This is a genomic window from Ruminococcus flavefaciens (assembly GCF_900116855.1).
GTDB classification, from domain to species: domain Bacteria; phylum Bacillota; class Clostridia; order Oscillospirales; family Ruminococcaceae; genus Ruminococcus; species Ruminococcus flavefaciens_R.
In genome coordinates, this window is the sequence record NZ_UETD01000019.1 from 1 (window position 1) to 51,486 (window position 51,486).

Genomic DNA, 51,486 nt, shown 5'->3' on the forward strand with positions numbered 1-51,486 from the left:
CAAGCTGTTCTGCAATCTGCTTTTGAGAATACTCGGGATGCTCCCTTATTACTGCTAAAACCAATTCGGATAACTCAGTTTGGGTAGGAGTTTGGGTAGGAGTTTGGGTAGGAGTTTGGGTAGTCTTCCCTGCAAAGAAAGTGATCATAAAGTCCTCATGATGAATAAGATACTCCGGCTGGGGATTTTTTGATGCTTCACATGATTCCTTTATTTTTTCAATTCCACGCCCCCATGATTCGATATATCCTGCACGATAGAATGTACTTGCTATCAATGGATTATAAGGTCTGGATTTGTGGGGCTTCATAAGATTCTCAACTGTCCAGTCCTCTGGGAATACGCAATCATTGGCTATCATTATCTTATCATCATATACCCTGATCTGTATAGGCGTAAGGGTTGCGTAATTCTTATGAGCAATGGCATTCAATACTGCTTCTCTCAAGCCTTCCTTCGGATACGGATATGTCTCTACCCTTGTTATATTATCGTAGGATATAATACCCTTAAGGTATTTCAGGTATATAAGGTCGATAACATTGTCTGCCTGTGAGATTAGTGATCCATGAACTTCATCCTGATATACTATGTCGGAATCAGACTTAAAATAACCGATCTTAATAAAAGAACCCGGTATCCACTTTTCAGGCTTATGATGAAACAATAGTATCGCTGCTCTTGTAGGAATATCATTATTAAGAAGATTAAGATTATCGAGAAGCTGCGGATTGTCCACACTTAACGCTTTAGAATCCATACGCTGACTGCGTTCAGCCTGTTCTCTGAATATATCAAAGCTGTCATGTCTGAAGTCTTCAGGCTTTATACCGTCTATCGGAACACTATCCCATGTAATGCCTGTCTTTTTCAATAAGAATTGATTAAGTGCAGGTCCGACTAACTGCTGTTTTGTGCTGCCCGATCTATAGTGATACTCGCCATGATAGCTGACAGGATAAGGATTGGCACTGACAATTATCTCAATATAGTCCTTTCCGCCTTTATTATGCAAATTAACATCTGCTACTATTCCAAGAGCATTTACTATTTTGTTTGGAATATCTTCTAACAGCTTTTTACTCTTTTCTACTCCGACAACCTCGCCGTCATCATTCATACCTATATATATTTTACCGCCCTGTGCGTTTGCAAAGCCACATATCCATTTAAGATATTCATCACGCCACGACTCTTTCCATTCTATATTCTGGCTTTTAGACATTATGCTCGCACTCCTTTAACTAATTTAATCTATGTAAACCGAATGGCAGTATTACCTTTATTATTGCCACTTATCCACCACAAAATGATTATGATACAATATTATTGTATCATAATCCAGTATTCTTTTCAAGTTAAATTATGTTTATAAATTATTTAACCCATTCCATCCCACACAGAACTGCTCATACTCCATATTAAGCGTTATATTTATCTTATATCCCTTTCCTATCTCAATTCGGCTGATAACCTGAGATATTATCATTTTCTTCTGTTCTACGGTAGCCAGTCTGAATTCCTCAGCCCAGCCTTTGAACATCTCATACATCGGGCGAACCTTTTCCATCGAAGCCTTCTTTTGCTCCATTTCATTGCCTATCTTCTCAAGCTGTTGGTTTATTACAGCTATTCTCTGCTGAACAGTTGTCATTGCAGCAGATAATTGCTCCGGAGAGTAGAAACTCTCTCCTATCAATGTGTTTGCGATCTCCTCATTAAGCTTGTCATATTGTTTCTGGTACTTTTTCAGTTCAGTTCCCAGCTTGGTCTGTTTCGCCCTGCATTTCTGCATTTCCTTGTTATATTCCTTTCTAAGCTCGGCTTCATCGGGAGCGTCGCTTATTTTTGAGAATATCGATGCAACTACCTCAATGACCGCCTTGTCCACTTTTTCGGCTGAGTAAACCGACTGTCCATCGCAGTCGCATAATTTTCTGCTCCTATGGTAGCATATGTATCTGAGGTAGTGTTTTTCCTTAACTTCTCCTGTCGATTTTACTGTGTACTTCTCTGTATGCATATTCGATGTCATTCGTCCGCCACAGTGTGCACAGAACATTACTCCTGACAGCATCGCCTGACTTTTGGTAGATAATGCTATCTGTCTTTCATCACTGTTTTTCATTGCTCTTTGTTCAAGTATGTACTGAGCTCTCTCAAACATCTTCTCGTCTATGATCTGAAGTTCTTTCATATGCGGTGATACTGTATCTCCTGACACCATATATCCACAAGTAAGTTTATTCCTCAAAATTCTGATTATGGTGTTGCATTGGAATTTTGCTCCACTGTGAGTTCTGACTCCGTTTTCATTTAAATAGGTGGCGAGCCTATGAGAACCGTATCCGTATTTTACAGTTTTCTCAAATATCTCCACCACCCATTCCGCTTCGACCGGATTTATTACAAGGTCATATATCTCCTTCCCCCTCTTGTTCAGACGCCCCCTCTTTTCAAGTTGATATCCGAAGGGAACGCCGCCGCCTGTATAACTTCCTTCTGCGGTAAGCTGCTGCATTCTTGTTTTTATTCTCATGGAAGTCTTTTCAGATTCTCCCGAAGCCTGCCAGAATCGGATATAGTTCATGAGCTTGTCCACATGGCTCTCGAATCTCTGCTCTCCCTCCTGAACGCTCCATACTCTTATACCATGCTTCACAAACCACTCTACTACGAATGGTGTCTCGTCATCTATACGTCCGATCCTGTCAAACATGAACACCAGCAGTATCTGGAATTCATTTCTCAGTGCCGCCGCCTTTAATTCCTGTATCGCATCTCTGTCGGTAGCTGATACTTTAAAGCCAGATACACCTTTTTCAAGGAACTCTTTTCCGACAGTCCAGCCCATCCTCTGGGCAAACTCCCTGCAAGCCTCTCGCTGCATTGGGATATCATCCTTGACTTTATCCACCTGTTTGGTTGTTGATACTCTATACAGATTATAAGCAATCTCTGACATTTTCAACTCTCCTTCTCATTTATATTAGTATAAAAGCCTGACCTCTTTTCACCAACAACAATACCACAATTTGCCTTGAATTGGTATCACCAATGCCAACGAATTATCTCAGCACTTTTTGTGCAAAACCGACTCACTTGCTATGCGATAAACTGTTACACTGATCATTAATTATATAATTGTTGATTCTGCTCTTAAAACATTCAAGAATCAGCCACAAGACCTTATCCTTTATATCTTCTGATTGAGGCTTAAAAGAAATGCTTACCTCGCATCCATTAATAGTTTTTGTCATCTCCATAGCCATCCCCTCTCTATAGCAACTATTATAACTACTCTTTATCAGCTCTGCTCGCCGCTATGCAGAAGCACATAGCAAGAACTCCCACAGTTCCGCCGAACAATGCGCCTGCAATAAACTGTATCATGCGTTCACCTCCCATTCACGGATAGTCATGTACCTCTCAGTAACAGTAACTTCGTTGATCTCACGGATCCTGACCTTCTCAGTCTCGGATATTTCTTTTTCTATGGCAGCGCTACCTATAATCTGGTCCATTACTGCCAGCATATAATCTGCAAGTCCGGGTTTGTTATTATTCATTTTTGTTTTCCTCCCTTATCTTTCTCCAGAACCTTTTAAGCTCCGTTATGTTTTCAGTTGTATTATTTTCAGGCAGTGACGACAGCGCATCCTCCCTATACGCTGTTTTTATTCTGCTGCTTGCTCTTGGGTCAAGTATCGAAACGATGCCCTTATCATCGGCACTTCTGATGAGCCTCCCTGCGCCTTGTTTCAGCTTTATTACCATTTCGGGAACTGCAACTTCCAGAAGCGGACACTCCGCCTTTGACATCTTATACTCCATGATTGGCTCGGGTACGGGAAACGGCAGTTTGAATATTATCACCTGTGATAAACTCTCGCCCTCGACATTTATTCCTTCCCAATATGTTCCGGTGCCAAGTATCACCGAATCAACGTTTTTACGGAAGTTTTCAAGTCTTTGTTCCTGAGACGAGTCGCTGCTCTGTATCATTATCTTATACGGCAACCCTGCACTTGTCAGCTGTCCAAAGACATAGTCTCTATCGTCCTTTGCAGTAAAGAGAATAAGCGTTTTTCCATGTGTTATCTTCAGCAGTCTGACTATCTCGGCAATGGCTTCCTGGCGGTAACGATTTCGGTTATACCTTTTCGGACAAGGCAGCTTATTGGACACATACATCATAGAATGCTCATCGTAGTTGTAAGGTGACTTCTTGGGTTCGGAAATACATATATCATCAGGATAGCCGAGACTATCCATGAAGTAACCGTATCTGTCTTTGAGTGTTCCTGAATTCTGAGATGTTAATGTCGCCGAAGTCAGTATCGTGCTCCTTGAGCTTGAAAACAGCAGTCGACCTATATCTCTGCGTATATCTTTCCTGCACACGTTTATGCGTACACCGTGCTCGTTGGACAGCCATACAAGGTTGGCATTGTTTTCAGAGTCTCTCAGTGTTTGCAGGCTGTGCAGCCTTCGGTTTGTCCTCATTTCTATCTCTTTCATATTTGAGCGCAGCTTGAGGACCAGCTTCTTTATTTCCAAACTTGGTCGATAATAGAAGGTCTTCATATCAGCGTCCGCTGCTGCCTGCTGCTGAGATATGTCATTTTTAAGAAAATTGAAGAAAGCGTCGATCATTTTTATGGTCTCGATTATAAGACGTGACATAGTGTTCTTTCTGTTGCTTGTGACTTTCATTATCTCTCTGCTGATCTCTCTCTGACTGAAAGAGTTGGTGAAAGCGTCCCTGAACTTGCTTTCGAGATTATGTGCCTCATCAACAACTATAGTGCTGAGATTTCCCTTGAATATCCCTCTGCCTGATTCCATGTTAAGAAGGTGCGACACCAGCATATTCTGATTGCAGATAACAATTGAATCATTACAGCGGATACGCTCACGCATTTGCAGGTACTCGCATCTTCCTCTGTATTTACAGTCATCACACTTCTGACCGACTGAGTTGATACAAACCTTATCCCAAGCTCTGTCGGTAACGCTCAGTGCTGATTTACGCTGGACTCCACGCAATGCCAGTTCAAAGAGAGCGGCAAATTCTTCGTTTTCCTTACGATGCTTTCTCGCTTCCCTGAGACATATGTAATTCTTCATTCCTTTAGCCCCCTCGACTTTCGCTTTTACTCCTATCATTTTAAGGACATTATGTACATCACGTTCAAGCTGCTCCTGTAATGCAATAGTTGACGTTGCTATCACGACCTGTCTGCGGTCACGAAAGAACTGCTGTACTATCGGCACAAGATAGGCTATCGACTTTCCGATACCGACCTCCGCTTCAACTATCAGTGAGCTTTTATTCATGATCGCCTGTGCTATCTCCTGAGACATCTCGACCTGTCCCTGACGGCGTTCAAGACCGTTCCGCTCTGCTTCATCAAAAAATCTGCTGACCGCTGTATCGAGCGGTAATTCCATTATTTTCATAGTTATTTCAACCCCTTGTTATCCATATCAAGGCTTATCCTTAGTGCTTTCTCTATCCTTCGGATATCCTTTTCACTTAATCTGCCGATATACTTTTTCAGTCTTAATACTGATATAGTCCTTATCTGCTCTGTCAAAACACAGCCCTGATACTTAGTGAGAATACCGTAATGTATTATCACATGATTGGGTAGCTGAGCTTTCATCTGAGAAGTGATAGGAACAATTATCGTCGTATCGGCATAGTGATTGCCCTTGTTGTTCTGAATTATCACCACAGGGCGTTCGTTTGCCTGTTCTGAGCCAATACCTTGTCCCAGATCGGCAACGTACATATCTCCACGTTTGGGTATCAGCATCATATCTCTCCTTTATGTATGTGGGACTGCCTTACAGCAGCCCCATGTATTGTTGTCCGCATATATCGTTTCATATGCAGACGCACCTCCGCAGGGGTGCTTTACCGTCACGCTGTGCGACGGCATTTTCCTTAATCAAAGGCCTCGGATAATCTCTCGCCATTTCTGACGCCCTCCGGGGATGGGAGCACATAAGCCGAACAGAGTCCTCACTGTTCACGCAGATCCTTGTCTCTCTGCCCTTACGGAGTCAGAGCCGCTGGTACGGACGGGCGCGCAAGTCGGCTGTCATTGCCATAATGGGAGTGGCTTCGCTCCCACCGTCATGCTCATATTTATCGCTCGCCCGTTTCCGGGGTCGTGGCGTATGGATGTCCGCGGCTCGCAGGTTTGTTGCCCACACCGATCTTGCTGCACACTTATGCGCTGCTATTCAATTGTCAAGTTTCGTGAAGTGCTTTATTGCCCTTCACTAAGTAGCCGGTGAGAACCACGATTTTCAGCAACTATTTCAAAAGTTTGGAGATTTTCACAATCCAATAAGAAATAGTTGTCTGAGGTTTGTTTATAATCAACGAAATATCTTCCTGTTTCATATCCAAAAACTTACGTAAATAGTAAGCTCGTCTTTGTTCAGGACGCAGTTCGGACAACTGTCTTCTCTTCTCAACATCTGTTATGTACTCATGCCAGTTTTCCTCAATATTGCATTCGTCAATGGTGCAGTTACTGCTTTGGAGCATATCCTCATAGTCAGACAGATCCTGCTTCTTTTCAAGATAAGCCCTGTCCGAAAGAAATGTCTCATAGTCGAACTCCCAGATAGCAAATATCTGCTCATCTGTCATTCCAAGCTCACGATAGAGCTTTTCATTTTTCTGCCATTCATTGTCAAACTTTTTCTTTTCAAGTCCATGATTATATCCCATTATTTTGACCTCCGTGTTGATTTTGATATGTAACTCAACACGGGGAATCATGGATACTTTGCTGTATAGCACAGCCATTTCTGTAACAAAAACACAAAAAGCTCCATTCCGCTTTTAAAGCAGAATAGAGCTCTTTTATAATATATAAAAGAGTAGGGTTTAACAATGCTTTAAAAGCCTGTCAAACTCCTACTCTTTATTCAAGGTGATGTTTGTACTAAGTTTTTACTTATTATTTCTATTATTCTATGACATTTCCAACATTTTATCATTATAGCATAATTGCTGTTATTTTTTATATTTGGGGACGAGTAACAAACAACATCAAATAATCGTCCGTTACAATACGGACAATGTAATGAATGTCGTTGCATACTTTTCTATCATCTCTCCTTTACTCCGTTTAGCTGTTCAGCTAAATCTTCGTCAATAATTTTGCGGTCAAAGCCGCAAAACTATTGTTCATTTTTAATTGCTTCAATAAACATTTCCCAATCGCTGTCAGTTGCGTTTACAGCTTTTGCTGCTCTTAACGCTTTTTTGACAATATCCTTTGATTGCACATACTCAACTATATCAGGGGATAGCTTTCCTGAGGCTTTCTCATATAAATCGTAAATTATGCAGCGTTCTTCTTCATTCAAATTGAATACATCAATCATCCTTTTCAGTAATTCCTGATCTGGACATACTCGCTTACCGTGTTCAAGTTGGCTGAGATACCCCATTGAAATATTAAGCATATCTGCAAGTTCTTTGCTCTGAAGAGAATGTTTACGCTTTTGTTCGGATATGAACTGACCGAAATCAGTTGCATAGGTCATATTTGTCTATTATCATTTTCCTTTCTATCCCTTATTATCGCTATTCAGAAAAAGTAGTCACATTTTTATGCCGTCGCTGTCCAGTTACTTAATAACGTTCCTGTCGGCGTTGTATTATTCCACATCTGAGCGGCAAACTGATATGTATCTGCCGAACTCATATTCAAAATCGTATCAATAGTATTAGCCGGAAGAATACCATTAGCATTGGTATTTCCAACATTTGAACCAGATGAAGATATCGCATCAATATTTATATCATAATAATGGGCAGATGATGTTCGATTTTTTAGTGATAGATACGCAACATTACTACTCCTTGTAACAATGGCTAAGGATTTGCTATCACTTGCTTGAATTGTTGATGTGTTATCTACTACGGCTGTCCAATTACTCAGCATAGAGTTACTATACATCACCGCTGCCACCTGAAAAGATACAGCATTAGGATTATTATTCATTAGAGCATGAACGTTTCCGCTTGGCAATATTCCACTATATGAATTAGTATTCATAATTGTACCGGAAGAAGAAATCGCCGACACGGTAAGCACTACATAATTATTAGTAGACGTTTGATTTTGAAAAGTCATATAGGTTTGAGTTCCGCTTCTGCCAACTTTAAATAATGAATAGCCATCATCGCCTTGCAATGTTTGCATAGAATTTGTAGAATAATTCGATGAAAAACTTTCCAAATCGGTCGAAGCTGCATTTGATAGCAAACTAGTTGTAAACATTGACATTATTGTAAACACAATAATAAACGGAAATATTTTTTTACCTATTTTTTTCATTCTTATACTCCTTATTTCTCATTGTAATAAAGAACAACACTCCTATAAACGAGGTCAAAATAACTATATTAACCATACTTGTATTATTGCTTATTGCATTAACGCTCAACAATGGACAGAATCCAACATTGACCATTGCCTTCGCTCCGAGTAAGTAAATAATTATCGGAAGCGCAAATATCGCAAAGTTAATGAGCACTGCGGCGGTCGTATTCCTGCACCTTGATGACACCCACAGCATAACGAGCGCGGACAATATGACAAACAGTGTGCGGAGAACTGCAACGAGCAAAAGGTACTGCCACACCTTCATATTCACGGGCAAGCTAATGAAGTCCGTAATACTGCGGAGTGAGCCACCAAGTCCGCTGTGGCCGTAATACTGCGAAACAGTTACGCTGTACGGCACAATCCACAGCAGAGCCGCAAGCAGTCCGTAAATAGCGACCGCAAGTACATTCCTGCGGAGATAGCTGCGTTTTCCCGAGGTTGTCGAGCTAATGATGAAGCTCATTTTATACTTGTTGTCATTCGCGATGAGCGGCGATACAAGAAAGACCAACAATAATACCGCTGCAAGAGCATACTTCATATCATCATCATATCCCGCTTTGCCGAAAGCACGCTTATATCCTGTGTCGTAAAACATATATGCTCCGTCAATATTCTTTATCTGCTGCAAGCGCTCATATGCAGGAACAAATCCCATGTTTGGAGCGAGCTGCTTGCTTAGCTCGTTCATCTTTGTATAGTTATTAGGCTCATTTTGCTGGATTTCGTTCAACTGAGACTGTAAGTCCGAAAAACGTGCTGATTCATTCTCGAAGAATTCTATAGTATCAGCGTTAATTGGACCTTTTGTTTTTTCAGTATAGTACTGATAGTAAACATCAGATGGATCATACTTTTTCATAAAGTTGTGTGACATAAAGCCTGCAACTGCAATAAACAGTGCAATAACAAGTGCGCCTTTCTGCAGTATAAGCGACTTGTAAAGAGTATACCAAATTTGTGAATGCACTTTATTACTTCTGCCGTATTTCATTTTTAGACCGATCTTGCGAAACTCGAGGTTGCGCTTTTTTGAGTAGATATACGCAGAAAGGCCGCCTCCTACTAATGTGAATATTAGCAATGCACTGATTGACGTCGGGATAAGTGGAACGGGATACTCAAAAAAGTTTATATTCTTATAATTGCAGAAAATCTCGTTAACTTTTGTAAAAGCAATAATATTGATATAGTGAAAAACGCTGTAAATTGACAGTGGATGTATCAGTGCGTAGAGCACTCCTTCTATAACGAGAATTGTCGCAGAGATACCGTAAAAGCTAACTGTGTTTTTAGTGTTTACCGCAATTAACGACAGTACCACTCCAATGCAAAAAATTGCAATAAATTTGAAAAGTACATACAGTATGAGATATTGCCAAATATTGATTTTCAAATTGCAACCTATAAAGCCACTAAGCGATTGTATCGGGCGCGATAAATCTCCTAATCCATAAAGGTATGAGCTGATAAAAATGTTTTCAGCACATAGCAGAAGCACAGCTAAGAATACGGTAACACCAAGTGTCGCAAGCTTAGTTAAAAGTAAATAACCACGTCCCCGTTTCAGCGAAAAAAGCAATCCGCTCATTCCTTGCTCGCGGTCGGACAGCATAACTGAAAGAACCGCAAACAGCACAATAAAGCCGCACAGAATATCTGTGAAGCTATTGTCGGTTGCTAAAATTATGCCCTGTGATCGGTCAAATCCAGGGACGACATCCTGTACATTTTTGTATGCTGGAGGCGTCTTCAGTATACTACGATAATTAAAAGTATCCGGCTTGGCAAAGATGGAGATCGAGGTCATTGACTTTGCTTGCGAGTCAATACTTTCAAGAAAATCTTTGTATGTCAACACACTCTCGCATTCATCACGGAGCTCTGCCATGGCAGTCCATTTATACTGTGTAGCCTGCGAAAAATCACTGAGTTGCTCGTCAAGCCAATCGAGTTTTTCCTCGTCAGTCATCTCGTCAAGTACATCGTAAATCTTCTGATAATCAGTTGAAACAGCCTCTCCCGAATTTGCCGTTCTGAACATAAGATAGGCGTTCAAAGTAAAAACAGCGGCAATTATCAGCAAAAAAACTTTTCCGCTGAAAAGTTTTTTTAGTTCAATTACAAGAACTCTCATTTTTGTACCTCGCCGTAGTATTGCATATACAGATTTTCGAGGGTTCTTTCGCCATCTGTGACCTTTTTTACAAGCTCTGGGATGGTACCGCTGTCTATAAGATGACCTTCCTTAAGAAAAAGAATCTCTTTAGCAATAGTCTCTATGTCGGAAACAATGTGAGTAGAGATGATTATTATCTTCTCATGCCCAAGGTCGGAGACCATATTGCGTATGATGACGCGCTGTTTCGGGTCGAGACCTGCCGTCGGCTCGTCGAGGATAAGCAGGTCTGGGTCACCGAGCATTGCCGCCGCGATGAGTACTCGCTGCTTCATTCCACCCGAGAAGCCGCCCATTTTCTTGTCTATGCTCTCGGTGAGCTCCACACGCTCGACGATACGCGGTATCTCGGCTTCTGCGGACTTGCGGTCGAGGCATTTCAGCGAGGCGATGTAGCTGAGGAAGGTGTGGGCGGTCATGCTCTCGTAGAGATTCTGCTGCTGTGGCATGAAGCCGAGACGGCTGCGGAACCTGTCCTTCAGTAGGCGTGTTTCCTCGCCGTTCCAAAGAATCTTTCCGCCGTACTGATCGGGCAGGAGGTTGTCCGTTATAATGTTCATCAGTGTAGATTTACCTGCACCGTTCGGACCGAGAAGTCCATAAATACCGTTTGTGAATATATATGAAAAATCACATAAAGCATGCTTTTTTCTGCCATAATGCTTATTAATTATTTGAAGTTCAAGTGTACTCATTTCGGTTAATCCTTATCAAGAGAAAGTAGTTCATCCTCGGTTAGTTTAACTACTTCTGTACAGTTAGAATTTGAAACAATATAAGAATCATCATAAAACGACAATATGTTCCACCCCTTATATTTCCCTAAGGTATGTTTAGAACTATCGTTTATATCATACCAACAGTCATTCATAAATATTTTCTTGTTAACGAATCTCCCATAAATTTCGACATCTAACCCTTTAATAACGAAAGTTTCTCCTCCATATATTAAAGTGGATGATTTATCAGGATAATTACTGTACAAATAACTATCATCATTCATAAACGAAGCAGAAGGTAATTCACTTTGTTTCAATTCTCCAGTGTTTAAATCATACGTAAAATTAAGTATTGTAAAATAATCACGTGCATCGAAATTCTCGTTATAAGCTGTTTGAGGTATTTTTTCTTTCAAAAAGCTATACTCAATATATACTTGCGAATTATACACACCGGTAACTTTGGCTGTGCTTGATGAATTAGCGGCACTATATTGTTTGTCATTATATATCAATCCATGATTTGTATATTCTCTCGTCGAGAGATCAATGCTACAAAAATAATGCTTTCCACCAACATTACTTGATAATATATTCCCATACTCGTCTTCTGTTGGATTCATATCGTCACCGCAAAAATAAATTGTATTGCCAGTAAGTGCACAACCATCAAAATCACGAGGTACACAATCAGTAAATTCAACTATCTTTTCAATGTTTGATGAATCAAGTGAACAACGATTAAGCGATGATTTTATATAGTATTCTCTTTTTTCTTTTTCTTCTTTTATACCACTTTCTGATGTAAAATAATAAATATAATCTCCATGAATTATGGGAGTATCTCCAATAACGTTTGAAATACAATCAGAAGAATTATGAGTGCAATTAGGTTTAGAACATAGAATCATCTTTTTCATGGTTGCAAAATCAAAATACCAATGTGGTTTTGTATTAGATATAAATCCCTGAGAATAAACGTTTTGTGATGTTTTGATATATGTACTGTTATTAATTGAAGCTATAGAATTTGAATTAGATTTTTGAGGTGATTTATCTATAGATTTATTCTCTCCGCATCCTGTAAATATAATAGTTAAAGCAGCGAGTAAAGTAAAAATACTTTTTTTCATTTTCATTAATCCCTTCCTTATTCTAATATTATAATACGCACGATTTTAAAATGTTCACAGACATTTTGAAATCTGTCGTTCATGATGACAGGCGACGAAAAGCAACACAAACGTTCATCCTCAAAATAGAAGTGTAGCTGTATTACAAACTGTAAAAAGCACTTTGTACTTCTTGTAATAAAAGTAAATACAAATTAGTTTTTAACTAGTACCAAGAATTCTTCATCAATTTGTTTATATGATGATATAATGATACCGCACAAGGAATAATAAAAATACTGGTAAATTCTTATATATTCCTTGTGCAGTTAGTCTATACTAATTAATTGAGTAGTTATAAATCATAATCAAGTTGCCCACATTGTTGTGCTTCCACTACCATTAGCATTTTTAACATAATGATATGAAGTAGCTGTATCCACCGATCCATTTGCGGTTACATAAACCGAGGTAGTGTTATATGCAGATTTTAACGTATCGCCAGTTAAGGTTCCTCCAGTTGTTGCTGTGATACTTGCAGTTATAGTTGAACAAATAATTGTACAATTTGTTGAAGCAGAAACAAAACTACTTGTTACAGAAAGAATAGCAGATGCATTCGGACTAAAGCTAGTATAACCAGTATCTGCACTTGCACTCATCCCTACTGCACTTACAGCCATAGTAGTAACAGCAATAGCTGATGCCAAAACCTTTTTAAATGTTTTTTTCATAAAGAATACCTCCTAACATTTTTCATTAACCTATTATTTTACTTCAAAATACAACTGACTATAAAGCATATTTGCTTTTCGTATTATCCGTAAAACCTAAAAAGTCTTATATACAAGCAGCGTTCATACGCTTTCTTTGAATATAGTTTTTGATTGATCCTATAATCATAAGTATTGATAGCGAGAATAATGCTGTAGATATTATTTTGTAACAATTCGCAAAATGCATGAACAAAAAAAGGTGGTATAATAATACTTCTAAGAAAGCTATAATGTACGCTTTTTTACGAAATAATCTTTTCTCAACAATATCGAGTTTTTTATTCTCATCTTCCACCGGTGCTAATAATAATATTATTATTAAGCTTATCAAAACAAGAACTTCATACAAAACAATGTTGAATGCAGTATATTTCGCAACCAAAAGAATACAGGTAATCATTATTACAGAATAAATATAGCAGCGAAAATGCGTCTTTGCATGGTATCCACCGCAAAAGCTACGTAATGGCACATAACAAACCAAGAACAGTATGCTCGGATATGCCATTCCACATAAAACACCGATAATAATTGTCGTCAGGATGTTCAATGTGAGATTCAGTCCTTGTTGGATTCCGTATCGATAGACTTCCTTATCTTCAGGTGCAAACTTATTCTGTTGTTCGAGAATATCCGCTATGTAGACTGACGTTTTATAGAACATCAGAATCTACGAAGTTTCTTGGCAACTTCAGGAACTTCATCCTGATGCATGGTGAAAATACACGTTGAATTAACTGTAAGTGAAGTCACAACAAGTGCTAATGCAGCTAAAAGAGTTGAGTTTCTTTTAATAAAATTCCTCACAAGAACAACCTCCCTTCATCAAGTATTCTTTCGGTATATTTAGTGTACACCTTTTAGTCAACTTGTGCGGGAAGTTGTAAAAATTTACAGTTTTCTTGTAACTTTCCAAGATTTAGGGAAGATAAAGAAGCACTTCTGAAGTAAAAACATTTTCATTATGAGACAATTTCAGCAGTCCGTTATACTTTTCGGCTGTTCTTCTTATATTCTCCAATCCTTTTCCATGCTCAGATTTATTCTTCTTCGTACTCACGATTACACCATTTTCGTATAGAACAATTCCATCATAGGTGTTAGATACGCATATAACGAGCATTCCTTTACTATATTTGATTTTTATACTTATTCTTTTATTTTTATTTATTTTTTCAAGAGCATAAATGGCGTTATCAATGATATTAGTCAATATGGTTGAAATATCCATTATCTCAACGGAAAGTTCAGTTGGAACACTGACATCAACAATTATATCGACATCTCCGTCAGTTATAGAATTCAATTTGTAATTGATTACGCTGTCTATAGGGATATTTCCTGTTGAAGAGTAAATATTCCTGTGTTTTTGGCTATCTTCTATCAATTCTCCAATATACTTTGTTACCGTTGATGTTTCGTTTTTACTAATAAGCTCATTTATCATTGTCATATGATTATTAAAATCGTGTCTGAATGCATTGGAATCATCAACCGCTTTTTGCATTAATAAGCATTGTTTATGGTAATAATCACGTTCCTGATCTAATATTGCATTTCTCAGCTTATCCTGATAAGCTTCAAGTATTGAATTATATAAAACAAAAGATATAAAATTGATCATAAAAAGAGTTATTACTGAAAGAACTACCTTAATTTGAGAAATATTTGGTGTACTGACTACAATCATTTCGACGATAATTGTAGATAACGGTATCAGAAACGAAGGAAGTGACATTTTAAACGGAAGAGCTGTATCGTAAGTGCTTTTCTTTTTAGCATTTATAGATAATAAAACTAAAACGACAAAGAACTGTAGTATTTTATCAATAAATAGTCCCAACACATTTGAATAACCATATTTATCAAATATGCTCATATACGGAGTAAATGTTAGGGCTGTCACAAGAATTTCAACAATCAATAATATGATATAAATGTATAATGATGCAACACACCGCCTTTTATAGTCGCCTTTATAAAATATAGATATTCCTATAAAACATATAATATTTGTGATCAGCATTAAAAAAGGAATATCGAATAAAAAATAGAACGATGTAGTAATTATAAAAAAAACACTGTACGCTATATATGATTTGGTTTTTCGCTCTGGTATAACACCAAGATACTTATCCATAAATAATTTAACGATATATACTGTAAACAAATTTGATATGATGTATGTTATGTTATATGTTGAAATATTCATTTTTCTCCTCCTCATTGTTGACAAGTTCTAACTGCTTTTCACGTATTTCTTTTCGTTTTGATTGAGATATTGGTAAAACAATATGATTTGACATTTCTACAGACTCATATGTACATCTGCGGATGTGGATTGGATTGATCAGATAGCTTTTGTGTATGAAAAGAAAATCAAATTTACTTAGCTGTAAATATATATTCTCTAATGTTCCGTAAAATTTTTCTGTTTTTTTATTGTAGTAAATGGTTACCTCTCTTTTATGGCTTTCAAAATAGAGAATATCTTTTATAGGGACTTTAAAAATATCATGTCCGACTTTATAAGTAAAAGCCTCAGCTTTCAGATTAAGCTTACGTATTAATTTTACAAAAGCCTTTTCAATTTTCTCTTCATCCAGAGGCTTGGGCAGAAAATGGAAAGGGTCAAAATCGAAAACCTCAATAGCATATTCTGTATTGCCAGATATATAAATAATTTGAGTTGCTTCGTTACCCATTGTATTTCTAATTTGTCGGCTGACATCTATTCCTGACAATTTTTCCATTTTAATATCAAGAAAAACTACATCGTAGAAGCTATCCTCCATAAGTTGAATCAAAGCCTCTCCACTATAAAGCACATCAATATCAGTAGAAATTCCATACTTCTTTGATAACTTTAATAAACTCTTTTCGACAAAAGCACAGATATTGTTTTCATCATCTACAATTGCAATTTTTAACATATCCCCACCACCATTAAGTCTATTTTATTAATTCTATCATAGTATTAGTAAAATTACAACTATTTTCCAGAATTAAAGCAGGTTTTTAAAGGAAAGATGGCAAATAGTAATAGAAGATTACGTTTTTATTATTTTCGTCAATTCTGCTCATCAATCTAATGTGTGCCGTTTTTTCTCAATACTTAGGTGCGTATCAGCAATTCCGTTACGACAAAATGACGGCTGAAAGCTTAAGATGACAAACAAAGACGACTTACATAGTTTTTCTTAATTTCTAATGATGAATGGACATATCGGTTAAGGGTAATAGCAGCATCTGCATGACCGAGCAGTTCACTGAGAGCTTTAGGATCAAATCCTTTTTCTATGCAAACCGAGGCATACGTGTGCCTGAGAATATGAAAATTCACATTACGGAGGCCGCAGACTTTCAAAATGGACTTAAATCTGTTCTGCATGGTACGAGGTTCGGTAGGACTAGCAGAATTTGTTATTATATAAAATCCTTCAAAGCTCTTGTATTCCTTTAAAAATGTCATCAAAAATTCAGGAATTGGAACTACTCTTACAGAGGTACGGCTCTTTGGTGTACCAATAATTACCTGAGATTTTCCATTCTTTGTTATACGCTGCACTGTTCTTTTTACGGATAAAGTGCAAGCAGTGAAATCGATATTCTCCCACTTTAAGCCGCATAATTCCCCTATACGCAGTCCTGTAAACAGACATAATAATACCGCAAGATTTGTAAGGCTCATATTATTAATAAGATAGTTTTCTAATCCTCGCCTCTCCACAGGAGTTAATACATCAGTATAATGTGGTTCTGTCTTAGGCATGGTGAAATTGCTTTCGCGGATCCCGTATTCACGATAAGCATAACGCTCAATACTGCGATATACGGTAAATATATCACGAACTGATTTCGCAGATAAACCGCCTTTACCGTTTAGTCTTCCATTGTTCAGCTTAAAATGGATAAATTCATTTATTCTACTTGCGGTAAGAGCCGAGATGTGTTCTCCACCAAGAACAGGCAGAATATGCTTATTCAATATATTCTCATAATTAGCATAGCTTGATTCCTTCACACGCAAACGTGCAGCATTCAACCATTCTTCGGCTGCTTCACGGACGGTCAGCTTTATTGTTGATGTAATCTTTTCTGACCTTACAGAATAAAGCTGTGCCATCTTATCCTTTACATCGGATAATGTCTTGCCATATACGGACTTATACTTTTTTGAGCCGTCAGCCTTGTACCCGACATGGACTCTGCCTTCAAAACGCCCATCCTTTCTTTTATAAATGTTACTTCCTCTTTTTGCCATAGATATCACTCCGTTCTGACTATATTTCTGACGGTTTATTGATAGTTTTTCCGCAGATAAACCGTCATCGATACCTACAGAAAAATTAATTTTTCATAAAAATTCGTGAAAAGGTATTTACTTTTCAATTCATTATGATTATAATATTATTAAAAACACCGTTCAAATCGGATACACCTCCACGTTTTAATGAGCAGAATTGACGAAAGGGCGCACCAATATTACGTTGATACGCCCTTTTTGTTATTTACACAACTGATCTGACCATATTCAGACTTAATCTAAGCTAATCAAAAAAATGCCTATATATCAATACATTTCTATACCACCAGGCTTTACACCAAGCTCTTGTTTCTTCTTTTGGATTATACGCATGAGCTTCTTATCAACTTTATGTGATACTCTTCTACGGCTTCGAGCGTTGTCTTCTTCTATTATCCGCCCGAAGTCAACAAGTAAACTGACAATGGTATTTGATATCATATAGTTGTGGCCGTTATCATAATTAATCAGCCTTTCTGCGTACTCGTTTCCTTCGGAAGCAGACTTCGTAAGCCATTCTAAAGCCTTTTCTCTATCGGAAGCGATTCCATCTTTTCCGAAAAGATATATCCTTCCAAGCCAATATGAAGCCCACGAATTATCATCAGCAATAGATTCAAACAGCCTGACTGCTTTGATAACGTCATATTTTTCTTGTGTAAGATATAGTTTTGCAAGCTGATATATCGCATGGCTGTTATTAGCCGATGCTGCTGCCGACAGATATTTTTCAGCTTTGTCATAATCAGCAGGAATGTATTCACCGTTAAAATACATCTTTCCCAGCATATATTGTGCATATTTGTTATCAGCCACAGCAGACTTTTCCAGCCACTTGAAAGCAATGTCAGGTGCTTTCTCAGTACCGCATCCGTACAAGTACATCTTGCCGATACGGTATTGAAAGTACGAACTCATTTTATTTGCTTTAGGCGCTATATCAATAAAACCTGCAAGTGCCGTTGCAAAATAACGCTTAACTGTTTCATCATCGGTACTGTACCTACCCATGTCATAAATAGCAAGTACATTTCCTTTTTCAGCCTCCGACTTCATAACAGCGAGTGCCTCTGCTTTTTCATCATCTGTCGGGTATTGTGATTTGAGTATCCTCGATGCTGCCTTGTATTCATCTGACCATTTGAAATAATAATTACTGTCATTTTCTTCAGTATCAACATACTCATAGTCATCAGCGAAAGATATATCAGTATCTTCCTCAATATCATCGTGAGTCTCTTCAGGCTCGATGTCAGGAATCTCAATCATATTTACGACTTTTCTTATGATCATATTTTTTACCGAGCGGAACTCCTTGTTCTCAGCAAGCTTTGGAAGCTCCTTATCCTTTTGCGTGTACATTTTATACTTAGCCTTTTCAAATTCGCACCACTTATCATACAGCTTTTGAATATCTTCATTCTGTAATAACAGAAAAAATATATCATCTACTGTCTGCTTGATCTCTTTAGGAAGATATCCATACAGTTTCTTTCCACCAATGCTTTGCAGTTGAGCATTTAATTCCCTGACCTTTGTAACAAGCCTTTCATCAACTACTCCGCTTCCGATTTGAGATAATATTTCACTCATCTGATCTTCGGACAGTGCTTTCAGTTCATCACGGGTAAGCGTTTGCTCCTGATAAATACTTTTCATATCTTCATGGAAAATATCGTTTGCAAAAGCTGAACGTATTGCAGCCATACCTTCTTTTGTAAGGTATCCTTGTCTTGGATCTGATGAATACACTATGAGGTGAATATGCGGATGATGTGTTGTGTCATGAAAAGCTGCATACCACTTCATATTTGCAAGCGGAATATTCTGTGCCTTTGCTATATCGTCAATGTGACGCTTCACAAGCTCACGCCACATATCAGAATTTGTATAGCCAAGCCGCACTGCGTCCTCACGACGGAGTGAGACTACATGAGTCCATACATATCCGGGATGCTCGGCGACTTCATTTGCAACTGCATTCAGGTCAATAGGCTCATCACTTCCATTGAATAATCCATGTTCGCCACGTCTTTCTGCTCCTGGTCTATTTGCCACATATCCTACGAAGTTCCTTCTGTTACCGATAACATCAGCATGACGTTCTATGATAGTTGATATTAGTTCCGAAGCGTTTTCTGATGAAGGATTCTTAGTGTAATCTGTATATTCAAGGTACTGCTTCGCCATTGGGAACTCTTTAATCAGCTCCGCTATGAGCTGCTTTTGATTTGCAGTTGTTTTACCTGTATTCTGCGGACGCTTTTCCACTGACTCACGGGTAGCAATGTACTTTGTAAAATTCCTGCGCTTTGTTTTACCACGCTTGCCGCTTTTTAGATAGCGGCTTGAAACAATTAATTGAGCCATACTCTCACCTCCATGATATATGTATAGCGCTGTATCATACAGCGCTTTTATTTATTCCTCACTCCGCTGATATCTCACAGCACTTTCAAAGTTTATTATACCGTTTATGCGTCTGACCTCGTCCGTGACCATATCACGAAGTTTGAAAAGAGTTGTGTCATCTATATCATTGATAGCTGCAAGCATGTGGGTCTGCACTCCAACCTCGACAGCTAACTTGAATATGGCACGAGACAACCTCTGTTCTGTCCCTTTTATAATTCCGTCAACAATCGTACCTACCTGCGGTGCAAGATATTCAATGAGTTCAGGCTTATTCTGCATAAGATGAGCGCAGTAGAAACGAATTGCTTTTTCCATGAACTCAGTTTTGGTAGGACAGCAGTCAGCCTTGTACAGACTATTGACTGTTTTCATTGTCTCCGGATAGATGTACAGCGGAAACTTTATTTTAGAGGCGGTGACTCCATCAAAATTCTCCGAATCACTGCTGTTTTTCTTTCCTTTTGTACTATTTGACTCCAAGTTTTTTCACCAACTTTCATTTTGACTCCAATCGATAAATTCTGAAAAGCTCGAAAATGCGGTCGGCTTTGCCGGTCCGCTGTGGAAAGGCTGGCGGTTTGACGCCAGCCTTTTACCTGCAACCCAGAAACCGCCCTCGGAAGCTCTCCGAAACCGCTGTTTCGGACCGCCGCCAAAACTGCCCGAAAACGGCTCAGCACTCCCCCGAGGTGGTATCCTTTCCCGACCGTGCCGCACAAAATCGCACACAGCGCATTCTCGCGCGACACGGGGCGAGTTACTCTTCGGGCTTCGGTGTGCTGTCTACAGACCTGCGAGGTCTGCGTATCTGCTGCTTTGCTGTCAGTTCGATGTACTCTCTGACGTTCTGCGGCACAACCTTGGTATATATCTGCTCGACCTGCTTGTCGAGCTCCGCCGCAAGTGTCGTGTTCTTCTGCTCGAGATACATCTCTATCGCAGACAGCTTTTCTTCGGGTATCTGTACTGTTATTGATCTTTTCATGTCATACCTCCCATGCTCATTGCCTCGGACTCGTCTTCTGCTTCAGCTTCGTCCTCGGTTAACTTCTCAGCTTCTTCCATTGTCTCAGACTCAGCAGTCAGCGTAGTATAGAGCTTCTGTCCCTTTCCTGAAAGCACACCGTACTCAGTTAGCTCTCCGTGTTTCCGGGCGAGCACCTGCTTTCCGAAGTCATTCATATCACAGTTCTCCAGAATGCTCCAGTCGAAGTTGGTCGGGAATACACGGCAGGCATACACCTTACCGTACTGGCTCTCATCCTGCACCATCGAATCGAATTCGTATTCATTCAGGCTGTCGATAGCCTCTCTTGCTCCTGAGAATGTCTGAATGTTCTCAGTCTCCATAACAGCTTTCAGCTTCACTACATCTGACTTTCTCATGCCTGCGAGCTGCTCCGAAAGAGCTATCATATCTTCAACCCAGTACGCTTCGTAGTAGGCAGCATCGGTGATGTTCGGCAGTACCGCCTCCACCTCTGTGATATACATCTGCTCCGGAGTTGAGTTGTGTTCGGCTGAGTATGCTCTCAGCCTGCGTATATCCTCGGGCAAGTTGAACCACTGTGCCTGGTCAGTAGTAGTTGCTGACGGAGATACCAGAACTCTGAAAAATCTCTTGTCAGGCACCTCTATCGTGAGGGATATGTCAGGTTCCTCGTAGCTGTCAGGCATACAATAATAGCCGTCAACAAATAAACCGTTATCTCTTTCAGCAAGAAGCTTTCCAACTTTTTCATAGTCCAATAGTCCTATGACGGCATCTGAACATTCCTCGATCTCAGGCAGCATTTCATTTTCAACAGCTATCTCACCAAGCTCGGCATAGTTCTTCGCCGGATACACAGGGACACAGTCGATGCCATAGGTCATCGCTATCATATCATCAATACTGCTTTCAGGATTCCTCATGAGCACACTTTTGAAGCCTGCTTTCTGATGATCCTCGAGCCGCTGAAAACAGTCTGCGAATACGTTCAGCTTATAAATGTCAGCCTTATGCCACTTATCAAGGATGTTCGCAGGCATATCAATCATATCATATTTTGAGAACATGAACTCTATTTCTCTGCCGCTCTGTACGTTCATCCTGTCGAGGATATCCTGCACATGAATCGCAGATACAGGCAGTCCCCAACGGACTTCCATGTCTCCATATCTAAGTGTTACTGTCATGTGTTCATCTCCATTCCTAATTTTTCTTCCTCTGCCATATCTTCGTTCATTGCCTGTTCCAGAGGTTCACGCTCATAGCAGAAGCAGTAACAGTCGTAGTCTCCGGGCTGCGGCTTACACCGCAGGTAGTAGGTATGCTCGTCCGTCTGAATCTTGTAACCGTTGCCACGACTGCCGAGATCCAAGGACGGATTCTCTCGGATAAATATACTCATTGCAGTCCTGTCCTTGAGCAGTCCCTGTCGGAGCTCCTTCGTTATCTCATTGAACTCAACCTTGAACTCTTCATCATTCAGTTCGCTTGTAGTTCCGAACCATGAGCCATAGAACTGTCTTCCCGTTCCAAAGTCGAACCGCATATGACCGATCTTAGATGCCTTTATTTCTTCTTCGTCGCAGGCATAGAAGAGCTTTTCTTCACTCTTGTCTGCCGTTGTAATTGTTATCTTCATATTTTTCAACCTCCTGTAGTTGTTTCAGTAGTCGCTTCTGTCGTTGGCTCCTGAAGCTCATTTATCCTGTCCTGTACCTCCTGCGGATATGCCACCGAATCGAAGGTACACCATGAAGTCCAGCCACCCTCTGTGAGGCTCTGGCACTGAACGCCGCCCATAGCAGAGGAGAAAACAACCTCTCCACCGCCGACATAGACACCAAACTCGCTGCCGTTAAAGACTCCCACACCTTTCACATCAGGCATCGTATCGATGCTGCCTTGTTCGGTATAGTACAAGTCGATAGTGTCGGAAGTGAACACCTTATTCTCCGTATCATACCTGACGTATCCCATGATAAGACCGACATTATCAGCACAGCGCAGTCTGTTCTCTCCGGTCCTTTCACCGAAGCAATTGTCAGCATACTGCCATTCCGACATATATGCATTCTCTGCCCAGGATGCAAGGTCGGCAGCATTTTTGGTGGCACTGTCTGTGAACATATGAGGATCGATAGTTGCATTCATCACAAAAGTATACGTCCTCATGAACTCATTGTAGTCAATGCTCAGTCCGTAATTCTGATTGATGCTGTCGATGAGTATCTCATCATTGGGTGCAGAATAAAAAAGATGAGCGTAGAAGTTCGCATTGAAACCTTCTACCTCATCAAAGTATGACATATATATGAGCTGCGCCTTTATGGTCTGATTTGGTATGCCAAGTGCTGTCAGCTCTGCTTCTATCGCATCACCTGCGGACTGTATTTCAGACATCCGCTCCTGCTGCTCGGGAGATAACTGCTCTATGAAAGCACTTTCATTGAAAGTGTTCCTGTCTATCTCAGGTGGTTCGATGTCAACATTACCCAAGGTGTAAATGGCAATTATAGGAGCCGCAAGCAGGAGCAGAAAGCCGACAACTATACTGCCAATAAATATCAGCACCTTATCTCTGGTCTTTTTATCAGCGAGTATCTTCGCCAGCAATATCAACACTTTTTCCATTTGCCGCCTCCTTACTGCATCTGCATTCCTGCGCCCTCGCTGAGTTCGTAGTCAGAATACTCATCTTTCTTGTCATACATCTCGGATACCATATCGCTGAACTGCTCCTTTACAGCTATGTTATTCGGATCATTGAGGGCGGTTATTCTGTCGACCAGTATCTCCAGCGGTTCCTTGAACTGTAGCAGGTATTCCGCTTCATCCTCTGTGAATGAGTCTTGGATATTATCCTTTACGAATCGGGCAGCAGATATTTCATCGGCTTTCTCTATGAGTTCTTCGTGACTCAGGTTCAGCCATTCTTTGTACTTATTCTTATATTCAACATTGATCACTGCGTCCAACTTATCAATTACGTTGCTCATTCTTCATCACCCCTTTCAGTTTATCTTCCTCCAGCCGAGCCGAAGAGAACCGCCTTGTATTTCGGTGCCTTGACCATGAGCAGATACCTCTCATTGCCGCATCGGTAGAGGCAGGTACCTCTCTCCGGAAACCTGATCAGCTCATATTCCGCAGGCTCGAGCTGAAGCGTATCTATGAATTCCTCTGCCTTTATGTTTCCTGGATTGAACAGAAAGTGATGTGTCGGTATACTGAACAACGGCTTAGTCAGCTCCCTTATATCAGGCTGCAGGAAGTCCTCAAGGTTCTGAGATGCGAGAATAAATGCAGATTCCTTCTTACGACAGCGTTTCATACCATTGCGGATATATTCTATCGCCGTTCTGTTGTAGAGGAAGAGGTATGCCTCATCTATCGCCGCTATCGAATTGCCCTTGCCAAGTATCTGGTCGTTCATATACGACAGAATATTGAAGAGTAGAGTATCTCTCAGCTTTTTGTTGGTGTCCATAATACCCTTGACTCCAAAGCATACGAAATCGCCGCTGCGGATATTTGTGTGACCGTTAAAATATTTCGACTCAGCTCCTTTGCACATAGAGTAGATTCCAAGACAGATTCCCTGAATCGTATCCTCGGTATAGATATATTTAGCCTCATTATCAAAGCTACGGTATTCCTTCTCGCAGAGCTCGTACAGGTCATCCATTACCGGATAGTCCTCGCTTGTGATAGTATCGAGGTCTGTTGTATCGTCGATACCGAAGCGAGCATACAGCCTTATGAGCATAAGCTCAATGGTGTCTATCTCCGCATCAGTAAAATCCTTGTATGCACGGAAGAAATCCTTGAGATATGAGATGTGCTGACTGAGCTTGGATATCTTTCTGAACGCCTCAGGTTCGTCCTTATTTCCTTTTTCGCCGTCAGTCCACGACTTAGGCTCCAGCGGATTTATCATATATTCACCGCTCATCATATCGATGTAGGTGCCGTCAAGGTTTTCACAGAGATCATGGTACTCCTGCTCGGGATCCAGTACAAGAATATTCTTTCCTGATTCCCGGAGATTGCAGAGCAGGAGCTTCATCAGGTACGACTTACCCTGACCGCTGTTTCCGAGGATAAGGATATTACTGTTGGTCTTATCTTCGGTTCTACGGTCGAAATCCACAAGCACATTACTGCCGTATTTGTCTCGCCCGAGATAGAAGCCGTGTTCATCAGTTTTGCCGCTGTAATTCAGGGGATAGAGGTTAGCCACCGCACTCGCAGGGAGTATTCGCTCGTACTGACCTCCGAACATATTCATTCCGCTCGGAAGCACCGACAGGAAGCCTTCCTTCTGACGGAGGATTAGTCTGTCTACGGATATCTTTGCTCTTGTAAGCTCCATTCTTGTGTCGTTCTGGAGCTCCCTCAGCTTATCATCACTATCTGCTTTCAGCTCAATAAAAACGGAGCAGTGGAGGAGAGGCTCCTTGTTGCGGTTCATGTCACTTACGAGCTCAACTATGTCATTGATGTTGTCCTGAGCCTTTATGCTCTCGTTGACGTTATTGACAGTAGTCATCATATGGTTTTTCCTCATTGCCTGCTGTACTATTTTATCCTGTTCGATACTGTCTACCAGCCTGTTGTAGATACGGAGCGTCACTCCGTTCTTGTCGGCAAGGTGTGCCAGTATTGCGAGCTGCTCTGTTGTGGGAGGGTACTCTGTTATTACCCATACGGATTTATAGTAATTACCGCAGATATAGTGGTCAGTGTAGAATTTGACTGCTCCCGGCACTATGCGGTCGAAGTAGCTCTTTACACTCATTTCTTCCTTCTGCTCTGCGGTAAGCTCCTTATTTCTTTTCTTCATTCGTATCAGCCTCCTTGATGTAGTTTTCACCTTCGATATCGGGTATCTCATCTCCGATAATGCTTGCACCGAAGTACAGTGCCAGCATTCTCTTGATCTCAGCCTTATCCATACGCTTGACAGTGAAGCCATGCTCAGAGATGTTCTTCTGCACCTGTGATATGATACCGAATATCTGCTCGGGCTTCTCTCTGCGGAAACGCACAGCAAACAGGAAACGCCGAGCCGACGACATCTCAAGCTGTATCTCGTCAAGGAAGTCGTGGTCTGCCTGCAGAAGCTCTCTTACCGCAGGATTTTCCTCTTTCTGAAGTCTTTCCTTGACGTACCACTTATTGCCGTCGAAACGCTCTGCACTGTCCATAGCGATTATTTCAAGGTCGGGTATCATAGACAGAACGGTTGTCAGGTCATGTACCTTCACCTCAATATTTGCTGACGACAGCACCGAGATATTTGTCGGCTCTACGGCGAAGAAGACTATCTCCGCCTTGTCCGTTTTCACGCCGTAATTAGTAAAGCGTTCAAGACCGATGAGGTCCTGAACGCCGTTTCTCTTATTCTTTGACATTATTTCGCTCCTTCCAGCGGTACTCCTGTTGACTTAGCAGGAAATATTTAACCGCATTTATGATATAGTCCAGCACCGACATATCGTCTGCTCTCAGGCTTATGAGTGCAAAGCAGACCGTCACCGCCGCAGGTATCACATTCCAGAAATTAGCGAATACAGCTACTGAAATGATGATGCCTGCACATATGATTATAAAGTCTCTGACCGACCAGAACCACAGTTTTACCGTAGCTCTGAGGTTCTCGGGATAGATATATGTTTTCATCCGACACCTCCTTAAGTTGCTACCTTGGATGCACTCTTTATGAGACCTACAGCTCTTGAGCCCATATTGACCGCATGACCTACCGCCATTACATTGACTCTTGTACTTGTATCCAATCCGTACATCTGTGCGATACGAGGAACCTCATTAGCTGATAAGCATATACCTGCCGCCAGTATCGGGTGGTCGGGACAGGTCAGCAGTCCGAGGAATAATATTGTTGTCTGCAGGAAAGCTGTGAGGCAGGTAGCTATGACCTGCTTGCACCAGTTTACAAATCCGTCTGTATATCCTCTCGGTACGCTGAACATATACAGGCTGCCTACCGCTATCTGACACAGCAGTATACCGCCTCTCTTGATATTTGCGAATACAACCTTTATGGTGCAGTATCCGAAGAGTATTATGAAAAACAGGCTTGACAGTGATACATCTGCTCTGAGAGCTTCCAACGCCTCCATTCCTGCACTTGTAAGAGTAGCACTTCTGTTTTGTATCAGTGCTCCAACAAGGTCATTGGCAAAGGTGTGCTGCAGAGATACGCAGAATGAATATAGCCGCTGCGGTACTACAGTCAAGAGACTACAAGCAAAGAATCCTTTCAGCACATTCAGACAAGTGTCCTTTATATTCGCATGACCGTTTTCATATGCTATCGCCGTATCGAACACTGCAACTACCATACCTGTGATAAACAGTATCCAGCCGATATTATGGAACAGTGTCAGGAAGGCTTGTATCCAGCCAAGCTGAAACAGGTCTGTTGTTGACTGATCAATAAAGTTAAAAATATCCGCTATGCCGTCATATACAAGCATAAACAGCCAATCAAACATTACATCGAATATAGCTCGGGCTGCTTCACTTGTAACAACGCCGACCGTGTTGTCCCACAGCGACGATATTCCGTCACCGATCCAGTCTATGGCATCGCCGATCCAATCAAACATTATCATCCACCTCCTTGGAAACATCCGTCAGCCTGTAGAGGTTTGAGCTTGAACCACCGTTGTTGCGAAGTCTCGGCTGTTTCTCTATGAGCCCTTTTTCAAGGAGCTCATGGAGAGCCCTGAATACTGTTCTTCGGCTAAGGCTCAGGTCCTGAGCTATGGTCTTGGCTGACGGAAAACATTCTCCTTTCTTATTCGACCTATCGCAGAGGTAGCAGTAAACCGTTACTGCTCTGTGGGGAAGACCTAAGTCATATATTCGTCTTTCAACATTCAAACTATCAGCTCCTTTTTTCAGTTTTCAGATTAACTTTTTTGTGTTCTTCGGGCATCTCCTGTGGTTCATAAGAATTATCAACAGGTATCGGTATAGTCTTCTTCGGCTGCGGATACTTTACCGCAACCTCTCTCATAAGCTCGTCACGCTCCATATATGTGACAGCTCGTGCCGCTTTATCTGCCATCATGAAAGGCTTTCCGAACTTGATACCCCATTTGAAGTACAGTTTTAATTTGCTTATCATCGGGTGAGTTCCGGTTTTCATAACTATGAACTGACCTTTCGGCATACTTTTGAGTTCGTCAACGGTCATCAGCGGTCTGCCCATCATCTGAATGGAACGTGAATGCTCCTTTCCCAGCGATACCGAGCCGCTTTGTACTGTCTGCTCACCGAGAGCTTTGGACAGCACCTCTGCTGACTGAGACTGCGGTGCAAATCCGCCGAATATGGTTAACTGCGTATTGTCAGTGATTATCTCCGAGCCTTCCTTGCCGTATTTCTGCTCAAGCTGTGCAAATGACTGTATAATTGCAACTATGGATATCTTTCTTGAACGTCCAGCGGAGAACATCGCTTCGGCTCCCTCTATCTTGGGGAAGGTGCCGAACTCATCACAATAGAACATTACTCTGTTCGGCAGTGCACCGCCGTGTTCATCAGCGATGACTAATATCTCACGGTATAACTGCTGTATGAGGAGTGATACCATGAAATATTTCGACTGATCTTCCTCGGGAAGTATTATGAATATAGCGGATTTCTCGTTACAGAAGCGTTCTGCGTCTATGGCTGTACCGAAGCACAGGATCTGCTCCATCTCGGAGTCCAGAAAGCTATTCAGTCGGGATAATGCTGTACTCATTACCGACAGCATCGCCTGATCCGCTGAATTCAACGCCGCACCTGCAAGCCACTTTGCTTTGTGGTCGCTTGGCAGGAGTTCCATCAGCTTTGTGAAGTACATCGGCGGCTTGTCCTTAGCATTCTTCGGAGGCGGCTTTGCTATGAGATCCTGTATCAGCTTGAAAACGGATACTATATGCCTCTCATTCTTCTCACCGAACTCAGCTAACAGCAGAATTATCGATGAAAGCAGTCCTTCCGCCGCATCATAGAAGAATGCATTCTGACCGTAGTTTGAGCTGTCACCACCGCCGATATTGATTATCGTCTTAGCTGTGATCTTTGCATATTTCTCGGCTTTAGCCTTTGCAGATAGGTTCGTTCTATCAGAAAGATAGATATCCATATACTTGTTCACTAAGTGCAGGATATTATCTTCATCGCTTCGAGTAGGATTTCTGAGATCAAGCACTGATACATTGTACCCATAGCAGTTCTTGGCTATATTTCCATAGTTTCGAGCTATGTCTCCCTTCGTATCCGTTGACAAAAACGACATTCCGCTTGCACAGCAGAATTCAATGTTCGGATACAGAAAATAGGCGGTTTTTCCGACTCCGGCTGCACCTATCATAAGGCTATGAACATCTCCTGTATCAACAAGAGCTGTTGTATTCAGCTTTCCATGACATCCTATGACCGTACCTTGTACCTTTGGCAAGTTCTTTCCTTGCCTCCACAGTTCAGGCTCGAATGGCAGAGAGACAAAAGTCTGCCTTATCTCCGGCTTGGTTGCCCACCTTGCTGTTCCATGCTGTCCGTCACCGACCGCCTTTGATTTAATACTGTTTATCCCGCGGCTGTCCAGTACACTTACAACTATTGCAAAAATTATCAGACATGCCGCCATTAATGCTAACAGATATATTTTCTTATCATCCAATATCTCACTTCCTCTTTTGCTATGTTAATAATTAGTTACTTGTATACTTAATATATGCCTATGACATATTGACGCGCCCCCTATGACAATGAAGGAAGCGGAGATAGCTCCGCTTCCTCGTCCTGGTCTTCATTTTCGCTCATTTCTTCCGCAGGTGCGGTGACCATATCTGTCTCTGTTTCGACTTTTACTGCACAGTCTGCAAGCTCATAGAGCCGTTTGGCTGTTGCTATGGACTGCTCATATGTCCTCGCAGGCTGTTTCAGGTCACTGAGAACCTCTTTCAGCTTATTGCTCAGATCTCTGCATTTAACATCGAGCCTTGCCTTATCCTTGTATGCTCTGTACTCTTTTCTCAGCTTTGCTTTAAGGGCAGAATGTGCCTTAGATTCGTCCTTTACACGCATGAAAAAAGCCGAGCCTGCTAATGCATACTCGGCAAGATATCTGTATTGTCCATTCTTAAAGGCTGCCCTGAGCTGTGATGTCAGCTTATCGGGACGGCAGGGGTAATAGCCTAAATTATCGACATTCCCATAGAACGTCTGCTTTCTTTCATGCGGTACTGCGATCAAAGCAGGCTGTCCGTTTCGTGCTTTCAGATCTTCGTTGAAGTCCTTGTTGGTAGGATATATCCTTGTAACATTGGTATATCCTCGCTCCTGAAGCAAGTCATTGAGCCTGTCGTATGCATCGATACCACCCTCGTCATTATCTGTACAGATAACGATATGTTCTATGTTATCGTGCAGATCCAACGCTTTCAGCACAGCAGACTCATACACTCCGTTCATTGCGATGTAACTGTGTTCCTGCCAGTTTTCAGGGTGGAGTGTGATATATGACAGCATATCTATCGGTGCCTCGAATACATAGAGCCGCCCTGATGTGCCGTAGTGTGCAAAACTGTAATCAGTATCAGAACCCTCGACGGTAATACGGAAGGTCTTTCCATAGCTGTTTGTAGAGCGTTTATGAGCCTGTTTCGGGACTCCGCTCTCGTCGTATCCCACGAATACAGCGTTATGATGCTCCGAGTCCTCATATATTTTTCCTTTCTTTGCGAAGAACGATACTACCTCGGGAGCGATATATCGCTGTTTGATCAGATATGCGTATACTCTGTTAATTGTCTTGTTCTTAGGCGGAAGAGTGAATTCCTTTTTAGGCTCTGGTGCTGTCTCAGGGACACTTCTTGCAAGGGGAGAGACTGTATATCCCAGCAGGTTCTGGACAGCATCTGTGAAGGACATACCGTAGAAATACTGCATGAACTTGATAGCACCGCCGCCGGTCTGATTCTTGTGATCAAACCATGTACTGCCGAACATAGTTATGCTGTCGTGTCTGCCGCTGCCGTCGGAATATATGAGCTTATACTCACGTCCGACCTTTTCAAGTGTTTCCCCACGACTTCGCAGAAAGTATTCAAGATCCACGGAGTTTGCCATGACCTTCTGTTCATCCGTGAATGGTATATATGGCATAGTTTCACCACCTTCTTTTATATCTCATGCTTTATCCGCTGGCTTTCCTCGGCTCTCTTGGCATTATTGAAACGGTCAAGCGTTCCCACGAGGTAGCCGGTTATCCTGCGGATCCTTTCAAAGGGAACGGTGTCGTAGTTATACTGAATATCCACATAGTTGCCGTTTATCGTAAGCGTCAGTTCGTTTATGATACGGTCGGGATGTTTCTTCCGTATTCTGCGGACATACTCGTCGATCTCCGCCTGTGACATAGTACCGCCGTTGACATTTACTTTCATATCAATATACCACCTTTTCCGCAAGCTGCTTTATGAGCTCCGAGAAGTTCTGCCTTTCGGTCATGTCCGTCGAAAGGAGCTGACCTGATATTACGGTCAGCTTGTTATCCCTGAGTACAGCATATACTTCGGCATAACCGAACTGTGTGGACATTCCGTCCGTCTTCTGGATAGCTCCATATCGCTGATACTTGCCCTTACTCACAACACTGGTTATCATACGGTAGTTTGAGGTAAAGTCCACACTGTTTATGCCGTTCATACCGGCAGTTATCTGCTCATAGCTGTAGTCACCGTATCTTCCAAGGACATTTTCAACGTCATTTTTCAGCGTACTTGCCGAAATATCCATAACAGAAACTTCTATCTTACCGCCGCCGTTCTTTCCCTTGACAGTGATCTTCTCAGTGCCGTTCTTGGAACTTTCACACTCGAAGTCAGCCTTTTTAATGACTTCATCTGTAATGCCTGCGGTATCTTCAAACTTTATTTGTGAGCCGAGGAATTCGGATATAAAGGTACTCTGCTCGAGCTGTCTTCTTTCTTCCTCAGTCATCGGAGGCTCGGTGGGAGCTTCTGTTGTCTCAGCTATCGTTGTCGGTTCTGCAGTAGTAGTCTCAGTGGTTGCGGGGGCTGTTGTTACGGTCGTATCTATTGCAGGCGGTTTTATCGTACCGCAGCCTGTTAAAGCTGCGGCAATTAAAATGACGGCTATCGCCGCTCTCATATTATTCTTCATTTTCATACCTCCGTTAAGTGAGCGATATATTCAGTTCTTCGTCTTCAGATAATTCCTGTTCAGCAAAGCATGACAGGTAATCGTCAACTGTTTCCGACATAGCAGAATAGTCATTACTGTTGGGATGATAACCATACCAGTCAACGTTATTTCCATCTTTCCAGATATATGGTGACTGGATATTGGAATATATCTTCTTATTCCCGATAATATCGCCAATCCCCATAAGCTGGGTATCGATAGGGCCTTCACTCTTGTTGAAGAGTTTCAACCGAAGTGAGTTGTAGTGGTTGGCTACGATACCTGTAACGAATTCCAACTTACCAGTAACGTCATCGGACAGCCTGAATACACAGGACTGTCCGACAAACTTTGGGTTCTGAATGTATTCGCTCCTGTCAGTTATCTTTTTAAGTTCGTCTGTAAAGAAATTCATATTTATCACCTTTATCCTTTTCAATCAGAGTATCGACCAAACATACAGCGGAGCTGTAAGGGAAAAGAGCAGACCGCCGAAGATAATGGCAATAGGAGTCCATTCAAGCGTACCATGTTTTCTGTACTCCAAATACGCCGTAGCGATCTTGACGAAGAGCAGAACGCCGAGTATAACGTCAATCACAGGGAATACAACGTTATTGACTACGCTTTGTATCTGGTCCTTCGCCGATGTCCATGTGCTCTCTACTGCACTCGCAACATCGCCTGCGGCATAGGCATTCATAGCTGCAAAGTTCAGCATTGCCATAAATGCCGTTACAGCACATACGAGCTTGGTTTTCAGTTTTCTCATTAGATCATGCCTCCTTGGTTTCTACGAGCTTTCCTGTCAGGATAGTTCGTGCGTTCTGAAATTCATAACTACAAGTTGATAGCGATATAAACCTGTCATCGTCTGAATAGGTTATCTCTCTGCCAACAACCGATTTATCGCAGATATGCGGAACCCACTCCGCCACGGGAGTATCTCCCTCATACAGGCTGTCATGCCAGTCTGCAACAGCACAGGAGAAAAAGTCAATCCTGTATACTGTCTCAGGGGTAGCAAGCCAGCCGTACTTGTGGCTCTCGAAATAGCTGTCATTCTTGAAGTTGGTCACCTGTGCGAACATGGAGCCGTTCTTCATGTTATGGGCGTACACGATATTTATCGGATTCCGGAATCGTCCTTCACAGCGATAATCAAGGAATACCGAGCCTGCTTTCAGGTATGTTCCGTCATACGCATGAGACAAATAATAATCATTATCGTCTGACTGCATAATCGGATATGATATTACGGTATCAGGGATATACAGCCAGCCAAGTGCATTTGGATATGCTGAATTCAGCGACTGTGCTGAGTCAATAAGACTATGTCTGACCTCTGCTGATAACTCGGGAGATGCTGTTGTTATCGCAGCTTCCGTAGTGTGCTCAGCAGTTTCGACTGTAATGCTTGTAGTAGTTGTGGTTGTTGTCTCAGTTTCGGATGCTTCGTCAAGTGCTAACAAAACTGTCGGAGTAGGCATATATGGCTTTATTTCCGTTTCTTTCAGTTTCTGACGGAAGTCATCCTTTGTGAGCAGATATGCGCCTCCTAAAAGGAGGGCGGCTGCCGAAACAGCCGCCAGAATGCGAAGTATAGTTTTCTTTTTCATTCGTTATCTTCTCCCTCAATAAAGTCGGGGCAGAGTTCTGCGTAATCGTCGACAGGCTCTTCCTTCTTCTTTCTTGTGAATAAAAGTACATTGACAATGACAAGTCCGAGGAATAACATAATATATCCGAGAGGACTCTTGCCTGTATCGCCTGTAGCAACATTAGGTGTTGTTACAATAACAGCTTCGTCCTTCATAGTTACCTCGGTAACGCTTCCGTCTGCATTGACGGTAAACTCGATATCCTCAGCGGTATTGTAGCCGTCAGGTGCTGTGATCTCACGGAGAGTGTAAGTTTCGCCTGCAATGAGCTTTGCCTCAATATAGTGAGGCTCGTTTGTGGATACCCATTCCTCGACGACATTGCCGTCCTTGTCGATGACCTGAAGTGTTGCACCTGCAAGCTCTGTACCTGTTGTCATATCCTGCTTGCTGATCTTTACAAGTGTTGCATCATCGATCATTGTAACAATGGGATTTCCGTCATCATCAAAAGCATTAGCCTCAACGCCGTCAACAGTAACATTGCCGTACTCATCAATAGTGAAGCTGATGTCTGTTGCGATAACATAACCGTCGGGAGCTGCAATTTCCTTGAGAGTATAGCTGCCTGCAGGAATGTTTGTAATGATGTGATTCTCGCCGTTAGATGTCCATTCGTCTACGATCTCGCCGTTTTCATCGATGAGCTGCATAGATGCACCTGTCAGCTCATTGCCGTAGAGTTCTTCCTTGCTGATAGATACAGTGATCGCCTTATTTTCCGCAGTTATCTCCACAACATCGCCGTCTTCGCTGATAGTAACATGATACTGCTCGTCTGAAAGGATATATCCGGTAGGTGCTGCTATCTCCTTGACGATATACTCACCGAAAGGAATATCTATGAAACCGAAGTTTCCTTCCTCGTCGGACTCGTCTGTAAGGTATGCGTTCTCAGCTGTGAACTCAGTCTCGTCAGCCTTGAACAGACCGAAGAGAGCGTTTTCGAGGGGATCACCATTTTCGTTGACCTTCTTACCGCTTACTGAACCTCTCTTAATGTCATTGATGAATGTACCGCAGTCGATGTTGACAGTAGACATTTCCTGTCCCATGTACTGGAAGTTAACAAGATATTTCTCGCCGTTAAGCATATAGTGCTCATCGGTTGCTATCTCCTGAACATAGTAGCGTGAGAACGGGAGCTTTTCTGTAAAGTCGGCTGTCATATCCTCGCCAAGCGATACCTGTGCGATAAAGCCGTCCTTGGGGATAACTGTGCCGTCTGCGGCTGTGATGTCCTCTGCAGCATAGAGTCCGAAAAGAACGGACTTGTACTCGTTGTTGTCGCCGATGCCAAAGAGCTCGTCATGCTCCATGAACTTGGCAAGATTGATGTTAACGCCCTGATAGTCGTTGTAGAATGTGTTGTTGATTGAGTCTGTGATAGAAACCTCCTGTCCTGCGTAGGTGAGTTCAACTTCCTTTGCCTCATCATTCAGTACATAGCCATAGGGAGCAGTTTTCTCCTTGACAACATACTTGCCGAGGTAGAGAGGCTCAGTTGAAGCATTTCCGTCCTTGTCTGTGATAATGTCAGCAACTACCTCGCCGGCAGATGCTCTGAATGTTCCGTCTGCTGTGTAAATGTCCTCGGCTGCGATAACTTCGAACTCAGCTCCGCCAAGCCCACTTTCCTCAAAAACGGGTGTATAGGTAGTAAAGCCTGCTGTTCCTGTTTCACCGTCTTCATTTGTATGGATAGCGGGACCGATTGCCTGAACTGTCTTGAAGATCTCGCCACGCTTGCTTACGGAAATTCTGCCTTTCTGAGCTGTGTCAGCCTTTGTGACCTTAATTATATTTACCGCATTTTCCTCATCAGCATTCTCAGCGTTTACAGTGAAAGAAACAGGCGTACTATCAAGTACATATCCAACAGGAGCCTGCACCTCAACGAGCGAGTAATCGCCATATTTAAGGCTGTCGGGAGTAATGAGATATCCCTCACTGTTGGTATAGAACGTGTCAGTACCGAGATTTATAAGATTTCCGTTACTGTCATAGATCTGGAAGCCTGCGCCCTCATAGGGAATTACCTTGCCAGTCTCAGCATCGACCTTTGTTACATGGATATATGATCTGAAAGGCTTATTATTGAGTATATATTCGTATGTCTGTCCTTCTTTTGCGATAGTTACATCAAAGTCAGCGACAAACGCCGCATCGTTTACGGTCTTTGTCTGATGAACAGTATATACGCCGTATGGCATATCCTTTGTCTGAGCGAAGCCGTTCTCATCAGTTGTGAGATAGTCTCGCTCTGTTTCCTTAGCCTTATCATAATTGCCTGCGGACTTGAGGTACACCTCGAACTCAGCACCTGTTTCAAGATTCTCGACTTTATCGTCCTCATCATCACTGTGCTTGATGATAGAAATATTGCCCTTTACTACGTCCTCTGTAACATCGAAGGCGATAGGATTGACCTCTAGCTTGTAATTCTGAGGTTCGGCACCAACCTTGTATATCTCGTCATTGAGCTGATATCCCTGTGAAGGTGTGAGCTCCTGAAGAGTATAGTTTCCGCATACGAACTCATCTGTAACGAAGTGTCCGTTCTCATCAGTAGTGTAGGTAGCTATCCTCTCACCGTCATGATAAAGCCCGTAAGTTGCACCTGCAAGAGTAGCATCGCCCTGTGCGGTGATGTTCTCACTGTCCTTCTTAATGATCTCAGCTGTGAACTTCTTCAGCTTATTCTCGAACTTTACATCCACTGTAGCATCTGCTGTAAGGGTAGTGGTCTGATCAGCAGGAACAACATATCTCACGGGAACATCCTTCTCGCTGATAGTATAGGTGATGGGCTGGTTGCTGCTGTCATAAACGGGAATACTTGCAAGGATAGCCGTACCGTCATTGGCAGTTGTCAGCGTATATGTCTCACCGCCGCCTGTGATAGTGAATGTCCTGTCGCCGTTCTGACCATCCTCGGACTGCTTGTTGATCTTTATATTGCCCTTTTTCAGTGTATTCTCAAAGTCAACAGCTACTGTCAGGTCAGCATTGCCGCTTGTGAGGGTAATGTCCTGAGCCTTTGGAGTAACATATCTTGTATCGGTATTTATCTCAGAAACATTATATGAGATAGCCTGTCCACTGCTCATATCATATACCTTAAGGTTTTTGAAATCAGCAACACCGCTGTCATTAGTCTTAGCTGTCTTGGACTGTGACTTTCCGTTCTCTGTCCATGTCACCTTGAACTCACGGTCGCTCACGATGCCGTCTTCCGCAGTCTTGTTGATCTTGATGCTGCCAAACTTGTAATCTTCAGTTACCTTTGTCATGCCGGGACTAATAGTGTACACCGTAGTGTCAAGCTCATATCCTGTAGGAGCCTTTGTTTCCTTTGCGTAGTAGGTGCCGTTGGGAAGGCTTATCGCACCTCTGCCGTCTGCACCAATAGTAATTGAGCCAACTGACTTTGTGCAAGCCTTATCTGAATATATGCCATACACCGCCGTACTGTTGTCAACAGTAGACTTTCCTACAAGATTGCCGTCCTTGTTGTACTTGTCTATCTCGAATGTCACATCTCTGCTTGTGACTCTGAACGCATACATATTCATTGCAGTGGCTTTCTTACCGTCAGTGCGATTATTGATAACACAGCCGTTGGAACCGTTTGACTCAATACGCCAGTGAGTTCCGCCGTCACCGCTGCCGTCGCCCACAGTACAGCTGTTGATGTAGCTTTCATTTACGCCGATGGATTTGAGGTAGCTGATGACCTCATTGCGATTATTGAATTCGCCCATGTAGATCCAGGAGTGGTCCTCGCCGTTGAGATTATCGGCAATGACCATAGAACCTGGAGTGATAGTTGAGCCGTCAGCACACTCCCAATATGGACGCTCTGTGTATGGGATATTTGCCTTTTCTACATCGATTTTGGATGTAACCCCCTTGTAGGTGATTGTACAGTTATCATTCACCGAAAGCCAGTGAGGGGTATCCACAGGAACAGGATTGTTCCAGCTGAAACCGCTTGTGCTGTAGCCCAGATGTGTCAGTGTGTAGTACAGAAGACCGGAGCAGTCAACGCCCTGCTGTCTGACATAGTCGAGGGAGAGCGGAGAATAGCTGTCCTGATAATATACACCTGTATATCCCTTAAAACCCCAGCCATATGGAGAGCCAAGAAGTGTAGCCGCCTGAGCGATGACCTCATCAGAGGAGGGAAAAGCGGTATTCTCAGTTGTCATAGCTGCACTTGCAGAAATGCTCGGAATAGTTGTTCCAAGCATAGAAAAAGCGCAGGACATCGCTAAGAGTCCTGCGCCGATACGGTTGAATATTCTGTTTTTCATCATATTATTTTCCTTTCATTCATAGTCGTTGTCACTCAGTGTTACGCTGAGCTCGTTTTCATATTCATCGAGTATGCTTGTGAAGCCGAAGTTTCCGCAGAGAAATCCGCCTGCCTGAGTGTCGAGTACATACCACACACCATCTACGTTAACAGCATTTGCACAGTGAGCATACCAATCGGAGATAAGTGCATATTTGCAGTCAAGTCCGATGCCCTCGCACAAGCACATTGTTACTGCCGACAGATATGTGCAGGAATCATCATTGCTGAAATTTGCCGTTACATAGTCAAATACGGCCTGAACCTTGCTGCTGTCGCTGCCGTCATTTGACAGGTTGCTGCCGACGTTAACGTAATAGTCTTTATTATGACTGTCGCTGAAATATGTCAGCCAGTGTTCTGTTATATTCATTTTTGCTGGCTCTGTATATATCTCGGCAGTTGTTATCGGTGGAGCAGTAGTTATCGGCTTTGCAGGCATTGTAGTCTGCGGAGCTTTTGTAGTGACCACCGGAGGAGATGTGCGTACAGTTGTTGTAGTCTTATTCTCCTTTACCGCAGGAGCTGTAGTTGACCTTGGAGGTGAAGCCTGAGCTTTTGTTGTATTTTTGCTCTCGGATTTCTTAACCTCTGGAGTACCATTATCCTGCGAGTTTTGAGATCGTTTGCTTTCCTTCTTAGGCTGAATATCTGTATTTGCGGCTGCTGTTGTCACACTCTCAGCAGTCTTCTCAGTTACCGACTGTGAGCTATTCTTCCTTGTGACCTCATTCGTAACTGTTACTGCTGAAGTAGTCGTATCCATTGCATCTGAGGCTGTTGTTTCCGTATTCTGACTAGCCGTCGTGGTTTCCTCTGCAACATACGGTTTATCTTCTGAGATATGACCACAGCCTGTGAGTATAGCGGATATGAGCAGGATAGTAATGAACTTTTTCATATGTCTGACCTCCTCTTTTTTTATCCTACTATACCACACCGCTTTTCAAAAATCCATACCTAAGTTGATTTTTCTACTTTTTCAACTATACGCGCCGCCTGATTTCCGACAATGTTCACATAGACATTTCGGGTTCAGGCTCCGGTTCTTCGAGTTCATCTTCCTCATCCTCGGGCAGGTCCTGTATCTCGATACCTTCGTCCTGAGTCTGAGAAAGTGCCTCGTCGTACTTGTCGAGTACAGCCTGAGTCAGAGCCTCACGTGATCCCTTGGTAATGGGGTGAAAAGTATCACGGTACTTGGTCTCGCCGCTGCTGTTGGTGTAAGATGTAGAAGGCATAGAGACGAAGAGTCCCTTTTCGCCCTCACAGACCTTAACACCGTGTACAGCAAAGTAGCCGTCAAGCGTTACGCTTGCGAATGCCTTGATAGATGAATCAGGCTTGTCGATGATTTTAGTGATCTTTGCGTTTACTTTCATACTTTTTCTCCTTTCGTTTTCAGAAACATATCATTGTCATTCCGATGTCTTCCTCGGGCGATATCTCTATCACCGACTGCGGAAACATCTGTATATACTTATCTACCTGTTCGTCGGTCAGAGTGCAGGAGTCACGCTCTCCCTCGTCGTTATAACCGTCGCCGCAGATAAAGCAAGTACCGTGAATAAGGGTGTTGCCTATGACTCTGTTCGGTGCAGAGTCATTGAGCAGAAATTCTTCATTGCAGAAACAAAGTGCATCGCCGTTTTCCTCGAAGTATACAGGTTCGATAAGACCGCCGACTATGCTCTGCATCGCATGGATATCCTTGCGTATCTCAGCCTGGTATGGCTCCCTGTCATTTTCAAGAATGACCACCTTCATGAGGTCTTCATGATCTGTCTGAGATACATCGAAGTCATCAAGTCTCTTGAATCCAAAGCTGTCAACAAAATAGAAGCCACTGTCTTTACCTTCACAAATCTCGATAACATCGCTGACAGACATTGTATGGCCATAGAAACCGAGTGGTGAGTTACCGATATTACACTGCATATATAGCTCTCCAAGATCATGAGCATAGGCAATGCCGCCGTAGACCTGCTGATATATGCCCGGATCCACACCGCCCTTGCTCATTGCGAAGTCGTAGTCCCTGAATTCAAGATCCTTCATATCCTTTTCGGAGTTGATCTGATAGATACGGACCTTAATCTTAGGAGCGGATATTGCTTCAAGACGCTTTGATGCCCATTCAGGAAGCTTTTCCTTGTCTGCAATACCAATGAAGTCACCTCTGGAGAAGTGAGACTTCTCGCCGTCAGCAATGAAGGTACCAAATACCTTTCTGCCGATACTGTTTGGATCACAGCCGAAGCCATTTTCTGCGTAAAAATACTGGAATGCAGGCTTTCGGGACTGATCATTGAGTATCTCAGGTCTAAGGATAAGCAGTTTATTTGCGTAATCCTCTTTGTAGCTGTCCTTGAGGCATTCCTCAGAAGACAGAAGTCCCAGAGCCTCATATTCAGCTCTTACACTGTCGATAAAGCCGTTAAGCACCGCAGGATGCGACTGCACTGCGTACTCATCGAACTCGTATTTATCAAGGTGTGACGGAATGATTGTGCGAGCCCAACCCTTGTTGATGTTTGAGAATCTGCCGTCGAAGCTCTTATTCTTAACGGTTGCCGCAAGTACCCACATTGTGCGGTCATATCCGAATTCATCGAATATATCGCCGACGCAGCTGGTATCAAGGTGCATACCGTCAAAATGAGTGCGGATGGCTTCTTCGATAGCCTCCTTGCACTTGATGTTCTCCTTCTTGCTTTCCTGATACTCTCTAAGCTCGTTCTCGTATTTGGCGGTTTCTCGAGAGTATTTGTATATAAGCCCCTTCAAATCACATCATCTCCTCATCGCAGTAGTTATAGAGCGGACAATCATCGCAGTTCCCGTAGTTCCTGCATATTGCCTCGATCTCGTCCTCTGTAAGCGGTCTGCCCACGTATTCTTCTTCGTCATCTTCGGGTATAGTTACCGATAAGCAGGCGTTTCCGTTTACGCAGACGAGCTCAACTTCCGCAGGAATACCTTCACTTGTGAAGAGTCCTGTATACGTTGTTTTTCCGTTAGCCATTATAGCCTGTGTTGATAATACTCTTTTCATAAGATTATTCTCCCTTCTTCGTTTATGGTATCGGACATATCCATCAGAGTGAGCTGTCCGTTGCCATAGTACATTTCAAAAATATCGAAATTTGCAATTATAACTTCATGGTAAACTGCTCCCGGATTACTGTGCAGGAGCATACTATGCGGTCTGTCCAGCCGCATTATGAACCATTTGTCTTCTGAATAAAGTTCATCTATGAAATCACATTCGTTATATGAAATTATGACCTTTGCCTTGCACTTCAGGAGTGCATCATGAAGTGCTTTATGCATCATATCGCCGAAAAGCGGAACTCCGCTGTAGCATTTCTCCGCCATATAGTACGGAGGATCACAGTAAAATATGGTTGTAGGACTGTCGTGAAGCCGTATTATATCAAGACAATCTCTGTTATCCACTGCAATGTGCTGTAATACCCTTGATGCTTCGTTAATGAGGCGAATGGCTGTTTCAGCATTTGTACCCTTACAAGCCCAGCTCCTTCCTGTAGCAGAGAAGCTGCACTTCATTAATATGAGGAACATGAGAGCGTCAAAGAGCTCAGGATCTTTTTCCCTTCTCTTATACAGCTCCCATGCCAGCATTGAATTCATCCAGACATGCTGTTTATCCTGAATACTGCCTGCTTTATTGAGCATTTTAAGGATTGAGTCATAGAATTCCTCGAATGTGTCAGCTCTGTAAAAAACAAGACAGCAAGCGTTGAATTGATCGCGTATATTCGCAAATATACGCTGTTCGATCTCTTCAACGAGCTTGCCGTCTTTTCCGAATGCACCTGCGAAAGCGTTTACAAGATCTCGGCACCGAGTCTTGATAATGGTATAGAAATTCGTCAGGTGCTGGTTATAGTCATTGTATATCTGAATGGGTGCGTACTTGCCCGAAAGCGATACCGAGCCTCCGCCGCCGAATACGTCCACGAATTTATTCTGTCCTTCGGGGATTATCCGCTTAATTACGGGAAGGAGTATCGTTTTACCGCCGATCCACGGTATCGGAGGTTCGCACCCTGTGGTCAAAATGCCTCCCATTATACTCCTTTCCGGAGGTCAGTTCATAGTTACCTCCATTCCTTCATCCTCGCTTTCATCCATATCGTCATCAACTGACGTAATATTGACATATTCTCCGATAATACAGAGAGCCTTATTGTAGTCGCCCGATGATGTGATGCGTTCACACATCTCCTTTGCCTGTTCAGCCATACCGTTCCTCTTGAGAGTTTTTGAAGCTATTCCCATGAGGTTAAAAATGTTTGAATCTTCGCCGATAAGCGGACAATCGGGCTTTTTCTGCTCCTGTGCAGGCTGTTCCTCGATAAAACCGCCGAGCCTGTTTGGTACATAGTCTGAAAGCCAAGTTCCGCCGAACTGCTCATGAGTCTGCAAGCGCCACATTGCCAGCTTTCCGACATCAAGCTCCACATCCTCGAAGGGAAACATGATATTTGTGTGGCCCTCGTTCTCGAAAACGTACATTTTTTCAAATGCCGTATGCCTGAGTATCTCAGTATCAATAAGGGCAGAATTTATACCGTCAGCCCATTCCTGAAGATCTCCGCCGCAGCCCTGAAGAATAAGTCCTTCCTTGTCACTCATCTTACGCAGATCCTCCGGAGATACCCTTATGATCTCTGCTTCGGGGAGCTCATAACAGTTCTGCATACTCATGCCGTCAGTCTCACACTTATCAAATGCGATATTTCTCAGCGAACTATGGGTGAAAACAGCAGATTTAAGGTCACACTTATCAAAGGACACATCTCTGAATGCTGCTTCTTCAGCAGTAAACATGGTGCAGTCACAGCCGCTGAACTTCACATTATTAAGCTCGGCGAAGCACATACCTGCATCTGTCATATCACAGAGCCTGAACTCGCAGTTTCTGAACACCGCATTATTGAACTGCATATTTTTGAATGATAATCTCTCGAAGGAGCAATTCTCGAAAACAGCTCGATCTCCGCATTTTTCATCCTCAATCCATTTATTATGCATGAATTCCGCTGATTCAAGCTCTTCCTGCGTTACTTTTCTTTTCTCGTCCATATCACACCTCCGACATTCCCATGCTCAGTTCCTCGGTCTGCCCGGGATCATACTCCCTGAAAGTATACAGGGACATAGTTTCACCGAGGAAGTTAGGACTGCTGTCCTCGTCAAGCACGATATATCCCTTATTCTTGAGATCAATGGGTTCCTTTGTAACGATAGAGCCTGCATGATTTACTGATACATTTTTTTCAATAGCAAAGAACTCTCCATCATCGTTATGACGCAAGTGATAGCAGTACATACCCTTCGGGATATTTGCGTCGGTGATGCGGTCGTTTGTGAAGAGAGCCGTATGTCCTGCAACCTCGATGAGTTCATACTCATCATCATACTCGATGTTGATATATTCAGTCTCAGTGGCATTGAGATAGAGCGAATAGTCTTCCTCGAGGCTCGCATCCATTACTCTTGCCGCAAATTCAAGGCAGTCTTTCTGGCTCTCGGGGAAGTATTCCTCGATACGTTCACCATCATAATAGACGTAGCGTCCGCAGTTATTGCCGATATCCTCGTCAGCCCATTCGTGCTCGAACTTGATATCCGGATACATCTCAGACAGCTTCTGCATTATGGGATGGGGAGCTGCCCATGCAGTGAGGAATTTCAGCCTACCGTCCTCCATTTCGACTCCGTTGTCGTATCCGTAGGCATTCCACTTGGTTCCCCAATTTCCGACAGCCCAATCGTACCACGTTGAGGCTCCGTACTGTATGAGGTTGGAAACGTATTTCTCGCCTTTATCCACAAGATACTTAACGCTCTCACGGTACCTGTCCTCAGCTAAGTTTATTGCTTCGTTCTCAGGCATGAGAATATCTATCTTCTGCGATAAGACAGGCAGCTTCTTGAGCATTTCACGGAATTCGGCGGCATCTTTCTTCTTGACACCTTCAAATTCTTCGTTTATGGGATTTATAGCGGAAATGTATACCGCAATTGCACTGTCCTCGATGGATCCGCTTGTCATATGCAAGGATTCAGGCATAGGCAGTATCTTATTAAAATCCACCGATCCTATGCCAACCTCATCGTTCTTGATCTGCTCAAGCATAGCTTTTATACGGCTTTCATCACCTGACAGGGTGATTACACTTGTTACATGATTAGGCATTAATAACACCTCCATACTCTCTCATCAGCCTTGAAAGGATGTACTGCTGACCCTTGCCTGTAACAAAGGTCTGCTGATACGTTCTTTTCTGACCATTGGTCTCGTATACAGACTCCTTTACACGGAAGTATCCGTTTTCAATGTACTCCTGGTACGGAATGTTTCCGCCCATGAGGATTCCACGTGACCTCATCCATGCAAACAGCCTGTTGCGTCCGATGCGGATACCGTGATCAGCACAGAGCTTTGCCATACGATTTACATCGATTACATTAGTGCTGTCACCAACATGATCTGCGAACTTCACCTTCGGCTCGTCCTTACGGATTCGATCATTGAGCTGATTGATTACTCTGCACTGTATCCTGAAGAGCTGCTTTATAGGTTCATCTGCAAAGGGAAGATATGTTTCAACGAACACATCCTCATTCGCAACATAGCCGCCGGTCTTACGGATAGTCGGGAGCACCTCAGCCGTTACCCAGCGTTTGAACTTCTTGGCATTCGGCATCTTGCTTGAAAGGACAAGACTGTAAAAACCAGACTCGTTTATAAGGGTAGCCATAGTTCCATTGACGGTGAACGATTCGTTCACCGTCCTATCTTCCGGATCTACGTGGTCTCTAATAGCTTTCTGAGGGTTAGTATACTTTAATATTAATGCCACATCTTTACCGACAAGCCAAGGCTCGCCGTCGATGCATACTGTTCTTACCGAGCCGAACTCGGGATTGTTAAATATCATCATTTCATTCATTATTGTTATCCTCCATATCAATTTCCTTTATGAATCTCGCCAGAGCTTCTATGACATTTACAGTCACAGCGTTTCCGGCTTGCTTGTATAACTGTGCATTTGACATTCCTGTCGCTTTGACCTTATTGAACTGCTCATCTGTAAATCCCTGCAATCGCCAGCATTCAAGGGGCATCAGCTTTCTTATGAGTCCGTTATACATAACGCCGTTCCGGTCTGTTACCGTAATAGTAAACATTGGCTCGTCCGGACTCTTGAATCTTCTCCCTTGCTGCCGTACCTTTTCTTTGGCAGGAGTAAGCACGGGTATCGGCTTGTCCATGAAGAGAGCCGCTGATTTTTCGCCTTTATGATGTCCTATGCCGTTATCCTGCCTTGCAGTTATACACCTTGCAAGATCGGTGATCTGAGGCTCGGGATTCATATCGATACATTTTACCGAATAGAAGCCCTGTGTTGCCGACGGAGTTACCGTATGGGCTATGTCATGTCCGACACGTCCTCTGCGGCTGTTCATGTCCGCATATGCAAGGTCGATACTGTCACCGGGGACAGCTATCTGATAACCTGACTTTGTAAGGGTCTTTATCGGAAGGCCAAGTATCTCATACAGCCCAGACTTACCGCCGAAACCGCCTGCAGTTCCGGTCAGCGTTATGCTCAGTCCTTCGGGAGAGTAGACTCTGCATCCTTCTTTTCCGGGTATGCGCTGGATAAGAGTTTTTGGATTTGCGTCTGTGAAAGACAGTATTCTTCCGGCACACTCGGCTCTAAGAAATCCGATAATGAACACTCTTTTTCTGGCTTGGGCGACTCCGAAATTCGCGCTGTTAAGCACCTGCCATGCGACATCGTACCCCAAGTCATCCAGCGCAGTGAGGATGGCCGCAAATGTCCTGCCTTCGTCATGCGATAACAGTCCGGGTACATTTTCAAGCAGCAGATAGCGAGGTCTCTTAACGGCAGCGATCCGAGCAATTTCAAAGAACATGGTTCCTCGGGCATCTTCGAAGCCTCGCCGTTTTCCAGCGATTGAAAAGCTCTGGCAAGGAAATCCTCCGCAAATAAGGTCGATATCCGGCAAGTCTTCGGGGATGATTTTTCTTGCGTCATCGTAATATACCTCCTTTGATGTGTCGTAAAGTGCTTCATACGCCTGTTTTGCGAATTTGTCTATCTCGCAGTAACCGACACACTCAAAGCAGCCGACTCGTTCAAGGCCTGAGCGGAAACCGCCGATACCTGCGAACATATCGAAATATCGTATCAAAACTAAAGTTCACCTCTTTTGTTTTTCTGTGATGTTCCTTCTGATGAATTGTGCTGTTCATTTGCCTCACATCCTTCCTAATGATAGAAAAACAGCCGCCTGCATTCTTACAAACGACTGTATGTAACGAAAAAAGCCCGCCGACAGCGGTCCTATTACGGACGCACTATCGGCGGGCTTGTGTATTATATATTCAGTTTTTTATTCAGCAGGAGAAAGGAAACTCTCAATTACTGACATTATTTCATCAAGACGTTTCTCTCCAATGCCATTGATTTTTCTTATTTCCTCACGTAAGCATTCGAATTCAACAGCTCCGTGCTCAACACTTTTTGCACCTTTATCATATATGTCAGCAAGTACCTTCTGCATTTGCTCACGATTCATAGCTTTCAATTCCTTATACATTGATCTTGGCAATACAAAAACTTGTTCTTCTTTTTCCATTATATCTTCCTCTTTCTGCTTTTATCGTGAACTTATTATATCATACCTGCCGTCATAAGTCAATTGACATTCCCTGATTTTCTTTGATTTCAGTATCTTCATCCTGTTCCATTTCATCGGCAGGCTGAGCCAAATGAAAGCTGTCAACTCCTGAGACAAGGCCGAGCTGCCGTCCATTATCGAAAGCACAGTGCACTGTGCCAATATCGTCAACGTACAGCACTTTTCCTGTAGTCCCCGAAGGTATCGGGGTAGGATCGTCGGACATATATTCGCAGCATATCATGGTTCCTTTAGGGTACTGCTGTCTCAGCCGCTCAACCTGTTCTCTTGACGGAAATCCTTTCATCTGATCACCTCACATATCCATAGATATTTCCTCGTCCTCAGATTCTTCCGGATCTTCGGATTCGTCGAGGTCTTCATCTTCGTCCTCATCCTCTGATTCTTCATCTTCCTCAGACAGGTCCTCGTCTTCGTTCTCGTCGAGTTCTTCATCCTCATCTTCGTCAGGTTCGTCCTCTGACTGCTGCTTTTCAGCCATTGCCTGCTGTTCCTCGTAGTCACGATCAAGCTCATCCTGGATAAGACCGAGTACGAACTGCTTCTGTGTCATGTGGTGCCTGTCCAGATAATCCTTGATCTGAAGGAATAAATCCTCTGGCACCTGAAACGCCATTGTACGCATATTTCCCATATATTTTTCCTCCTTGATAATTGTCTTCGGGTGGAGTTCATCATCAAGAGCTTTTGACACAAACTCCGCCATTGTTATTCCATTTGCTTCGATATACTGTCTGACCTGAGCGTGCAGGTCGGCGTCGATCTTTACTGTTATGCCTTTTTTCTCAGTTTCTGACATTCTCATCGCTCCTCTCCAAGAGTTTCTTCATAGCTCTTTCTGTCAGTTCGTCTGCGGTTATTCCTTCTTTTTCCGCAGCTTTCTCGATTGCTTCTGAAAACTGCGGAGGTATATTGATCTCTACTTTACTCACATACTCATCTCCATATCCTGTGTATTATCGCTTAAATATTCGTCCTCGGGTACAAGAGCCCATGATTCATCGTCTGACCAGAAGCTGATATTGATCTCTCCGACCTCTGTTCTCATGTACTTCTGCTCCAGCGATTTGCCCCAGCCGTCACTCAGCTGACCGACGCAGTATTGTCTGAATTTCTCCATTTCTTCATCGGATAGCTCACCAGTTATCTTTGCAGTTATAACTCCAGTCAGCTCACCGTTTATTACCTCTACTGTACAGTGTGCTGACTGGACCTTTTCCGATATCTCATCATCAGGACCTTCAGGAGAATACCAAAGCATAAGACCACGCTTATGTTCTGCAGGAAGATCATTTTCACGGATGAAGGTGTTGATATCATCCGCATATCCAGCCATATCTGCATTATCAAGAATACAGTTATCCTTCGGATGGTCCTTGATATGCTGATATATTTCTATTGGACAGCAAAGGTGTATTTCGTTCAAGTGAGAATCGAGAAACTGTTCATAAATGTATTTGGCCTGTGGTATATACTGAGCGTATCGTGTGTAGGTGCTACCCTCAGATTCTATAACTATACCATCACCAAAATCAATATCATAGAGGAGAATACAGTGATACATATTTCCCTCGTCATCATAGTACATGAAATCCTTGTTTCTTTCTAGAAACGCCAAACTCATAAAAGGGAACCGTGAGATATGCTCGAAGTTTTTATGAGTTACGGCAATTGCCTTTTCGATTACACATTTTTTAACATTAAAAGTGGCAGGTTTCTCCTCAAGATGTGTGTTCAACACCAGCTTATCAGAAAACTCCATAAAGTGATCTGCAAACAATTTTTTGATGCCGTTTATACATCTGGCATCACTACATAAGATGGTTTTAAAGATTAAATCATGATCTGCAACGTTATCCAAAATTCCACAAAGATTATTGAGTTCAAATAGATTATCATTATTACATAATCTATCTATAATGAGATCATCAAGTGGGTTATTGGTATAGAGACCGACAAGATACTGTTCTTTGGCACTGCTTCTGAGCTTTAGTTTTTCAGCAGGCAGGTCTATTCCTGCCTTTTTCAGATCTGCTCTCAGCTCATCATTACATTTAGGTAATATTGTTGATAGTTCTTTTCCCTTATATCGGATATTAACGTTTATCATTAAGTAGTTCACCTCACATTTTTAATCCGACATCTTCTAACGGTGACTCAGGAGCTGTCTTTACTTCTTCCTCAGTCATGAGCTCCCATGCACCGCTGGTATCGTAGAAGCTGACATAGATATCTCCCTCAGAAGTATGGATATCACGCTGCTCGAAGCCTTCGCCCCAACCGTCACTTGCCTGTCCGGAGAGTTCGTGTAACAGCTCGTCATACTCATAGCTATCAAGTTCTCCGCATATCTGACAGGTAAATACTCCCATGAGCCTGTCGCCGACCTTTTCAACGGATGGGAATATGGAGTAGACCTTATCGGCGAAACGCTTTCTGTCGCCGAGGTAAGCCATAATACCGCGATTTTCTTCCTCGTCACACTGGTACGCCTCAATAGCACTGCTGATCTCACTTTCGTACTCAAGCACCTCGAAATCCGAGAGTTCCTCGGTGCCCTCAAAGAATTCGTCTTCATCCTCATCAAATGAAGGCTTGATCTCTCGCTGAACTTTAAGGGGACAGTAGAACTTCAGCTCTGTGAACTTCTCAGCCTCAACATGGATATCCGGCTGAAAGTCTACGCCGATATCTGTATTCTTAGCCATTTTGATATCATCTCTCTGAGCGAGCTGCTGTACGATAGCATTTTTGACAAGACTCTCGACCTCGTCCATATCGATCATATCAGCTGATGTGAAGTCTGTCTTGTCTGTGTGAGCAAGTTCAGCGATCTTTTCGACAGTATCCTTGATCATATCGTGAAGTTTCAGTTCGGATTCGGAAGACTGGTACCTTTCGTAGATTGACTTAGCATCAGGTACGAACATTGAAAGGCGAGGATAATCAAATCCTTCAGCTTCGATGAGCAGTCCGTCTTCACCGTGCTCGTCAAGCAGCATTATGCAGTGATAGGCATTCTTGTCCTCGTACATAAGGTCTCTGGCGGCAGTTATCGCCTCATGCTCCTGATATGGGTTTGCTTTCAGCCTTTCAAAGTCGGAGTGAGGAAGAAATACCCATTTTTCAACCTCACAGCGTTTGGTGTTGTGATCGGAAGCCTTGTGTATCAGCTTACCGTTCATGTAGAATTTGTTCATCTGTTTTCCTCCTGTTACATAATTATTCCATAGACAGCAGGCGTGATCTGCTTTCTATGTATCTGGCGGAGAGCCTCCGCTGGCTTTTTCGCGTCATAATTTTTCTGTAATCGTAACTTATATTCCGCACAGGAGAAGTATACTGTTCGACCGCTTCACACACCGCACAAATCGCTCACAGCGGCTTTAGCTGCTCACGGTGGTGTAGTTTTCCAATCTACCACCGATGCCGTTAAAAACGGCTCACAAATCGCTGATAGGTTTACTATCAGTTGGTTTTCGGAGAAACAAAAAAGGACTCGATTCCAGTGTTTTCACATTTCGTGATAACCACTAAAACCGAGTCCTTGAACTTTATAATATGAACATGACAATTTAATCGCAGTATGAGAAAAATTAAAAAAAGACACTCAACCAAAAGATAGCCGCATCTCCATAAGAAACGCTATCTCAGTTGAGTATCTCTCTTCATTTTTGGCTCCCCCTGCCCGGCTCGAACGGGCGACAACTCGGTTAACAGCCGAGTGCTCTACCGACTGAGCTAAGGAGGAATATATTTAACTAATGTTGTAAATTTCTTTAACAACATTAGTCTTTTATATTAGCTCGTTTATCCTCACGGTGATTGGTATAATCTCTTACACTTGCTCTACCGACTGAGCTAAGGAGGAATATAAATGTCGGCACTGATTTAGTTTCCCGGGCCGTCACCAGCCAAGTATCGTCAACGTGAATGAGCTTAACTTCCGTGTTCGGAATGGGAACGGGTGTGACCTCATTGCCATAAGCACCGACTATATTAAGTGACCCGTACCAGAATCGAACTGGTGTTACCGGCGTGAGAGGCCGGTGTCTTAACCGCTTGACCAACGGGCCAAAAAAATTGGTGCACCATCGGGGACTCGAACCCAGGACCCACTGATTAAGAGTCAGTTGCTCTACCAACTGAGCTAATGGTGCATTTCAAACTGCTTAACTATTATATCACATTTAAAGTGATTTGTCAAGCGATTTCTTCAATTTTTTTTGAAAAAACTTTTGAAGGAATAAAGCGTAATGCGAGGCGAAGAACACATTGAATGAAGTAAAAAGGAAAAGCCCTCGACCGATTAGTACTCGCAAGCTGAACGTGTCACCACGCTTACACTTTGAGCCTATCAAACTCATAGTCTATGAGAGGTCTTACTCTTACGAAGGGATATCTTATCTTAAGGTCGGCTTCACGCTTAGATGCCTTCAGCGTTTATCCGTTCCGCACTTAGCTGCCCAGCTGTGCCATTGGCATGACAACTGGTGCACCAGCGGTGCGTCCATCCCGGTCCTCTCGTACTAGGGACAGCTCCTTTCAAATA

At 42.7% G+C, this 51,486-nt stretch carries 53 protein-coding genes, 3 tRNA genes, 2 rRNA genes and 1 pseudogene; all 59 read right to left on the reverse strand.

From position 1 onward, the window contains the following. Positions 1–1,225: ATP-binding protein (locus DSZ37_RS16490; protein ID WP_109727951.1), on the reverse strand; the 1,225-nt coding region annotated here is incomplete at its 3' end. Between the two features lie 144 nt (positions 1,226–1,369). Then, positions 1,370–2,965, reverse strand: a complete 1,596-nt coding sequence (locus DSZ37_RS16495) for a recombinase family protein (RefSeq protein WP_109727952.1) — start codon at positions 2,963–2,965, stop codon at positions 1,370–1,372. Positions 2,966–3,297: 332 nt separating this feature from the next. After that, a complete protein-coding gene (locus DSZ37_RS16500) occupies positions 3,298–3,393 on the reverse strand; it encodes a DUF3789 domain-containing protein (RefSeq protein ID WP_109727953.1) in 96 nt (31 codons plus the stop codon). Beyond that, entirely contained in the window at positions 3,390–3,569 is a 180-nt protein-coding gene (locus DSZ37_RS16505; RefSeq protein WP_109727954.1) for a hypothetical protein, read from the reverse strand. Before DSZ37_RS16505 ends, DSZ37_RS16500 begins: the two co-directional genes overlap by 4 nt. After that, complete coding sequence (locus DSZ37_RS16510; RefSeq protein WP_109727955.1) at positions 3,562–5,463, reverse strand: ATP-dependent DNA helicase; 1,902 nt, start codon at positions 5,461–5,463, stop codon at positions 3,562–3,564. Before DSZ37_RS16510 ends, DSZ37_RS16505 begins: the two co-directional genes overlap by 8 nt. 2 nt (positions 5,464–5,465) lie before the next feature. Then, positions 5,466–5,825, reverse strand: coding sequence for a type II toxin-antitoxin system PemK/MazF family toxin (locus DSZ37_RS16515; RefSeq protein WP_028519127.1), 360 nt, complete (start codon positions 5,823–5,825; stop codon positions 5,466–5,468). 503 nt (positions 5,826–6,328) lie between these two features. Further along, positions 6,329–6,751, reverse strand: coding sequence for a sigma factor-like helix-turn-helix DNA-binding protein (locus DSZ37_RS16520; RefSeq protein ID WP_181380354.1), 423 nt, complete (start codon positions 6,749–6,751; stop codon positions 6,329–6,331). A 455-nt stretch (positions 6,752–7,206) separates the two neighbouring features. Next, the gene (locus DSZ37_RS16525; protein WP_109727957.1) at positions 7,207–7,575 is read right to left on the reverse strand and encodes a helix-turn-helix domain-containing protein; all 369 of its coding nucleotides are present in this window, start codon (positions 7,573–7,575) and stop codon (positions 7,207–7,209) included. 65 nt (positions 7,576–7,640) lie between these two features. Continuing rightward, entirely contained in the window at positions 7,641–8,372 is a 732-nt protein-coding gene (locus tag DSZ37_RS16530) for a hypothetical protein (RefSeq protein WP_109727958.1), read from the reverse strand. Beyond that, entirely contained in the window at positions 8,356–10,560 is a 2,205-nt protein-coding gene (locus tag DSZ37_RS16535; protein ID WP_109727959.1) for a hypothetical protein, read from the reverse strand. Before DSZ37_RS16535 ends, DSZ37_RS16530 begins: the two co-directional genes overlap by 17 nt. Beyond that, positions 10,557–11,297 carry an ATP-binding cassette domain-containing protein gene (locus tag DSZ37_RS16540; RefSeq protein WP_109727960.1) on the reverse strand — a complete coding sequence of 247 codons (741 nt, stop codon included), beginning with the start codon at positions 11,295–11,297 and terminating at the stop codon, positions 10,557–10,559. The genes DSZ37_RS16535 and DSZ37_RS16540 overlap by 4 nt, the downstream gene beginning before the upstream one ends. A gap of 5 nt (positions 11,298–11,302) precedes the next feature. After that, positions 11,303–12,460 (reverse strand): hypothetical protein, encoded by a 1,158-nt coding sequence (locus DSZ37_RS16545; protein WP_109727961.1) that lies wholly within the window; start codon positions 12,458–12,460, stop codon positions 11,303–11,305. 341 nt (positions 12,461–12,801) lie between these two features. Further along, positions 12,802–13,167 carry a hypothetical protein gene (locus tag DSZ37_RS16550; RefSeq protein WP_109727962.1) on the reverse strand — a complete coding sequence of 122 codons (366 nt, stop codon included), beginning with the start codon at positions 13,165–13,167 and terminating at the stop codon, positions 12,802–12,804. Positions 13,168–13,273: 106 nt separating this feature from the next. Beyond that, positions 13,274–13,873, reverse strand: coding sequence for an accessory gene regulator B family protein (locus DSZ37_RS18250; protein ID WP_109727963.1), 600 nt, complete (start codon positions 13,871–13,873; stop codon positions 13,274–13,276). Then, entirely contained in the window at positions 13,873–14,016 is a 144-nt protein-coding gene (locus DSZ37_RS18135; RefSeq protein ID WP_109727964.1) for a cyclic lactone autoinducer peptide, read from the reverse strand. Before DSZ37_RS18135 ends, DSZ37_RS18250 begins: the two co-directional genes overlap by 1 nt. A 112-nt stretch (positions 14,017–14,128) precedes the next feature. Continuing rightward, on the reverse strand, positions 14,129–15,421 hold the full coding sequence (locus DSZ37_RS16565) for a sensor histidine kinase (RefSeq protein ID WP_181380355.1): 1,293 nt from the start codon (positions 15,419–15,421) through the stop codon (positions 14,129–14,131). Further along, on the reverse strand, positions 15,402–16,142 hold the full coding sequence (locus tag DSZ37_RS16570) for a LytR/AlgR family response regulator transcription factor (protein WP_109727966.1): 741 nt from the start codon (positions 16,140–16,142) through the stop codon (positions 15,402–15,404). The genes DSZ37_RS16565 and DSZ37_RS16570 overlap by 20 nt, the downstream gene beginning before the upstream one ends. 230 nt (positions 16,143–16,372) lie before the next feature. Further along, positions 16,373–17,473: a site-specific integrase gene (locus tag DSZ37_RS16575; protein ID WP_109727967.1), complete on the reverse strand. Its 1,101-nt coding sequence runs from the start codon at positions 17,471–17,473 to the stop codon at positions 16,373–16,375. Between the two features lie 309 nt (positions 17,474–17,782). Further along, positions 17,783–19,885 carry a MobP3 family relaxase gene (gene mobP3 / locus DSZ37_RS16580; RefSeq protein WP_109727968.1) on the reverse strand — a complete coding sequence of 701 codons (2,103 nt, stop codon included), beginning with the start codon at positions 19,883–19,885 and terminating at the stop codon, positions 17,783–17,785. A 51-nt stretch (positions 19,886–19,936) separates the two neighbouring features. Continuing rightward, the gene (locus DSZ37_RS16585; RefSeq protein ID WP_109727997.1) at positions 19,937–20,302 is read right to left on the reverse strand and encodes a hypothetical protein; all 366 of its coding nucleotides are present in this window, start codon (positions 20,300–20,302) and stop codon (positions 19,937–19,939) included. Positions 20,303–20,687: 385 nt separating this feature from the next. Next, positions 20,688–20,915, reverse strand: coding sequence for a DUF6103 family protein (locus tag DSZ37_RS16590; RefSeq protein WP_037296628.1), 228 nt, complete (start codon positions 20,913–20,915; stop codon positions 20,688–20,690). Then, positions 20,912–22,108 (reverse strand): antirestriction protein ArdA, encoded by a 1,197-nt coding sequence (locus tag DSZ37_RS16595; protein WP_109727969.1) that lies wholly within the window; start codon positions 22,106–22,108, stop codon positions 20,912–20,914. The genes DSZ37_RS16590 and DSZ37_RS16595 overlap by 4 nt, the downstream gene beginning before the upstream one ends. After that, the gene (locus tag DSZ37_RS16600) at positions 22,105–22,560 is read right to left on the reverse strand and encodes a hypothetical protein (protein WP_109727970.1); all 456 of its coding nucleotides are present in this window, start codon (positions 22,558–22,560) and stop codon (positions 22,105–22,107) included. Before DSZ37_RS16600 ends, DSZ37_RS16595 begins: the two co-directional genes overlap by 4 nt. A 5-nt stretch (positions 22,561–22,565) precedes the next feature. Then, complete coding sequence (locus DSZ37_RS16605) at positions 22,566–23,552, reverse strand: hypothetical protein (protein ID WP_109727971.1); 987 nt, start codon at positions 23,550–23,552, stop codon at positions 22,566–22,568. 11 nt (positions 23,553–23,563) lie between these two features. After that, positions 23,564–23,917, reverse strand: a complete 354-nt coding sequence (locus DSZ37_RS16610; protein WP_109727972.1) for a hypothetical protein — start codon at positions 23,915–23,917, stop codon at positions 23,564–23,566. Between the two features lie 20 nt (positions 23,918–23,937). Then, on the reverse strand, positions 23,938–25,764 hold the full coding sequence (locus tag DSZ37_RS16615) for a VirB4 family type IV secretion system protein (RefSeq protein ID WP_109727973.1): 1,827 nt from the start codon (positions 25,762–25,764) through the stop codon (positions 23,938–23,940). Then, complete coding sequence (locus DSZ37_RS16620) at positions 25,748–26,335, reverse strand: hypothetical protein (RefSeq protein ID WP_109727974.1); 588 nt, start codon at positions 26,333–26,335, stop codon at positions 25,748–25,750. Before DSZ37_RS16620 ends, DSZ37_RS16615 begins: the two co-directional genes overlap by 17 nt. Continuing rightward, complete coding sequence (locus tag DSZ37_RS16625) at positions 26,322–26,603, reverse strand: hypothetical protein (protein ID WP_109727975.1); 282 nt, start codon at positions 26,601–26,603, stop codon at positions 26,322–26,324. Before DSZ37_RS16625 ends, DSZ37_RS16620 begins: the two co-directional genes overlap by 14 nt. A gap of 11 nt (positions 26,604–26,614) precedes the next feature. Then, positions 26,615–27,553, reverse strand: a complete 939-nt coding sequence (locus DSZ37_RS16630; RefSeq protein ID WP_109727976.1) for a conjugal transfer protein TrbL family protein — start codon at positions 27,551–27,553, stop codon at positions 26,615–26,617. Further along, complete coding sequence (locus DSZ37_RS16635) at positions 27,546–27,830, reverse strand: helix-turn-helix domain-containing protein (RefSeq protein ID WP_109727977.1); 285 nt, start codon at positions 27,828–27,830, stop codon at positions 27,546–27,548. The genes DSZ37_RS16630 and DSZ37_RS16635 overlap by 8 nt, the downstream gene beginning before the upstream one ends. Before the next feature lie 4 nt (positions 27,831–27,834). Next, complete coding sequence (locus DSZ37_RS16640) at positions 27,835–29,589, reverse strand: type IV secretory system conjugative DNA transfer family protein (RefSeq protein ID WP_109727998.1); 1,755 nt, start codon at positions 29,587–29,589, stop codon at positions 27,835–27,837. A 113-nt stretch (positions 29,590–29,702) separates the two neighbouring features. Continuing rightward, complete coding sequence (locus tag DSZ37_RS16645) at positions 29,703–31,109, reverse strand: DUF3991 and toprim domain-containing protein (RefSeq protein WP_109727978.1); 1,407 nt, start codon at positions 31,107–31,109, stop codon at positions 29,703–29,705. Between the two features lie 17 nt (positions 31,110–31,126). After that, positions 31,127–31,390 carry an anaerobic ribonucleoside-triphosphate reductase gene (gene nrdD / locus DSZ37_RS16650; RefSeq protein WP_109727979.1) on the reverse strand — a complete coding sequence of 88 codons (264 nt, stop codon included), beginning with the start codon at positions 31,388–31,390 and terminating at the stop codon, positions 31,127–31,129. 1 nt (position 31,391) lies between these two features. After that, positions 31,392–32,129: a hypothetical protein gene (locus DSZ37_RS17835; RefSeq protein ID WP_181380356.1), complete on the reverse strand. Its 738-nt coding sequence runs from the start codon at positions 32,127–32,129 to the stop codon at positions 31,392–31,394. Positions 32,130–32,142: 13 nt separating this feature from the next. Then, entirely contained in the window at positions 32,143–32,565 is a 423-nt protein-coding gene (locus DSZ37_RS16660; protein ID WP_109727980.1) for a hypothetical protein, read from the reverse strand. Between the two features lie 24 nt (positions 32,566–32,589). Further along, on the reverse strand, positions 32,590–32,922 hold the full coding sequence (locus DSZ37_RS16665; protein WP_109727981.1) for a DUF3852 domain-containing protein: 333 nt from the start codon (positions 32,920–32,922) through the stop codon (positions 32,590–32,592). A gap of 4 nt (positions 32,923–32,926) precedes the next feature. After that, entirely contained in the window at positions 32,927–33,769 is an 843-nt protein-coding gene (srtB, locus tag DSZ37_RS16670) for a class B sortase (protein ID WP_109727982.1), read from the reverse strand. Further along, positions 33,766–38,130 carry a SpaA isopeptide-forming pilin-related protein gene (locus DSZ37_RS16675; RefSeq protein WP_109727983.1) on the reverse strand — a complete coding sequence of 1,455 codons (4,365 nt, stop codon included), beginning with the start codon at positions 38,128–38,130 and terminating at the stop codon, positions 33,766–33,768. The genes srtB and DSZ37_RS16675 overlap by 4 nt, the downstream gene beginning before the upstream one ends. A gap of 12 nt (positions 38,131–38,142) precedes the next feature. Then, entirely contained in the window at positions 38,143–39,069 is a 927-nt protein-coding gene (locus DSZ37_RS16680; protein WP_109727984.1) for a hypothetical protein, read from the reverse strand. A gap of 115 nt (positions 39,070–39,184) precedes the next feature. Beyond that, complete coding sequence (locus DSZ37_RS16685) at positions 39,185–39,550, reverse strand: SpoVG family protein (RefSeq protein ID WP_109727985.1); 366 nt, start codon at positions 39,548–39,550, stop codon at positions 39,185–39,187. A 19-nt stretch (positions 39,551–39,569) separates the two neighbouring features. Further along, entirely contained in the window at positions 39,570–40,955 is a 1,386-nt protein-coding gene (locus DSZ37_RS16690; RefSeq protein ID WP_109727986.1) for a DUF3849 domain-containing protein, read from the reverse strand. A gap of 1 nt (position 40,956) precedes the next feature. Further along, positions 40,957–41,223, reverse strand: a complete 267-nt coding sequence (locus DSZ37_RS16695; RefSeq protein WP_109727987.1) for a hypothetical protein — start codon at positions 41,221–41,223, stop codon at positions 40,957–40,959. Continuing rightward, positions 41,220–42,263, reverse strand: a complete 1,044-nt coding sequence (locus DSZ37_RS16700; RefSeq protein ID WP_109727988.1) for a DNA adenine methylase — start codon at positions 42,261–42,263, stop codon at positions 41,220–41,222. Before DSZ37_RS16700 ends, DSZ37_RS16695 begins: the two co-directional genes overlap by 4 nt. A gap of 18 nt (positions 42,264–42,281) precedes the next feature. Further along, positions 42,282–42,896: a hypothetical protein gene (locus DSZ37_RS18060; RefSeq protein WP_109727999.1), complete on the reverse strand. Its 615-nt coding sequence runs from the start codon at positions 42,894–42,896 to the stop codon at positions 42,282–42,284. Between the two features lie 66 nt (positions 42,897–42,962). Continuing rightward, a pseudogene (locus DSZ37_RS18140) lies at positions 42,963–43,280 on the reverse strand (pentapeptide repeat-containing protein); the annotation flags it as partial. Position 43,281: 1 nt separating this feature from the next. Further along, complete coding sequence (locus DSZ37_RS16710; protein WP_109727989.1) at positions 43,282–44,397, reverse strand: LPD28 domain-containing protein; 1,116 nt, start codon at positions 44,395–44,397, stop codon at positions 43,282–43,284. After that, complete coding sequence (locus tag DSZ37_RS16715; RefSeq protein WP_109727990.1) at positions 44,390–45,154, reverse strand: BRO family protein; 765 nt, start codon at positions 45,152–45,154, stop codon at positions 44,390–44,392. Before DSZ37_RS16715 ends, DSZ37_RS16710 begins: the two co-directional genes overlap by 8 nt. After that, complete coding sequence (dcm, locus tag DSZ37_RS16720; RefSeq protein WP_109727991.1) at positions 45,147–46,424, reverse strand: DNA (cytosine-5-)-methyltransferase; 1,278 nt, start codon at positions 46,422–46,424, stop codon at positions 45,147–45,149. The genes DSZ37_RS16715 and dcm overlap by 8 nt, the downstream gene beginning before the upstream one ends. 201 nt (positions 46,425–46,625) lie before the next feature. Continuing rightward, positions 46,626–46,871: a hypothetical protein gene (locus tag DSZ37_RS16725; RefSeq protein WP_109727992.1), complete on the reverse strand. Its 246-nt coding sequence runs from the start codon at positions 46,869–46,871 to the stop codon at positions 46,626–46,628. 52 nt (positions 46,872–46,923) lie between these two features. Next, positions 46,924–47,220 carry a DUF4314 domain-containing protein gene (locus DSZ37_RS16730; protein ID WP_109727993.1) on the reverse strand — a complete coding sequence of 99 codons (297 nt, stop codon included), beginning with the start codon at positions 47,218–47,220 and terminating at the stop codon, positions 46,924–46,926. Between the two features lie 9 nt (positions 47,221–47,229). Next, positions 47,230–47,733: a hypothetical protein gene (locus tag DSZ37_RS17845; protein WP_181380358.1), complete on the reverse strand. Its 504-nt coding sequence runs from the start codon at positions 47,731–47,733 to the stop codon at positions 47,230–47,232. Further along, the gene (locus DSZ37_RS16740; protein WP_109727994.1) at positions 47,720–47,866 is read right to left on the reverse strand and encodes a CopG family transcriptional regulator; all 147 of its coding nucleotides are present in this window, start codon (positions 47,864–47,866) and stop codon (positions 47,720–47,722) included. Before DSZ37_RS16740 ends, DSZ37_RS17845 begins: the two co-directional genes overlap by 14 nt. Beyond that, the gene (locus tag DSZ37_RS16745; RefSeq protein ID WP_109727995.1) at positions 47,863–49,044 is read right to left on the reverse strand and encodes a DUF6329 domain-containing protein; all 1,182 of its coding nucleotides are present in this window, start codon (positions 49,042–49,044) and stop codon (positions 47,863–47,865) included. The genes DSZ37_RS16740 and DSZ37_RS16745 overlap by 4 nt, the downstream gene beginning before the upstream one ends. Before the next feature lie 13 nt (positions 49,045–49,057). Continuing rightward, a complete protein-coding gene (locus DSZ37_RS16750) occupies positions 49,058–50,134 on the reverse strand; it encodes a DUF6329 domain-containing protein (protein ID WP_109727996.1) in 1,077 nt (358 codons plus the stop codon). Positions 50,135–50,609: 475 nt separating this feature from the next. Next, a tRNA-Asn gene (locus DSZ37_RS16755) sits at positions 50,610–50,685 on the reverse strand. A gap of 127 nt (positions 50,686–50,812) precedes the next feature. Next, positions 50,813–50,929: ribosomal RNA gene (rrf, locus tag DSZ37_RS16760) — 5S ribosomal RNA — on the reverse strand. A gap of 9 nt (positions 50,930–50,938) precedes the next feature. After that, a tRNA-Glu gene (locus DSZ37_RS16765) sits at positions 50,939–51,010 on the reverse strand. An 8-nt stretch (positions 51,011–51,018) separates the two neighbouring features. Continuing rightward, positions 51,019–51,094: transfer RNA gene (locus DSZ37_RS16770), tRNA-Lys, on the reverse strand. Between the two features lie 128 nt (positions 51,095–51,222). Then, positions 51,223–51,486 (reverse strand): 23S ribosomal RNA (locus tag DSZ37_RS16775); the annotation flags it as partial.

Bases quoted from the DNA above. Each gene is read 5' to 3' on its own strand.
- DSZ37_RS16640 (WP_109727998.1), bottom strand. From the start codon at position 29,589: ATGGCGGCATGTCTGATAATTTTTGCAATAGTTGTAAGTGTACTGGAC.
- DSZ37_RS16545 (WP_109727961.1), bottom strand. From the start codon at position 12,460: ATGAAAATGAAAAAAAGTATTTTTACTTTACTCGCTGCTTTAACTATT.
- DSZ37_RS16725 (WP_109727992.1), bottom strand. From the start codon at position 46,871: ATGGAAAAAGAAGAACAAGTTTTTGTATTGCCAAGATCAATGTATAAG.
- DSZ37_RS16685 (WP_109727985.1), bottom strand. From the start codon at position 39,550: ATGAAAGTAAACGCAAAGATCACTAAAATCATCGACAAGCCTGATTCA.
- DSZ37_RS16695 (WP_109727987.1), bottom strand. From the start codon at position 41,223: ATGAAAAGAGTATTATCAACACAGGCTATAATGGCTAACGGAAAAACA.
- DSZ37_RS16550 (WP_109727962.1), bottom strand. From the start codon at position 13,167: ATGAAAAAAACATTTAAAAAGGTTTTGGCATCAGCTATTGCTGTTACT.
- DSZ37_RS16745 (WP_109727995.1), bottom strand. From the start codon at position 49,044: ATGATAAACGTTAATATCCGATATAAGGGAAAAGAACTATCAACAATA.
- DSZ37_RS16675 (WP_109727983.1), bottom strand. From the start codon at position 38,130: ATGATGAAAAACAGAATATTCAACCGTATCGGCGCAGGACTCTTAGCG.
- DSZ37_RS16590 (WP_037296628.1), bottom strand. From the start codon at position 20,915: ATGAAAAGATCAATAACAGTACAGATACCCGAAGAAAAGCTGTCTGCG.
- srtB (WP_109727982.1), bottom strand. From the start codon at position 33,769: ATGAAAAAGAAAACTATACTTCGCATTCTGGCGGCTGTTTCGGCAGCC.
- DSZ37_RS16510 (WP_109727955.1), bottom strand. From the start codon at position 5,463: ATGAAAATAATGGAATTACCGCTCGATACAGCGGTCAGCAGATTTTTT.
- DSZ37_RS16660 (WP_109727980.1), bottom strand. From the start codon at position 32,565: ATGAATTTCTTTACAGACGAACTTAAAAAGATAACTGACAGGAGCGAA.
- DSZ37_RS16620 (WP_109727974.1), bottom strand. From the start codon at position 26,335: ATGTCAAAGAATAAGAGAAACGGCGTTCAGGACCTCATCGGTCTTGAA.
- DSZ37_RS16715 (WP_109727990.1), bottom strand. From the start codon at position 45,154: ATGAATGAAATGATGATATTTAACAATCCCGAGTTCGGCTCGGTAAGA.
- DSZ37_RS16495 (WP_109727952.1), bottom strand. From the start codon at position 2,965: ATGTCAGAGATTGCTTATAATCTGTATAGAGTATCAACAACCAAACAG.
- DSZ37_RS16500 (WP_109727953.1), bottom strand. From the start codon at position 3,393: ATGATACAGTTTATTGCAGGCGCATTGTTCGGCGGAACTGTGGGAGTT.
- mobP3 (WP_109727968.1), bottom strand. From the start codon at position 19,885: ATGGCTCAATTAATTGTTTCAAGCCGCTATCTAAAAAGCGGCAAGCGT.
- DSZ37_RS16645 (WP_109727978.1), bottom strand. From the start codon at position 31,109: ATGCCATATATACCATTCACGGATGAACAGAAGGTCATGGCAAACTCC.
- DSZ37_RS16665 (WP_109727981.1), bottom strand. From the start codon at position 32,922: ATGAGAAAACTGAAAACCAAGCTCGTATGTGCTGTAACGGCATTTATG.
- DSZ37_RS16600 (WP_109727970.1), bottom strand. From the start codon at position 22,560: ATGAAGATAACAATTACAACGGCAGACAAGAGTGAAGAAAAGCTCTTC.
- DSZ37_RS16565 (WP_181380355.1), bottom strand. From the start codon at position 15,421: ATGAATATTTCAACATATAACATAACATACATCATATCAAATTTGTTT.
- DSZ37_RS16530 (WP_109727958.1), bottom strand. From the start codon at position 8,372: ATGAAAAAAATAGGTAAAAAAATATTTCCGTTTATTATTGTGTTTACA.
- DSZ37_RS16700 (WP_109727988.1), bottom strand. From the start codon at position 42,263: ATGGGAGGCATTTTGACCACAGGGTGCGAACCTCCGATACCGTGGATC.
- DSZ37_RS16605 (WP_109727971.1), bottom strand. From the start codon at position 23,552: ATGGAAAAAGTGTTGATATTGCTGGCGAAGATACTCGCTGATAAAAAG.
- DSZ37_RS16505 (WP_109727954.1), bottom strand. From the start codon at position 3,569: ATGAATAATAACAAACCCGGACTTGCAGATTATATGCTGGCAGTAATG.
- DSZ37_RS16630 (WP_109727976.1), bottom strand. From the start codon at position 27,553: ATGTTTGATTGGATCGGCGATGCCATAGACTGGATCGGTGACGGAATA.
- nrdD (WP_109727979.1), bottom strand. From the start codon at position 31,390: ATGAAAGTAAATGTCAACGGCGGTACTATGTCACAGGCGGAGATCGAC.
- DSZ37_RS18060 (WP_109727999.1), bottom strand. From the start codon at position 42,896: ATGCAGAACTGTTATGAGCTCCCCGAAGCAGAGATCATAAGGGTATCT.
- DSZ37_RS16520 (WP_181380354.1), bottom strand. From the start codon at position 6,751: ATGGGATATAATCATGGACTTGAAAAGAAAAAGTTTGACAATGAATGG.
- DSZ37_RS16570 (WP_109727966.1), bottom strand. From the start codon at position 16,142: ATGTTAAAAATTGCAATTGTAGATGATGAAAACAATATCTGTGCTTTT.
- DSZ37_RS18250 (WP_109727963.1), bottom strand. From the start codon at position 13,873: ATGTTCTATAAAACGTCAGTCTACATAGCGGATATTCTCGAACAACAG.
- DSZ37_RS16515 (WP_028519127.1), bottom strand. From the start codon at position 5,825: ATGATGCTGATACCCAAACGTGGAGATATGTACGTTGCCGATCTGGGA.
- DSZ37_RS16680 (WP_109727984.1), bottom strand. From the start codon at position 39,069: ATGAAAAAGTTCATTACTATCCTGCTCATATCCGCTATACTCACAGGC.
- DSZ37_RS16525 (WP_109727957.1), bottom strand. From the start codon at position 7,575: ATGACCTATGCAACTGATTTCGGTCAGTTCATATCCGAACAAAAGCGT.
- DSZ37_RS16750 (WP_109727996.1), bottom strand. From the start codon at position 50,134: ATGAACAAATTCTACATGAACGGTAAGCTGATACACAAGGCTTCCGAT.
- DSZ37_RS16595 (WP_109727969.1), bottom strand. From the start codon at position 22,108: ATGACAGTAACACTTAGATATGGAGACATGGAAGTCCGTTGGGGACTG.
- DSZ37_RS16710 (WP_109727989.1), bottom strand. From the start codon at position 44,397: ATGCCTAATCATGTAACAAGTGTAATCACCCTGTCAGGTGATGAAAGC.
- DSZ37_RS16625 (WP_109727975.1), bottom strand. From the start codon at position 26,603: ATGAAAACATATATCTATCCCGAGAACCTCAGAGCTACGGTAAAACTG.
- DSZ37_RS16585 (WP_109727997.1), bottom strand. From the start codon at position 20,302: ATGAAAACAGTCAATAGTCTGTACAAGGCTGACTGCTGTCCTACCAAA.
- DSZ37_RS16615 (WP_109727973.1), bottom strand. From the start codon at position 25,764: ATGAAGAAAAGAAATAAGGAGCTTACCGCAGAGCAGAAGGAAGAAATG.
- DSZ37_RS16540 (WP_109727960.1), bottom strand. From the start codon at position 11,297: ATGAGTACACTTGAACTTCAAATAATTAATAAGCATTATGGCAGAAAA.
- DSZ37_RS17835 (WP_181380356.1), bottom strand. From the start codon at position 32,129: ATGAAGAATAATATGAGAGCGGCGATAGCCGTCATTTTAATTGCCGCA.
- DSZ37_RS16610 (WP_109727972.1), bottom strand. From the start codon at position 23,917: ATGAGCAACGTAATTGATAAGTTGGACGCAGTGATCAATGTTGAATAT.
- DSZ37_RS16730 (WP_109727993.1), bottom strand. From the start codon at position 47,220: ATGAAAGGATTTCCGTCAAGAGAACAGGTTGAGCGGCTGAGACAGCAG.
- DSZ37_RS16575 (WP_109727967.1), bottom strand. From the start codon at position 17,473: ATGGCAAAAAGAGGAAGTAACATTTATAAAAGAAAGGATGGGCGTTTT.
- DSZ37_RS17845 (WP_181380358.1), bottom strand. From the start codon at position 47,733: ATGTCAGAAACTGAGAAAAAAGGCATAACAGTAAAGATCGACGCCGAC.
- DSZ37_RS16535 (WP_109727959.1), bottom strand. From the start codon at position 10,560: ATGAGAGTTCTTGTAATTGAACTAAAAAAACTTTTCAGCGGAAAAGTT.